Below are 57,671 nucleotides of genomic sequence, written 5' to 3' on the forward strand. Positions count from 1 at the left end.
GCCGAACGGGCCGCCGCCGCCGCACCCGCGGTCGGACGGCCGAGAGCCGAGGAGGCGCGGCGCCGCTCGGACGCACCGGCGGCGTCTCCGAGGCGGCGAGCCCCGCCCCCGGGGCCGACGTCGGCTCACCGGCACCGACCCGCACGAACGACGAGAAGGGGGAGCGCGCATGACGCTCACCGAACCGGTCGACCGCACCCGCGCCTCCTCGGCTCCGGTGCTCGAGGTGCACGACCTCACCGTGACCTTCCCGACCCCGGACGGCGACGTGCGCGCCGTGCGCGGCGTCGACCTGACGCTGCGCCGCGGCGAGGTGCTCGGCATCGTCGGCGAGTCGGGCTCGGGCAAGTCGGTCACGAGCCTCGCCGTGCTCGGGCTGTTGCCGGCCACTGCCAAGGTCACCGGCTCGATCACGCTCGACGGCGAAGAACTGCTCGGCCGCGGCGACAAGGCGATGTCGGCGATCCGCGGCAAGCGCATCGCCATGGTCTTCCAGGACCCGCTCTCGGCCTTCACCCCCGTCTACACGGTGGGTCAGCAGATCGCCGAGACCGTGCTGATCCACCGCGGCGGCACGAAGAAGCAGGCCCGCGAGCGGGCGATCGAGCTGCTGGGACTCGTGGGCATCCCCGAGCCGGAGCGACGCGTCGACTCGTTCCCTCACGAGTTCTCGGGCGGCATGCGGCAGCGCGCGATGATCGCCATGGCGATCGCCAACGACCCCGACGTCATCCTCGCCGACGAGCCGACCACGGCCCTCGACGTGACGATCCAGGCCCAGGTCATCTCGGTGCTGCGCACGGCGCAGCGCGAGACCGGGGCCGCGCTGCTGTTCGTCAGCCACGACCTCGGCGTCATCGCCGGGTTCGCCGACCGCATCGCCGTGATGTACGCCGGCCGCGTCGTCGAGACGGCGACGGCCGACGACCTCTTCGCCCACCCGCGCATGCCCTACACCGTGGGTCTCATCGGCGCGCTGCCGCGGCTCGACCAGCGGTCGGACCAGCCGCTCGTGCCGATCCCGGGGACGCCGCCGTCGTTGCTCTCGCTGGCCCCGGGGTGCCCGTTCGCGGCACGGTGCCCGCTGGTGACGGCCGAGTGCCGAGTCGACGAGCCCGCGCTCGAGCAGGCCCCGGCGGTCGAGGCGGGTCACCGCGCGGCGTGCCTGCACGCCGACCAGCTGGTGGGCGAGGGCACCGACCCCGAGGACGTCTACGACCTGCCGCCCGTGCCGACCTCCGGCCTGGCTGCGGTGCCGCGGGCGTCGCGGGACCGGGTGCTGCACGTCGACGGGCTCGTCAAGACGTTCCCGCTCACCAAGGGGTCGGTCTTCAAACGTCGCGTGGGCAGCGTCTGGGCGGTCGACGGGGTCGACCTCGACGTGCGCGAGGGCGAGACGCTCGGCCTGGTCGGCGAGTCCGGCTCGGGCAAGAGCACGACGTTGCACGAGATCATGGACCTCCGGGTGCCCGAGGCCGGGACCGTCGAACTGCTCGGCACGGCCCTCGACCGCAAGCTCGACGGATCGACGGTGAAGCGCCTGCGCGGCGCGGTGTCGATGGTCTTCCAGGACCCGATGGCGAGCCTCGACCCGAGGCAGCCGGTCAGCGACATCATCGCCGAGCCGTTGCTCGCCATCGGTCGGCCCCGCGACGAGGTGTCGCGTCGGGTGCCCGAGCTGATGCGCCTCGTGGGGCTCGAACCCGCCGCCGCGACGCGCTACCCGCACGAGTTCTCGGGCGGGCAGCGGCAACGCATCTCGATCGCGCGGGCGCTGGCCGCCGATCCGAAGCTGATCGTGCTCGACGAACCGGTGTCGGCGCTCGACGTGTCGATCCAGGCCGGCGTGCTGAACCTCCTGGCCGAGCTCAAGGCGAAGCTCGACCTGTCGTACCTGTTCGTGTCGCACGACCTCTCGGTCATCCGCCACGTGGCCGACCGCGTCACGGTGATGTACCTCGGACGCACCGTCGAGACGGGCCCGGTCGACGAGGTGTTCGAGCACCCGCTGCACCCGTACACGCAGGCGCTGCTGTCGGCCGTGCCCGTGCCCGACCCGGTCAAGGAGCGGGCACGTGAGCACATCGTGCTGCCGGGTGACCCGCCGACGCCGACGGTCAAGCAGACCGGCTGCCGGTTCCGCAGCCGCTGCCCGCTCTACGCGATGCTGCCCGAGGCGCAGCGGTCGCGCTGCGAGGACGAGGTGCCCACGATGCTGCCGCACGGCCGCGACGGCGCCGACCACACGGCCGCCTGTCACTTCGCCCGCGAGAAGCAGCTCGTCTGAGGTCGCGAGACCCCAGGATCTCGCCGAGACCCCCGTGCGCGCACCGGGGTCTCGGCGGATGCCTGGGGTCTGAGCTCGCCGAGGGTCAGCGGAGGAGCGCGAGCGTGAGGGCGACCACGAGCACGTCGACCGCGACCGTGGCCCAGAAGGCGAGCTGGAACGACCGCTTGCTCGTCTTGTGGCGCAGCAGCTGTTGGGCGACGAGGGCCGCGGGCCAGCCGCCGAGCAGGCCGAGCAGCAGAAGCGTCCGCTCCGGCATCCGGCGCCGTCCTCTGCGGGCCGCGGACTTGTCGAGTGCGTAGACGAGGGCCGTCAGCGCGTTGACGCCGACGAGTCCGCCGACCAGCCAGGGCGCGAGTCCGTCGAGTTGCGGGGACGTCGAGTCGCGGGTCAGGGTCCAGACGGCTGCGGCGGCGCCGAGCGTGACCACCAGTCCGACGACGAGGGCGACCGTGCCGGACCGCGTGGGACGGGGTGCCCGGGCACGAGGCGCCGACCAGCGCGAGCCGACGGCGGCCACCCGCACGGCCGCCGGGCCTCGGTCACCGTGGCGGTCGACCTCGTACGAGAACGTCTCGCCGAGCCGTGGTCGGGCGGTGCCGCGGCCGAACGCCGTGATGTGGACGAACGCGCGGCCCCGTCCCGAGGTCGGGGTGAGGAACCCGAAGCCGCGGTCGTCGTCCCACGAGGTGAGCGTGCCCTCGATCCGGGCCGGGCTGCCGGTCATGCGCCCGACCCTAGCCCGCGTCGCCCGTGCCGCATTCGGCCATCCCGCCACGAGGTCGACATCCCGCCACGATTTCGCGTGGCGGATTGTTCACTTCGTGGCGGCGTGGCGGCGTGGCGGCGTGGGGGCAGATCCGAGGAGGCGCGGCACGGGTCAGTCGCGACGGATCGCGGCGTAGGTGCCGCCGGTGGCGCGCACGAGGTCGTCGGGAGCGATCTCGATGTCGAACCCGCGCCTCCCGCCGCTGACGAAGACCGAGGCGAGGGAGGCGGCGCTCGCGTCGACCACGGTCGTCGCGGCGGTCCTCTGGCCCAGCGGGCTGATGCCGCCGACGACGTAGCCCGTGCGACGTTCGACCAGGGCGGGCTCGGCCAGCGAGGCCTTCTTCGCCCCGACGGCGGCCGCGAGCGCCTTGAGGTCGAGTCGGCCCGAGACGGGGACGACGCCCACGACGAGGGTGCCGTCGGCGTCGACCACGAGGGTCTTGAAGACGCGGTCCACGGATAGGCCGAGCTCGGCGGCGGCCTCCTCGCCGAAGTTCGTCGCCGTGTCGTGGTGCTCGTAGGTGTGGGCCGTGAACGGGATGCCGGCCGCGGTGAGCGCGACGGTGGCCGGCGTGGCGGGGCCGCGCGCGCCTCCTGCGTGTTTCGTGCTCACGGGGCGGACTCGACCGTCGTGGCGCGGAACACCACCACGGTCGGCCCCGAGACGAGCAAGTCGTCACCGGGGGCCGACGCCTGTGGCAGGCTGCGGTCGTCGCTCGACCAGAGCGCCTCGTACGCCGTCACCCCGTCGTGCCGGGGGAGCGTCACCGGGACGGCGGTCTCGGCGGCGTGCACCACGACGAGCACCGTGTTGGGGGCCTCGTGCTCGGGCGTCGAGGCCGCGAGGTACTGCATCGTGCGGACGCCGGGGTCGTTCCACTCGTCGGGACGCATCTCGTCGCCCGAGGCCGAATGCCACGACATCTCGTTGGCGCTGAGCGTGCAGGCGCCGTCGAGGCCGAACCTCGACGGTCGCAGGGCGGGGTTCTCGGCCCGCAGCCGGGTCAGCGTGGCGACGTCATCGTGGAGGGCCCGGTGCCAGGGTTCGTCGGACCAGTCGACCCAGGTGAGCTCGCTGTCGGTGCAGTACGCGTTGTTGTTGCCGTGCTGGGTGCGACCGCGTTCGTCGCCGGCGGTCAGCATCGGGATGCCGGCCGACACGAAGAGGGTGGCGAGCAGGTTGCGCATCGACCGGCGGCGGGCGTCCGAGATCCAGGGGTTGACGCTGTCGCCCTCGACGCCGTGGTTGAACGACCGGTTGTCGTCGGTGCCGTCGCGGTTGCCCTCGCCGTTGCTCAGGTTGTGCTTGCCGTCGTACGAGACGAGGTCGAGCAGGGTGAAGCCGTCGTGCGCCGTGACGAAGTTCACGCCCGACAGGGGACCACGCTCGTGGGCGTAGACGTTGCTCGACCCGCTGAGCTTGGAGGCGAAGCTGCCGAGCCCCGACGGGGGAGCGCCCTGCGAGCGGGCGGCGGCGATGTCGGTCAGCCAGAAGTCGCGGGCCCGGTTGCGGAACCGGTCGTTCCACTCGATCCAGCCGTCGGGGAACGCGCCGGTCTGCCAGCCGCCCAGGCCGACGTCCCACGGCTCGGCGATCATCTTCACGCCCTCGAGGGCGGGGTCGTCGACGATCGCGTGCAGCAGCGGGTGCTCGGGGTCGAAGACGTGGTCCGCGCCGCGACCGAGGGTGGCGGCGAGGTCGAAGCGGAACCCGTCGATCTGCACCTCGTCGGCCCAGTACCGCAGGGAGTCGAGCACGAGCCGCGAGGCGGCCGGCGTGCTCGTGTCGAGCGAGTTGCCGCACCCCGTGACGTCGACCGGCCGCCCCTCGGCGTCGTGCCGGTAGTAGGCCGACCCGTCGAGACCGCGCAGGCTCGTGACCGGGCCGCCGACCTCGCCCTCTTCGGCGGTGTGGTTGTAGACCACGTCGAGGTAGACCTCGATGCCGGCCTCGTGCAGCAGGCGCACCATGCCCTTGAACTCGCGCAGGACCGCCGAGGCGCCGGCCAGCTGCGCGTCGCGGCTCGCGTAGGCGGCGTGCGGGGCGAAATAGCCGAGGGTGTTGTAGCCCCAGTAGTTCTCGATGCCCTGTGCGACGAGGCGCTGCTCGTCGACGTGTTGGTGCACCGGCAGCAGCTGCACGGCCGTGACGCCGAGGCCCGTCAGGTAGGCGATGGTCGACTCGGCGGCGAGGCCGGCGTAGCTGCCCCGCAGCTCTTCGGGCACGAACGGGGCCAGCCGGGTCAGGCCGCGGACGTGCGCCTCGTAGACGACAACCCGGTCGAGCGGCGTGCGGGGCTTCGCCACCCCGCCCCAGTCGAACGACTCGTCGACGACGGTCGACTGCCACGTGCCGCGTCCGGTGCGACCGAGGCCGCGTGCGTACGGGTCGAGCAGCTCGAGCGACGGGTCGAAGGCGTTGCCGCCCCCGGCGGGACCGTCGGCGCGCAGCCAGTAGCGACGCCCCGGGGTGAGGGCGCCGTCGGTGGCGCTCCACACGTCGTGCTCGTCGCGCACCATCGGGACGACACGGTCGTGCGGGGCGTCGTCGACCACGACGTCGACGCGGGACGCCGACGCCGACCAGACGCGCAGCGTCGGCCCGTCGGGGCCGGGACGGATGCCGAGATCGCGCAGGGGGTCGGGGTCGGTCACGCGTTTACAGTAGAGGAGGCGCGTGTCGGCCCCGAAATCATCGAGCGTCACCGCCCCACCCAGCCTGAGGACCCGAACATGAGCGTCTACCTCGACCACGCGGCCACCACGCCGATGCACCCGGCGGCCATCGCCGCCTACGCCGAGGCGCTCGGCACGGTCGGCAACCCCTCGTCCATCCACTCGGCCGGCCAGAACGCCAAGCGCGTCCTCGAGGAGGCCCGCGAACGCGTCGCCGCGACCCTCGGCTGCGACCCGATCGAGGTCGTCTTCACCTCGGGCGGCACCGAGGCGGTCAACCTCGCGATCAAGGGACTCTGGTGGGCGAGGCAGTCCGACCGACCGCGCCCGCGCCTCCTCGTCCCCGCCGGCGAGCACCACGCCACCGTCGACACCGTCGAGTGGCTCGAACGGTACGAGGGCGCCGTCGTCACCTGGCTGCCGCTCGACGAACAGGGTCGGCTGCGCGTCGACGCCCTCGCCGCGGCCCTCGACGAGCACGACGACGTCGCCCTCGTCAGCCTGCTCTGGGCCAACAACGAGGTCGGCACGATGCAGCCCGTCGACGAGGTCGTGGCGCTCGCCGCGGCCCACGGGGTCCCGGTGCACTCGGACGCCGTCGCGGCCTACGGGCAGGTGCCCATCGACTTCGCGGCCTCCGGGCTCGCGGCGCTCAGCGTCAGCGCCCACAAGATCGGCGGACCCATCGGCATCGGTGCGCTCGTGCTGTCGCGATCGGCGACCGTCGTGCCCCTGATCCACGGCGGCGGACAGCAGCGGCAGGTGCGGTCGGGCACGCAGGACGCCCCGGCCGCCGTCGCCTTCGCCGTCGCGGCCGAGCAGCCGCACGGGGCCTACGAGCCGTTGCGTGACCGACTGATCGCCGGGGTGCTGGCGTCGGTGCCCGGGGCGGTGCTGCGGGGCGACCCCGTCGACCGGCTGCCCGGCAACGCCCACTTCACCTTCGACGGGTGCGAGGGCGACTCGCTGCTGTTCCTGCTCGACGCCGCCGGCGTCAGCGTCTCGACCGGTTCGGCCTGCCAGGCCGGCATCCCCGAGCCGTCGCACGTGCTGCTCGGCATGGGCCTGCCCGCGGACGCGGCCCGCGGCGCGCTGCGCATGACGATCGGGCACACGAGCACCGACGCCGACGTCGACGCGCTGCTCGCGGCGCTGCCGACGGCCGTCGCGCGCGCCACGACGGCCGGCTACGCCGACCGGGCCCCGGTGCTCGGCGCCCGCTGATCCGACGCCGGGACGGCGTCCCCTGCGGCGCCCCCCGAACGGGTGGGTTGTCGCCCCCGCGCGGGGGTGGTGTACTCGTCGTCAACACACGTGAGCACGTCTCACCGGCCGGGCCCCACCATCCCTCGCCGCCGCCGCATCCCGGCACGCCGCCCGCTCACCACGGGCGTCCATGGCACCACCCGAGCGCCGCCCTCACCAGGCTGCGCGGATCAGGAGCACCACCATGCCGCAGCACAGCCCTGCCTCCGACGCCCCTCGCGACGACGCCTCCCTCGACGACGTGGCGACGCTCGACCGGGCCACGCCGAGACCACGGCGCCTCCGCAAGATCGCGGCGCTCACCGCCGGCGGTGCCCTCGTCGTCGGCGGCCTCGGTTACACGGTCGCCGCCTGGACCGACAGCGAATGGGTCTACGCCGGCGACGGTTCCGGGGGCCCCGGCATCGGCACGGGCACCTTCGAGGTGCAGCAGAGCGTCACGTCGCCCTACACGGCGGGCTTCGCCGACTTCGAGGCCAACCCCGGCCAGGCCATGCTCTTCACCCCGGGCTCCCAGACCCTGAGCCCCGGCGAGAGCGTCTACGCCGGCGTCGCCCTCCGCACGACCGCGACGACGACCGTCCCGGCCGACGTCCAGGTCCGGGCCGCCGTCCCCGCGACGGGCGTGACCGTCGCCGACGCCGGGGGTTCGCTCTTCTCCGCGCTGACGGTCCGCGTGGCCACCGTCGCGGTCTCCGGCACGGGAGCCGCCCCGACCTGCACCGCCGCCGCCTTCACCGCGCCGACGACCATCGGCACGGGTCCGCTCGCCTCGACGGGTGCCACGGCGCCGCAGCGCCTCGCCGCCGGGTCGGCCAGCACGCAGTTCTACTGCTTCGAGGTGACCCTGCCGCAGAGTGCCGCGACGGCCGCGTCCACGGCCCTTCAGGGCCGCACGGTCGCCCCGGCGTGGGAGTTCGCCTCGACCAGCGTCGAGTGACGGGCCGACCGATGGTCGACATCGAGACCCGGCCCCGAGCGGAACGCGGGGCCTCCGGGGTCGAGCCGCGCCGGGCGGACCGACGTGAGCGCCGTCGCCGTCGGCCGCGCCGTCGTGCGGTCGAGGTCGCGAGCACCGTCCTGCTGTCGGTGGTCGGCCTCGTCGGTGCGATCTGCCTTCTGTGGCTCGCCGTCTCGACGGTCCTCGGCCTGTCGCTCGTGGTCGTCCTGACCGGTTCGATGAGTCCCACCGTGCCCGCGGGCGGTGCCGTCGTCACGCGGCCGATCGCCGCGGTCGACGTGCGGCCCGGCGACGTGGTCACGGTGCCCCGGCCCGGCTTCGAGGTCCCGGTGACCCACCGCGTGGTCTCGACGAGTGCCGTGCCCGGGGACGCCGCCGCGCGATCCCTCGTGCTGCGGGGCGACGCCAACGACACCGACGACCGCGATCCCTACGTCGTGCGCGACGCCCGGATCGTCGTCGCCTCGGCCCCGGGCCTCGGCTTCGTCCTGACGACGATGTCGACCCCGCCGGCGCGAGGCCTCGCGGTCGCCGTCGTCGGTGCCGCCGTCGTGCTGGCCTTCTGGCCGACGCGACGCGGCGCGGCCCGTCGAGGGTGAGGACGACCGTGGACCCGGCGACCGGTGCGGACCGCGGGACCGCCACCCGCGGGCGCCGCGCCGCGCCGACGCTGCTGGCCGTCGTGGGGACGGCCGCGTTCGTGCTCGGCGGTGCCCTCACCGTCCAGGCCGGCACCGCCCGGGCCCTCGAGCCCGTGCCCGAGACCGGCCTCGACGGCCACCTCGTGCTGGCCGACGAACTGGTCGGCACCGAGGACATCGCCCCCGCGGCCCCGGGGCGCTGGCAGATCGCGACCGACGTCACCACCGGCGACCGGGTGGCCCTCGGCCTCGAGCTGGTCAGCTCGGGCTCGCTCGTCGACGACGAGGCCGGACTGACGTTGGGGGTCGAGACCTGCGACGTCGAGTGGCAGCAGGTCGAGACGACGCCGCTGTGCGCGACCGGGGCGCGGACCGTGACCGCCCCGACCCGCGCCTCCTCGTTCGTCGACGGCAGCCCCTCGTGGCCGGTGCGTTCGGTCGGCAGCACGGGCCGGGTCTTCGTGCTCGTCAGCCTCGGTCTCGCCGGAGGACGTTCGGCGGACGACACCTCCTCCATGGGTCGGACCGCCCGCGTGGGCGTCGGCATCACGGCGACGGCCCTGGACCCCGTCGAGACGCTCCCGGCCGAGCCCGTTCCCGAACCCACCGTCACCGCCACCCCCGGTGACCCGGCGGAGCCCGGGCCCGACGCGACGGACGAGGCGGCACCCGGCCCCGCGATCGACGGCTCGGACGACGGACGCCCCGGCGACGGACGCCCCGTCGGCGTGACCCTCAGCGGTGTGGCTGCCCCGCGCTCCCTCGCCTTCACCGGAGGCCTCTCGCTCGGTCCGGCGATCGCGGGTGCCGGCGCCCTGCTCGTCGGCCTCGCGTTGCACCTCCGGGGACGACGCCGGGCGGTGACGTCGTGACCGGCACGCACGCCGGGCGACGACGCCCGACGGGTGCCGGCCGTCTGGTCGCGGCGCTCACCGCGCGCCGGGCTGTCGTCGCGGTCGCGGCCGTCGTCGCCGTCGTGGGCGCCGTCATCGTGCCCCCGCCGCCCGTGACGACCGCCGCCTGGACCGACTCCGAGCGCGCGTACGGGCTCGTCGGTACCTCGAAGTTCACCTGCGGCACCGACACCGGCTACGCGGCCGCCGCGTCCAGCCGGTTCGTGCGCGGCAGCCTGGCCGGCACCGACCTCGACACCGTCGCGGCCGTGCGCGGGGCGGACCTGACGCGCACCCGATCCGGCGTCGTCACCGCGGTGCCGACGTCGCCCGCCCCGACCACGGACGCCGGAGGCACGACGACCTTCCGCAATCCCCTCTCGGCGAGCGCGGGGTCGGGTCTCGTCGGCCTCGACCTGGCCGGGCTCGGCACGAACCTTCCGGCGGGATCGGCCGGGGCGCTGAACCAGTTCACGCGGGTCGCCCCGACCGGCACGGCGGCCGCCGCCTCGGGCCTGGTGAGCGATTCGGGCGGTCTCGGCGTGACGTCGACGACCCCGGCGTCGGCCCTTCCCGGCCCGGCCCGTGTCGGCCTCACCTCGGTGCTGCCCGCCTCGACCGCCCTCGACCGGGCCGACCTGACCGTGGGGGCGGTGGCGTCGACGGCGACCCTCGACGGGTGTCGGGCCCTCGAGAGCCGCATCTGGGGCGACGGCAGCGTGACGGGCGTGACCCGCGACTACGGCGTCGCCGGTCTCGCGCTCGAACTGCGCAGCCCGGCGGTGGCGGGGCTGTCCGGACAGGTGTCGAGCACGGTCACGAGCCTGAACACGGCCGCCGCCGGGTTGACGGGCGTCAACGGCACGATCTCGAGGACCATCCGGGACGGCGTGCTCGCCACCGTCAACGGCCTGACGAACCTGCTCAGCCTGGGCGGGGTCTCGGGTTCGGTCACCCTCACCGGCCTGAACCTCCAATCGGCCGTCGACCCGGTGCTCGCAGGGTCGGTCACGAGCACGGACGGCACGGTCACCATCACCCCGTCGACCGGTGTGGTGTCGGTCGACCTGGCCAAGCTGGTCGGCCAGCCCGGCGGTCTGAACGGACTCGCCCCGAACACCGAGCTCGTGCTGAGCGCGGCGGCGATGGCCTCGATCACGACCACGGTCGGGTCGATGCTCGACGGCCTCACCCAGCGGGTCGTGGCGGCGCTGCAGTCCGCCGTGTCGGCGGCACAGCTGTCGGTGGCGCTCACGGTCACGCTGAAGGCGAGCGTCCTGGGCCTGCCGGTCAACGTGTTGGCCGTCAACGTGTCCATGAGTGGCTCGCTGGGACAGCTGTTCGCGTCACCGTCGACGGCGACGGCGGTGGTGACCACGCAGGTCCTCGACGGCGCACTGTCCACCCTGCTCGGCAGTCTGCTCAACCCGCTGCTGTCGGCGCTCGTGGGGTCGGCCGGGTCGCTGCTCGCGTCCGTGGCCACGCTCGTCCGGGGTGCCCTCGTCACCCCGATCACGACCCTGGGCACCACGCTCTCGACCACGCTCACCCCGGTCGTCACCGCGGTGGGCGCCCTGACCACCCGTCTGCCGTCCGTGCTGTCGCTGCGCGTCAACCTGCGCCCCGACCAGGCCGGCTACCCCGGGGGCGTCGTGACCACCGCGCCGGCCGACAAGTGGTCGACGAGCCCGTACCAGGTGGGGGCGCTGCGGGTGGCCCTGTCGGCCGGTGCGACGACGGTCACCTCGATCGACTTCGCGACCTCCCGCGTCGGCCCCGTCAGCACCCTGCCCCGGTAGTCGCCGCGCCGGCCACGGCGACGGCGTCGACCCGAGGAGGCGCGGGTCGGGCCGCGCAGGCCCCCTCGCGTCAGACTGGGCCCATGCAGCTCTACTCGGCCTCGCCCCTCGTCCGTACCCGCCAGGTGACCGGAGACGTGGTCGCGATCGGCCTCGTCGTCCTCTTCGTCGTGCTCGGGGTGAGCATCGCGTCCTTCATCGGCTCGTTCGCCGACCTCGGCAGGCAGCTCGAGGAGGCGGGGGCCGGCTTCCAGGGCACGATGCAGGACGCGTCGCGCGCGCTCGAGGGGTTGCCCTTGGTCGGCGGCGCCGCCAGCGCACCGTTCGACGGGGCCAGCGGCGCCGGACAGTCCCTGGCCGACGCCGGACGGCAGCAGCAGGAGGGTGTCGCCCGGGCGGCACTGGTCGCCGGACTCGTCGTGGCCGGGGTGCCGAGCCTCGTGGTGCTGTGGGTCTGGCTGCGCGGGCGGATCGCGTTCGTGCGCCGCGCCTCCTCGGTCCGTTCGCTGCTCGCCCTGCCGGGCGGCGAAGACCTGCTCGCGCTGCGGGCCCTGACCGGCCGCGACGCCAAGGCCGCCCTCGCCGTGTCGCCCGACCCCGTCGCGGCCTGGCGTGCGGGGGAGCCCGCGGTCGTCCGCCGTCTCGCCGACGTGGCCCTGCGCGAAGCGGGCGTCGCCCGGCGCTGACCGGCGCCGGCCGGTGCCGCACCGGGGGAACGGGACGAGGGAACCTTTCTGGCCGATCGGACATGTAGGGGAAGCGGCAACGGATCAGAGGGGACGTCGACATGACGACGAGAAGCGAGCGCGACGGATGACGGCGACGGGGGACGACGAGGTCTGGGCCCGGGCGGTCGCCGGGGACGCGGCCGCCTTCGGGGCCGTCTTCGACCGCCACCAGGACCGGGTGCACGGTCACGCCCTGAGGTTGTGCCGTCACCGGCACGACGCCGAGGACGTCACGGCCGTGGTGTTCCTCGAGGCATGGCGCCGTCGGGACGCGGTCCGCGTCGTCGACGGCTCGGTCCTCGCGTGGTTGATGGTGACGACGGGCCACGTCGCCCAGAACCTCGCGAGGTCCACCCGTCGCCATCGTCTCGCCCTGGCCTCCCTGCCGCCGCACCCCGTCGTCGACGATCCCGCCGACGGCGTCGCGGCGCGACTCGACGTCGTCGATCGGGACCGGCGGCTGCGCCTCGCCCTCGACGGCCTCGCGAAGGCCGATCGTGACGTCCTCGGGCTCTGCGTGCTCGAGGAGTTCCCGATGGCGACCGCGGCCGAGGCGCTCGGCGTGCCGGTCGGCACGGTCAAGTCCCGACTGTCGCGGGCCAAGGCACGACTCGCGCGAGCGATGTCGGCCTCCGAGCCGTCCACCGAACGACCCGTCACCCTGAACGGAGAGACCCGATGAGCGACGCACCGAACGTCCGTCCCGACGACCGGCACGACCGGCCCGGCCTCGATCGTGATCGTGCCGAGGCCATCCGCGGCCTCCTGACCGAGACCGTCGAGCGCGAACCCGAACGCGTCCGTTCGACCCGTCGCCGCCGGGTCGTCCTGCTGTCGGTGGCCGGGGTGGCCGCCGTGGCGCTCGCCGTCGGGGGCGTCGCGCTCGCCGGGGGTGGCCCCCTGCCGTCGGGAAACGGTGAAGCGGCCCCCACCTCGCTCCCGTCCGATCGACCCGAGGACGATCCCGGCACGTCGCCGGGTGTCGTCGAACCGGCCGGGACGCCGTCGGCGACACCGGTTCCACCACCGGCACCGACACCGGTGGTGGACGATCCGACGGCCCCGTCGACCTGGGTCGTGTCCACCGATCGGATCGGGCCGCTGGTCCTCGGCGGCCGGCTCGAGGAGCAGGCCGCCCGGCTCACCACCTTCGACCGGCACGCGGACGACGGCTACGGCTGCCCGGCGTCGTTCTTCTCGGACGGCCGGGGACTGAGTCTCGCCCTCTCGCGCGGGTCGTCTCCGGACGCGACCGAGATCGCGACCGTCTCCGCCGACACGACGTTCGACGACCCGGCCGCCCTCGCGAGCGCCACCCCCCGGACCGCGTCCGGCATCGGGCTCGGCGACGACGAAGCGACACTGCTCGCCGCCTACCCGGATGCCGAACTCACGCTCGACCACCACGAGAGCTACGGGACGCAGTACGCCGTCGCCGGCGACGACGGACAGTACCTCGTCTTCGTGGTGGGGACCTCCGACCGGATCACCGACATGAGCGTGGGCACGACGCGCATCGCCCCGCCCGAGTACTGCGGATGAGACGAGACCTCACCCTGTCGTCGGGAGGCGCGGGGCGGGTGGCGCGAGGCGGGCGGCGGGCGGCGCGGGGCACGGGCAGGCCCGGCCCACCCGGGCCGGGTAAGCTCGGGGACCATGATCGCACTGGATTTCTCTGAGCAGATTGCCGCCCTCCGGGCCACGTTCGAAGACATCCGTGCGGTGATCGGGCAAGACCGTCTCGTCGCCGAGATCGCCGAGCTCAGCGAGCAGGCCTCTGCCCCCGACCTGTGGGACGACACCGACAACGCCCAGAAGGTCACCAGCGCCCTCAGCCACCGGCAGTCCGAGCTCGAGAAGCTCGAGACCACCGAGGCGCGGCTCGACGACCTCGTGGTGCTCGTCGAGATGGCGAACGACGGCGACGACCAAGAGAGCGCCGACGAGGCGCAGGCCGAGCTCAAGGCGTTGCAGAAGATGATGGACGTCCTCGAGGTGCAGACCCTGCTCGACGGCGAGTACGACCCGCGCCCGGCCGTCATCACGATCCGTGCCGGGGCCGGTGGCGTCGACGCCGCCGACTTCGCCGAGATGTTGTTGCGCATGTACCTGCGCTACGCCGAGAAGCACGGCATGTCCGCCACGGTGATGGACACCAGCTACGCCGAAGAGGCCGGCATCAAGAGCGCCACCTTCGAGATCGACGCCCCGTACGCGTTCGGCACGCTCAGCGTCGAGGCCGGCACGCACCGGCTCGTGCGCATGAGCCCGTTCGGTGCCGCCGGCAAGCGTCAGACCAGCTTCGCCGCGGTCGAGGTCATCCCGCTGATGGAAGAGACCGAGTCGATCGACATCCCCGAGAACGACATCCGCGTCGACGTGTTCCGGTCGTCGGGCCCCGGCGGTCAGAGCGTCAACACGACCGACTCGGCCGTCCGCCTGACGCACATCCCCACCGGCACCGTCGTCTCGATGCAGAACGAGAAGAGCCAGATCCAGAACCGGGCCGCCGCCATGCGCGTGCTGCAGTCGCGCCTCCTGCTGCTGCAGAAAGAGGCCGAGAACGCCAAGAAGAAAGAGCTGGCCGGCAACATCACCGCCAGCTGGGGCGACCAGATCCGCAGCTACGTGCTGGCGCCGTACCAGATGGTCAAAGACCTCCGCAGCGAGCACGAGGTCAACAACCCCTCGAACGTGTTCGACGGTGACCTCGACGGCTTCATCTCGGCGGGCATCCGCTGGCGCAAGCGCGACGACCAGGACTGACCAGGCGTCGCCGGCCCGGCGGCTCCCAGCACATCCATAGCCGCCTCGCCGCAGCGAGTCGCTGCGATGATCGTCGCGGACCGCGCTTAGGGTGATCCCCGTCATGATTCGGTTTGATGAAGTCACCAAGGTCTACGTCGGCAACCCCCGACCCGCGCTGAACGCCGTCACCCTCGAGATCCTCAAGGGCGAGTTCGTGTTCCTCGTCGGGGCGAGCGGCTCCGGCAAGTCGAGCTTCTTGCGGCTCGTGCTGAAGGAAGAGAAGCCGTCGCAGGGGCAGATCCACGTCCTCGGCCAGCGTCTCGGCACCCTCTCGAGCCGCAAGGTCCCGTACTTCCGGCGCAACCTCGGGGTCGTGTTCCAGGACTTCCGGCTGCTGCCGCAGAAGAACGTCTTCGACAACGTCGCGTTCAGCCTGCAGGTCATCGGCAAGAGCAAGGGCTTCATCCAGGAGGCCGTCCCCGACGTCCTCAAGATGGTCGGCCTGGTCGGCAAGCAGCACCGTCTGCCGCACGAGCTGTCGGGTGGCGAGCAGCAGCGCGTCGCGATCGCCCGCGCGATCGTCAACAAGCCGGCGATCCTGCTGGCCGACGAGCCCACCGGAAACCTCGACCCCTCGACGAGCGCCGGCATCATGACCCTGCTCGAGCGCATCAACGCCGGTGGCACGACGGTCATCATGGCGACGCACGACGCCGGCATCGTCGACCAGATGCAGCGTCGGGTCATCGAGCTCAGTGCGGGCAACATCCTCCGCGACGAGCGTCACGGTGGTTACCAGACCCAGGCGGTGCCCATCCAGGCCATCGGGGTCGAGGACCTCAGCACGAGAGGAGCCGACGCATGAGACTCGGACTCGTCATGAGCGAGGTCGGCAGCGGCCTCCGTCGCAACGCCTCGATGGTCGTCTCGGTCGTGCTCGTCACGTTCATCTCGCTGACCTTCGTCGGCACCGCGGCCCTCCTGCAGATGCAGATCACGCAGATGAAGGGCTACTGGTACGACAAGGCCCAGGTCGCCGTCTACCTCTGCACCGACACCGACACGACCGGCAACTGCACCGGCGCGATGGCGACGAAGGACCAGATCGACGGCGTCCGCGCCCAGCTCGACAGCGACGTGCTGACGCCCTACGTCGACAAGTTCTACTTCGAGGACCAGACCCAGGCCTACGACCGCTTCAAGCAGCAGTTCGCCGACAGCCCGGCGACCGAGTTCGTGCAGCCCGCCTACCTCAACGAGACCTTCTGGGTGAACCTGAAGGACCCGACGCAGTCCGACGTCCTCACCGAGAGCCTGTCGAGCCTGGCCGGCGTCCAGAGCGTGGTCGACCAGCGCGGGTACCTCGATCCGATCTTCGCGGTGTTGAACGCCGCGAGCTACACGGCCATCGGCATCGCCTCGCTGATGCTGATCGCAGCCGTGCTCCTGATCGCCACGACCATCCGATTGAGCGCGTTCAGCCGGCGACGAGAACTCGGCATCATGCGCCTGGTCGGTGCGTCCAACCGGTTCATCCAGACGCCGTTCATCCTCGAGGGGGTGATCGCGGCCCTCGTGGGATCGTTGCTTGCGGGAGGGGCGATCATCGCGATCGTGAACTTCTTCGTGAAGGGCTACCTCGCGGTGACCTTCCAGGGCACGCCGTTCATCGGCCTGCGCGACGCGGCCCTCGTCGTGCCGATCGTCATCGTCGTCGGCATCCTGCTCGCGGCCCTCAGCGCGAACGTCGCCATCAGGCGCTACCTCAAGGTCTAGAAGCCGGCCACGTGAAGGAGGCGCGGTGCCCGTCAGTCGGGCACCGCGCCTCCCGCGGTGGAGTTGGGAGAATCGCGAAGCGATTCCGCGACCCCAGCGCCGAGGGAGCCTGCGACCGAGGGTCGGCATCAGGTGAGGAGAGGCTTTTGTCGTTCGACGTCTCCTGTATACTGAACGGCTGCCTGTCGGCAGCACCCCCACCCGAACGACCAGGAGGCCAGCGTGGCGAAAGAACGCGGTGAGAAGGTCGTGGCCACGAACCGCCGCGCGCGCCACGACTACACGATCGACACCACCTACGAGGCGGGCATCGTGTTGAGCGGCACCGAGGTCAAGTCGCTGCGACAGGGTCGTGCGTCACTGGTCGACGGGTACGCCTTCGTCGACGCCGGCGAGGCGTGGCTCGACGCGGTGCACATCCCCGAGTACACCGAGGGCACCTGGAACAATCACGCGCCCCGACGCAAGCGCAAGCTGCTGCTGCACCGCCACGAGATCGACAAGATCGGGCAGAAGACCAAAGAGGGCGGCTTCACGGTCGTGCCGCTCAAGATCTACTTCAGCGACGGCCGGGCCAAGGTCGAGATCGCCCTCGCCAAGGGCAAGCGCGAGTACGACAAGCGCCAGACCCTGCGCGAGCGCACGGCGACCCGCGAGGCCCAGTCGGCGATGTCGGTGCGCAAGCACCTGGGGGAGTGACCGACCGGTCGTCACCGGTGGCGCGAAGGCGTCCGACGACGTAGACTGATGGGCCGCACGGAAACGTGCGTTGGTAATTCAAGAGCGTGTGACGACGGCCCCCTCATGGGGATGATCGGTTTCGACATCGCCTGTGTGCGAACGAGAAGCGGGCCGAGGATCCAGGGTTATCTCGTAAACGATCTCTGGAAAACAATAAGTGCCAATAACAAGCGCACTGACTTCGCTCTCGCTGCGTAAGCAGTAGAGCCACATGGAGTCCGTCAGTCTGGTGACCGCCTTCTAACCAGATCCTGACGTCATTTAGATGGCTTGCTGTGTGACTACGCCTGGGGGTCACACGGGACTTGCACTCGGGCTGGGCTCGTCGACCTAGAAGCCAGTAACAAAGGTCGGAGCCGAGCAGAACGCCTCATCTGGCTACGCCCGTAGAATGCGTGCAATCTCAGCGATGGACGGGGGTTCAATTCCCCCCATCTCCACCATCGGTCGTCGTCACACCCTCTCGAACACGAACGCCCCCGCCTGATCAGGTGGGGGCGTTCGTGCGTCCGCGGCCTGACGTTCCGCGCCGTGTCGCACCGCCGGATGAGCATCGCGCCGCCCATTTCGACGGTGCGATGGTCATTCGGCGGTGCGACACCCCTGCGGCCACGTCGGGTGGCCGCCGCCGGACGCGGAACGGCCCCCGCCGCTGCCGAGGCAGCGACGGGGGCCGTCGTCGTGGTGCGGGTGTTACTCGCCGGCCACGTCGCTGGTCGCGAGCTTCGCGCGACGGCGAGCGAGGACCATCAGCGTCGAGCCCAGCAGCAGGACGGCGGCGCCGATGCCGATGGCGGCCTCGGTGCCTTCGCTACCGGTGAAGGCCAGGCCCGTGGGGGTGGCGATCGGGGTGGCGGGAGTGCCGGCCGGGACGACCGCGGCGATGAGGCTGAAAGCCACGTCGGCCGAGGGGTCCGAGACGATCGGCTGACCGGCGGCGTCGAGCACCGGCAGGCCGTCGGCGTCGAGGAGGAACGACACGGCGGCAGCCGTGTAGTCGTTCGGCGTCAGGGCGAGGGTGACGGTCCAGTTGCCGGCGGCGTCGACGACGATCGGGTCGGCGGGGTCGGCGGGGACCGCAGCGGCGGCGGCGCGTCCGTTCTCGGCGGCCTCGAGCTCGTCCAGCTGGTCCGTCGGGACGACGGCGAGCAGGATGTTCGAGCCGGGGGTGCCGGTGCCCTCGAAGGTGACCTGGTCACCGACGACGACCTGACCCTGGGTGGGCGAGGTGATGACCGGGGCGTCGAGGACGACGGCGGTCGGGGGAACGACCACGGCGGGCAGGCTGAACGAGCGGGTGACGTCACCCGAGCCGGCGCCGCCCGTGATCTGGGTCACGTTGACGGTCTGCGCCACCGTGGCGTCGTCCGGGTAGGTGTAGTCGAGCGACCACTGTCCGTCGACGACGGCGACGGCGCCGGTACCGGGGAGGCGGTTGCCGTCGGTGTCGAGGACGTTGACGGTCGAGCCGGAGGTGCCGGTACCCGAGAAGGTGACGGTGCGCGTGGCGGTGGTCGTGCCCTCGGCGGGCGTGACGACGTCGAGCGTCTGGCCCTGCGGCAGGACGAAGGCGACGGGGGTGTCACCCGTGCCGGCGCCGCCGGTGACCTGGGTCACGCGCACGCTCTGGTTGCGGTCGACGGTCTCGGGGTAGGTGTAGACGAGCGACCACTGGCCGGCGACGACGGCGACGGCGCCGGTACCGGGGAGGCGGTTGCCGTCCGTGCCGAGCACGTTGACGGTCGAGCCCGAGATGCCGGTGCCCGAGAAGGTGACGGTGCGCGAGGCAAGCTGCTGAGCGACCTCGGGGGTCGTCACCGAGAAAGTCTCGGCCGGGGTGACGGCGGGCAGGACGAAGGCGCGAGCCTGCGGGTCGCTGAAGCCGCTGCCGCCGTAGAGGCCGGTGACGTAGACGCTCTGGTTGACGGCGTCGGTGTCGGCGTACGTGAGCGTCGTCGACCAGGTCGTCGAGTTCCCCGTGTTGATGCGGTCCGCGCGGGTGCCCGAGTCGTCGGTGCCCTTGTAGACGTCGACGGTGGCTCCGGCCGCGACGGTGCCGGACACGACGACGGTCCGCGACGTCGTGGTGGCGCCGGCCTCCGGGGTCGAGATGACCAGCGAGGCGGGGGCGGCCTGTGCCGCGGTGACGGAGAGGAGGGCCCCTCCGAGGGCGAGCGTGAGGACGGCCGGAACGGCCACCGCACGGCGCCAAGAGAACTTGGTGATCACGTGGTGAGTGCTTTCTTGATCGGTGGTGCAAGCGTCATCGCTTGTCCGCCACGGCCCAGCGCCGGGTGAGACACGCAGTGCCGGCCCGGAGGGCAGCACCCCCTCAAGCTATCTTCAACCTGAGAGAACCACACTGTTCGGTGCAGGAAGCGCCGGGTGATTTCAAAGACACCCACGCATCACCCCTGCGCGGGGGCCATTCAGCCCGGAATCTGCTATCGACCTGTTCGGGGGGTGATCATGCCGGTGCCGGTCCCGACGACCCCCGCCGCACGAGTGACGCGGGCGGCGCCTCGACCGACGCCACGCCCTCGCCCGCCAGCACGGCGAGCAGCATGCCGGCCGCCACCTCGCCGATGCGCTGCACGTCGTGGCTGACCGCCGACAGCGACGGTGTCGACAACTGGCACTGCGAGGAGTCGTCCCAGGCGACGAGCGTCAGCCGGGTCGGCACCTCGACCCCGAGGCGCTGCGCCGCGGCGAGGCCGCCGAGCGCCATCTGGTCGTTGTCGAAGACGACGGCCGTCGGCGGCATCGGCTGCGAGAGCAGACGCGAGAGGGCGGCCGCGCCGGCGTCCCACGAGTAGTCGCCCTCGATCGTCCGGACGACGGACGAGGAGGCGCGACTCGCGGCGACCAGCGCCTCCTGCCTCACCTGCGTGTGCAGCAGCGCCGCCGGGCCCGACACGTGCGCCAGCCGACGGTGCCCGTCCGCGACGAGCGCGGCCACCGTGTCGCGCATGGCGACGCCGTCGCCGGTCCAGACGGCGGGCAGGTCGCCCGAGAGCGCGGGGTCGCCGAGCACGACCGCGGGCAGGCCGAGCTCGCGCAGCAGGGCGGGGCGGGGGTCGTCGTCGGTGAGGTCGACCAGCACCACCGCGCCGAAGTCGCCCGAGGTCGCCCACCGCCGGTAGGCCGCCAGTTCGGCGTCGCGATCGGCGAGGGCCTGCAGCAACAGGGTGTGGCCCCGGGGACGCAGCACGCGTTCGATGCCGGCGATGAGTTCGTGGTAGAACGGCTCCGCCCCCAAGATCTCGCCGGGGCGGACGAGGGCGAGACCGACGCGACGGCGGTCGCCCGGCCCGGCAGGGGCCACCCGGGTGTCGACGATCGAGTCGGTCATGCGCCCGAACCTACAGCCCCCGACAGGTCGGAGCGACGCCCGTGGTGACCCGCGACCCCGATCCGACCGCGCCTCGGCCCGCCTCGTACCCGCGGCCCACGACGCAGTCCCCGGCGCAGCCCGCACCGCAGACGAGCCGCGAACTCGTCGTCGACCTCGTGCGGTCGTCGGGTCCGATCAGCCGGGTCGAGCTCGCGCAGGCCAGCGGCTTGACGCAGGCGTCGATCTCGACGATCGTCCGGCGGCTGCTCGACGAGGGCCTCGTCCGCGAGACCGGTCGGGCGGCGTCGACGGGCGGCAAGCCCCGCACCATGGTCGAGATCAACCCGCGGGCCGTCTACGGCATGGGCGTGCAGATCGGCGCGGACTCGCTCACCTACGTCGTCACCGACATGCGCGGGGGAGTCGTCGGCCGCCTGCAGGTCGACGCCGGACCGGCCGCGTCCGACGACGTCACGGCCGCCGCTGTCCGCGTCGTGGACGGCTTCCACGACGTCGTCGGCAGCCTCGGACTCGCGAGCGGGGCGGTGGCCGGCCTGGCCGTCGTCGGTCCGCGGGCGACCCTCGCGCACGGTGTCCGCACGGGCCCGCGCTCCACCGAGAGCGCTCTCCACGCCGGGCTGCACGCCGCGCTGGCCCTGCGCCTCGGTCTGCCCGTCATCGTCGACAACGACGCGGCGGCCGCGGCGCTCGGCGAGTTCTGGAGTCGCCAGGTGCCGCGCTCCGAGACGTTCGCCTGCGTGTACCTCGGCACGGGGGTCGGATCGGGCATCGTGCTCGACGGGGCGCTGCACCGCGGCGCGAGTTCGGGCGCCGGCGAGCTCGGCCACGTCTCGATCGACCTCGACGGTGAGCCCTGCTACTGCGGCAACCGCGGCTGCCTCGAGCTCGCCGCCTCGCCGGGGGCCGTCGTGGCCCGGGCGCACCGCGACGCCGCCGCGTTCGACGACCTCGGCCTGACCTGGGCCCCGGGCGGGGTCGCGCGGGACTTCGACCTGCTCGCGCGGGCCGCGATCGCCGGTCACGTCGCGGCCGACGCCCTGGTCACCCGGGCGGCCGGGCAACTCGCCGCGGGCGTCGTCACCCTCGCCAACCTGCTCGACCTCGACCGCGTCGTCCTGAGCGGCCCCGGGGTCGCGGTCGCCGGCTCGATCTACGCCCGCGCGGCCGTCGACGCCCTGGCCAGCACGGCGTTCTCGCGGGGCGTCCACACGACACGGGTCGAGGTCTCGACCGACCCGCGCGACGCGGCCGCGATCGGCGCGGCCGCCCTCGTCGTGCAACGCGCCATCTCGCGCTGACCCCGCGGCGCGGTGCGGCAGGAGGCGCAGGTCACGATCCCGACACGGGCTCACGACTTTCTTGACTCGCTTACGTAAGTCGTCTAAGAAAGACCCCGGGACCAGGCGACGGCGCCTGGCCAGACGAAGGGTCGACGATGCCTCTCTCCATGACCAACCGCCGACGGGTCGGATTCGGTGCGATCGCACTCGCGACCGCCGCGGGCCTGGCGCTCACCGGCTGCACCGCCTCGAGCGGAGGCGACGAAGGCGGGATCACCGCCAACACGGGCCCCGCGGGCGACCTCACCGCCAACTTCAACCCGTTCTCGGCCACGGCCGACAGCACCTCGCAGGGCCTGCTCTACGAGCAGCTCTTCTACTACAACGTCCTCACGGGCGCCGACCCCAAGCCGATGCTGGGCGAGGACTACGAGTGGAACGACGACGGCACCGAGCTGACGGTCGACCTGCGCACCGGCGTGCAGTGGAGCGACGGCGAGGACTTCACGGCCGACGACGTCGCGTACACGTTCCAGACGATGCTCGACAAGCCCGAGCTGAACCGCGTCGGCTTCGAGGGCACCGTCGAGGCCGCGGACGACGACACGGTGGTCTTCACGTTCGACGACACCTCGTTCGTCAAGGGCCCCGACATCCTCGGCCAGGCCGCGATCGTGCCCGAGCACGTCTTCTCGAAGCTGTCCGACATCGCCACCGACCCGGTCGAGAAGCCGGTCGGCACCGGCCCGTACATGCTCGACACCTTCACCCCGCAGAGCTACGTCTACAAGGCGAACCCGAACTACTGGCAGTCGGGCAAGCCCGAGGTCAAGAGCATCCGGTACATCGCCCTGGCGAACAACACGTCGGCCACCGACGCGATCGTCGGCGGCGACCTCGACTGGTCGAGCATCTTCATCCCCGAGGCCGACAAGGTGCTCGGCAGCAACCCCGACGTCAGCTACGTCGCCACCCCGCTGCAGCAGATCACGTTGATGACCTGCTCGAACGCCGACCTCGGCTGCACCGGCCCGCAGACCGACCCGGCCGTGCGCCAGGCGATCTACAAGGCGATGAACCGCGACCAGCTGAACGACCTGGCCTTCTCGGGCACGAACAAGCAGATCTCGCCGACCTTCATGACCCTCGGTCGTGACGACGACTACATCAGCCCCGACGTCGAGAAGGAGACGCCGATGACGGCCGACACCGAGGGCGCCGACGCGCTGCTGCAGTCGGCCGGCTACGCGAAGGGCTCGGACGGCATCTACGCCAAGGACGGCCAGAAGCTGCAGCTCGAGATCCAGGTCGTCACGGGCTACTCGGACTACATCGCGGCGATCGACGCCATGGCCGAGCAGCTGCGCGCGGTCGGCATCGAGATCACGCAGAGCGCCAAGTCGTACAACGAGTGGGTCGCCGCCCGCAACAACGGGCAGTTCCAGCTGACGATGGACTCGCTCGGCCAGGGCCCCTCGACCGACCCGTACTACCTCTACAACGGCAACTTCGACTCGACGACGACCTCGCCGGTGGGCGAGCAGGCGATCAACAACTTCGCCCGTTACTCGAACCCGACCGTCGACGCCGCGATCGTCGCGGCCGAGCAGACGGACGACGTCGCGGCGAAGACCGAGCAGTACTTCACGATCCAGAAGGAGATCGTGAAGGACATGCCCTACATCCCCGTGCTGCTGCAGTCGACGCTGACCGAGTTCAACTCCGCGAAGGTGACCGGTTGGCCCACCGGCGACGACGACACCGAGAACTTCCCGGCGACGTGGAAGACCTGGGACAACGCCCAGACCGTCCTGAACCTGAAGCTCAAGTGATCGTGGTCGGAACCGAGAAGGTCAGGAGGCGCGGGTGAGGTACGTCGCCCAGAAGGTCGGCTTCTACGCGGTCGCGTTGTTCGCGGCGCTGACGCTGAACTTCTTCATCCCGCGGTTGCTGCCCGGTGACCCGGTGGACATCCTGCTGGCCAAGATGCAGCAGAAGGGACCGGTCAGCGAGGCGACCGTGACCAGCCTGCGCCTCCTTCTCGGTTCCGACTCGGACGAACCGCTGTTCTCGCAGTACGTGCAGTACCTCGGCAACCTGGCCCGGGGGGACCTCGGCATCTCGGTGTCGTACTTCCCGGCCGGGGTGTCGACCATCATCGGCCAGGCCATCCCGTGGACGATCGCCCTGATCGGCATCGCGACGATCCTGTCGTTCGTCTTCGGGGTGGGCCTCGGCACCCTCGCCGGGTGGAAGCGCGGCTCGGTGCTCGACAACTTCATCCCCGTGACGACGATGTTCCAGGCGGTGCCGTACTTCTGGCTCGCTCTCATCCTGTTGTACGTGTTCGGCAGCATCCTGCGGGTGTTCCCGCTGTCGGGCGGTTACAACGTCTACGAGGCGACGCCGGGGCTCAACTGGACGTTCGTCCAGAGCGCGGTCCTCTACGGCACGCTGCCGGCGCTGACGATCATCATCTCGTCGGTCGGCGGCTGGCTGCTCGGCATGCGCAACATGATGGTGTCGACCCTCAGTGAGGACTACATCGTCACCGCCGAGGCCAAGGGCCTGTCGCCGATGCGCATCCGGCAGTCGTACGCGGCCCGCAACGCCGTGCTGCCGCAGTTCGCGGGCTTCGCGATCTCGCTCGGGTTCGTCGTGTCGGGCTCGATCGTGACCGAGCAGGTGTTCTCGTACCCGGGCATCGGCAACGCGCTCTTCACGGCGACGCAGAACAACGACTACGCGCTGATGCAGGGCATCTTCCTGGTCATCACCCTCGCCGTGCTGGGGACGAACTTCATCGTCGACCTGATGTACGGCTTCATCGACCCGCGCACGCGCGTCAAGCGTTAGGACGACGAGCATGTCCACGATCGACCTCGGCCAGCTCGCCGACCCGAACTCGCCCACCGGTGACAGCGGGGCGGGCGCCGGCCGGAAGGGCCTCACGCGGGTCTTCCCGCACGTGACGCCCAAGCTCTGGGTGGGGGCCGGCATGATCGCCGCCATCGCCCTGTTCGGCCTGGTCTTCCCGTTCGTCGTCCAGAACCCGCAGGCCATCAGCGACGTCGGCCTGAGCGCCCCGAGCGGTGACCACCTGCTCGGCACCACGCAGACCGGGCAGGACGTCTTCGCCCAGCTCGCCTACGCCACTCGCGGCTCGCTGCTGATCGGGGTGCTGGTCGGCGTCGTCGCGATGGCGTTGGCCATCGTCTTCGGCGTCATCGGCACCTACGTCGGCGGGTTCGTCGACGAGGCGTTCTCGTTGTTCTCGAACGTCGTGCTGGTCATCCCCGGCCTGCCGCTCGCCATCATCGTGTCGAGCTACGTGCCGCAGAAGGGCCTCGTGGTGATCGCCTTCGTGATCGTCATCACGAGCTGGGCGGCCAGCGCCCGAGTGCTGCGCGCCATCACGCTGAGCCTGCGGTCGCGCGACTACGTCGCCGCGTCGCGGGTGTCGGGCGAGAAGACCTGGCGCATCGTCGCCGTCGAGATCCTGCCCAACGTGCTGCCGGTGCTCGCGAGCCAGTTCTTGTTCGCGGTGATCTTCGCGATCCTCGCCGAGGCGGGTCTGTCGTTCCTGGGGCTCGGCGTCTCGGGACAGTTCACCTGGGGCTCGATGCTGTACTTCGCCCAGAACGGCCTCGCGCTGCGACTCGGCGCCTGGTGGTGGTTCGTGCCGCCGGGGCTGATGATCGCCCTGCTCGGCTGCGCGCTGTCGCTGATGAACTTCGCCATCGACGAGATCATCAACCCCAAGCTGCGCGACCAGACCCGGGCCGGCGTCAGCCGGGCCGACCGCAAGCGACTGGCGCGGGCCGAGGCCGCCGCCGGCACCACCGAGGGGGCCACCGCATGAGCACCGTCCTGACCGTCGAGGACTTCAGCGTCGACTACGCCGTCGAGCACCCCGTCCACGCCGTCAAGAACGTCAGCTTCGAGCTGGCCCGGGGCGAGATCCTCGGGCTGGCGGGGGAGTCGGGCTGCGGCAAGACGACGCTCGCCTACGGCATCAACCGGCTGCTCAAGTCGCCGGCCGTCATCACGGGCGGTCGGGTGGTCTTCCACGACGCCGAGGGGGCCGACATCCTGCTGCCCGAGCTCGACGACAAGGCCCTGCGGGCCTTCCGTTGGGACAAGCTGTCGATGGTGTTCCAGGGGGCGATGAACGCGCTCAACCCGGTCACGACGATCCAGGCACAGCTCGAGGACGTCTTCAAGACCCACCGGCCGTACTGGAAGAAGGCCGACCGCGTCGAGCGGGCGGGCAAGCTGCTCGAGACCGTCGGGGTCGACCGCAGCCGCCTCAAGTCGTATCCGCACGAGCTGTCGGGCGGCATGCGCCAGCGCGTGATGATCGCGATGGCGCTCGCCCTCGGCCCGCAGATGATGATCATGGACGAGCCGACGACCGCGCTCGACGTCGTGGTGCAGCGCGAGATCCTGCGCGAGATCAAACGGTTGCGCGACGAGCTCGGCTTCGCGGTGATCTTCATCACGCACGACCTGCCGTTGCTGCTCGAGATCAGCGACCGCATCGCCGTGATGCGCGCGGGCGAGATCGTCGAGATCGGCGAGTCCACCGAGCTCTACACGAACCCGCAGCACGAGTACACGAAGAAGCTGCTCGGGTCGTTCCCGAGCCTGACCGGAGACCGCGGGGCGTTCATCCGCAGCGGGGTCGACGAGACGGCCGGGGGCGACGCGACCCGCGCCTCCTCGGGGCACGAGCAGGCGACGTCCGTCGCCACGAGCACAGGAGGCGCGGCGTGAGCACGCTCGAGTTCCGCAACGTCGTCAAGGACTACCGGGTGCGCGGGGGACGGGGTGAGAAGGGTCGCCTCCGCGCGGTGGACGACGTCAGCTTCACGCTCGAGGCCGGCAAGACGGTCGCCCTGGTCGGGGAGAGCGGCAGCGGCAAGTCGACGATCGCCAAGATGCTGCTGCAGCTCGAGCGGCCGACGAGCGGGTCGATCGTGCTCGACGGCGCCGTCGCGCCCCGTCACGGTGACGCCCTGCGGCGCTACCGCAGCGACGTGCAGATGGTGTTCCAGGACCCGTTCGCGTCGCTCAACCCGTTCCACTCGATCGGGCACCACCTGGCGCGGCCGCTGTTGCTGCACGGCAAGGCGACGCGGTCGACGGTCGACGAGAAGGTGCGCGAGCTGCTCGGGCGGGTGCAGCTCGGTCCGGCCGCCGACGTCGCCGCGCGTCGACCCCATGAGCTGTCGGGCGGGCAGCGGCAGCGCGTGGCGATCGCCAGGGCCCTGGCGCCCGAGCCGCGCATCCTGATCGCGGACGAGCCCGTGTCGATGCTCGACGTGTCGATCCGGCTCGGGGTGCTCAACCTGCTGGCCGAACTGCAGCGGCAAGAAGACCTGGGCGTGCTCTACATCACGCACGACCTGGCGACGGCCCGCCACTTCTCGGACGAGATCCTCGTGATGTACAAGGGGCAGGTGGTCGAGCGGGGGACCCCGGACGACGTGATCCTGAACCCGCAGCACCCGTACACGCAGCAGCTCGCCGAGGCCGCGCCCGACCCCGAGAAGCGCATCGCCGAGCGGCGCGCCGCCCGCGCCTGACCGGCGCCGCGCCTCCTGCCGTCCGCCCCCTCACCCGCCCTGACGCGACGAACCACGTTCCGTGCCATGAACCACGAACCTTCGTGGTTCATGGCACGGAACGGGGTTCATGGTGGGGCGAGGCCGCCCTGCCACCACCACCCCTCACTCGATCGCTGGGAGCGACATGAGCACCACCGAGACCACCACCACGGGCACCACCCCAACCACCACCACCGGCACCACGACCCGCGCGACGCAGCGCACCGCCCGCACCCTGCACACCGGCTGGAGCCTGCGCAGCACCGCCGGCCCCGTGCCTCCCGAGATCGCGGCCGTCGACGTGCCCGCCACCGTCCCGGGCACGGTGCACACCGACCTGCTGGCGGCCGGCCTGATCGTCGACCCCTACCTCGACGCGAACGAGCACCTGCTCGCCTGGATCGGGCAGGCCGACTGGTCGTACACGTCGTCCTTCGACTGGCGGCCCGACGGGCACGACCGCCACGAGCTGGTGTTCGCGGGCCTCGACACGGTGGCCACCGTGCTGCTCAACGGCGAGGTGGTGGCCGAGACGCGCAACCAGCACCGCACCTACCGCGTCGCGGTCGACGGCCGGCTGCGCGAGGGGTCGAACGACCTCGAGGTTCGGTTCGGCTCGCCGGTGGCCTACGCCGACGCGCAGAGCCTGGCGCTCGGTTACCGACCGCACGTGAACCACCACCCCTACAACGCGATCCGCAAGATGGCGTGCAGCTTCGGCTGGGACTGGGGTCTCGACACGGCGACCTCGGGCATCTGGAAGCCCGTGACGCTCGAGTCGTGGTCGTCGGTCCGGCTGGCGGCGGTGCGACCGGTCGTCACGGTCGACGGGGCGCGGGGCGTCGTCGACGTGCACGTCGACCTCGAGCGCGCCGGGGCGGACGCCGGGCCGGTGACGGTCCGGGCGACCGTCGGCGACGTCACGCAGGAGGCGCGGGTCGAGCCGGGCGCGGACTCCACCGTCCTGCAGGTGGTCGTCGACGACCCCGAGCTGTGGTGGCCGCGCGGTCACGGCGGGCAGCCGCTCTCCGACGTGAGGGTCTCGGTGACCGGGGGAGCGGGCGGGGACGCCAGCCGCGCCTCCTCGGGGGGTGACGGCGACGGGGTCGACGCGCCGGGGGCCGAGGCGCCGGCCGGCGGGGGCTCGGCGGACGACGTGCTCGACGAGTGGTCGTCGCGGATCGGGTTCCGGACCGTCGAGGTGCAGGTCGACCCCGACGACATCGGCACGAGCTTCACGGTCGTCGTGAACGGCGAGCCGCTGTGGGTCAAGGGGGCGAACTGGATTCCCGACGACGCGTTCCCGCACCGCATCGGGCGCGACCGCTACCGGGAGCGCATCGAGCAGGCCGAGTTCGGCAACGTGAACCTGCTGCGGGTGTGGGGTGGCGGCATCTTCGAGTCCGACGACTTCTACGAGCTGTGCGACGAGCGCGGCATGCTCACCTGGCAGGACTTCCTGTTCGCCTGTGCCGCCTACGCGGAGGAGGACCCGCTGCGCGGCGAGGTCGAGGCCGAGGTGCGTGACAACGTGACGCGGCTGATGACGCACCCGAGCCTGGTGCTCTGGACGGGCAACAACGAGAACATCTGGGGTCACGACGAGTGGGGTTGGGAGCGTCGGCTCGACGGGGCGACCTGGGGGCTGGGCTACTACCTCGACCTGCTGCCGGCGTTGGTGGGCGAGCTCGACCCGGGGCGTCCGTACGCGGCGGGCAGCCCCTGGTCGGGCAGCCTCGACGTGGCGCAGAGCGACCCCGACCACGGGTCGGTGCACCTGTGGGAGCAGTGGAACCGCAAGGACTACCCGACCTACCGTGACGTGGTGCCGCGCTTCGTGGCCGAGTTCGGCTGGCAGGGGCCCCCGACCTGGTCGGCGATGACGCGGGCGATCCACGACGAGCCGCTCACCCCCGAGTCGCCCGGCATGATCGTGCACCAGAAGGCGATGCAGGGCAACGACAAGCTGACCGACGGGCTGCTGGCGCACTACCCGCTGCCGAACGAGATCGAGGCGTGGCACTGGGCGATGCAGTTGAACCAGGCGAATGCGGTGCAGGTGGCGCTCGAGCACTTCCGGTCGCACGCGCCGCGGTGCAGGGGGGCCGTGGTGTGGCAGATCAACGACTGCTGGCCGGTGACGTCGTGGGCCGCGGTCGACGGCGACGGGCAGCGCAAGCCGCTGCTCTACGCGATGCGGCACGCCTTCGCCGACCGGCTCGTGACGATCCAGCCCCGCGACGGCGGTCTCGCGGCCGTGGTGGTCAACGACACCGAGGAGGCGCTGGCCGGCCCGCTCGTGCTGCGGCGCGTCGCGTACGACGGTCGCGTCCTCGCCTCGGAGCAGGTGTCGCTCACGGTGGCGGCCCGAGACACGGTGACCGTGTCGGTGCCCTCGTCGGTGGCGGAGTTCGGGGCGCCCGAGTCGGAGCTGCTCGTGGCGTCGGCGGACGGGGTGGCGCGCGGGCTGTGGTTCCCGGTCGAGCCGCGGGATTCGGCGCTCGCCGCGGCGTCGGTGTCGACGTCGGTGACGGCGCTGGCCGCGGGTGCGGGCGTGGAGGCGGGCGCGGGCTACCGGGTCGAGGTGACGGCGGGTTCGCTCGTGCGCGACCTGGCGCTGCTCGTCGACAAGGTCGACCCCGCGGCGACGGTGGACGAGATGCTCGTGACCCTGCTGCCGGGCGAGACGGCCGTGTTCACGGTGGCGTCCGACGTGGTCGGCGTGGAGGAGGAGTTCGTTGCGCAACGGGTGTTGCGTACCGCGAACGAGTTGGTCGGGTGAGGGAGGCCGTCGTTCGGGGCGGTGAAGTCCGGCGAGGAATCGTCGGCTCCTTGTTATAGTCAGATGCGCTGTGGCCGAGATCCGTGACCGAGTGCTAGGGGAGCGAGCCGCATGAGCGACATCTTCACGCTGACGCCGGACGAGGGCGACGGTGGCGAGCCGACGCCGCAGAAGAAGCGCAAGCGGCGTCGCTCGAAGCCGGTCATCGCTCTGATCACGCTGGCGTCGGTGCTGGTGGGGGTCATCGTGATCATCGGGGTCGTGGGCGGCGTCTACGCGTCCCGGCTGGCGAACTCGTTCAACGACAACGCGACGAAGATCGAGCAGGCCTTCCCCGAGGAGTCGACGCGTCCGGCGCCGGCACCCGACGGGGCGATGAACATCCTGCTGATGGGTTCGGACTCCCGGGCCGACGCGACGACCATCGACGACCCGTCGTCGTCGGACCAGCGGACCGACTCGATGATGCTGGTGCACGTCGACGCCGACCGCGAGAACGTCTACGTGATGTCGATCATGCGCGACCTCTACGTGCCGATCCCTGACCACGGCTCGAACAAGATCAACGCGGCCTTTGCGTACGGCGGTTCGCCCTTGACGGTCCAGACGGTTGAGCAGCTGCTCGGCGTCCGCATCGACCACGTCGCCATCATCGACTTCGAGGGCTTCAAGGGCATGACGACGGCGCTGGGCGGGGTCGACGTGTTCTCGCCGCAGGCCTTCTCGACCAAGGGCGGCTTTTCCTACGTGGCCGGACTCAACAAACTCGAAGGCGACGCGGCGCTGGCGTTCGTCCGTGAGCGCTACGCGTTCGCGGACGCGGACTTCACCCGGGTCAAGAACCAGCAGGCGTTCGTCAAGGGTCTGGCCAACACGATCCTGAGCCGGTCGACACTGACCGACCCCGGCAAGGTCTCGGCCTTCGTCACGGCGATGTCGCCGTACCTCACCGTCGACAGAGAATTCGACATCGGAACGATCGCCTCGCTCGGCGTCAGTCTGCGGTCGATCGACGCATCGAAGATGCACTTCTTCACGGTGCCGACCGCTGGCACCGGCTCGGTGGGCGGCCAGTCCATCGTGAACGTCGACCAGTCCGGCCTCGACGCCGTCAAGGCCGCTCTGGCCAACGACTCGTTGAACACCCTGCCGATCGCGCAGAACTGATTCGGCAGCGTCAGTCGACGACTCGGTCGGTCCTCTCGGCATCAGCCGGCCCTCGTCGTTTCTCACCACCTCGGCGCGGTCACCTCAAGAGAAAGCCAGTGCACATGAACGAAGCCGTCGCGACAGAGGGAAGCCTTGCTCGCCTCCCACCGACCGGTTCTGGCCGATGAGCTTCATCGCCGACTCGGCACAAGTCCACCCGACCTCGAGGATCGGTTCGGGTACGAAGATATGGGACCTCGCCCAAGTGCGCGAGCACGCCGTGATCGGCCTCGACTGCGTCGTCGGTCGCGCGGCCTACATCGACGAGGGCGTGCGCTTGGGCGACCGGTGCAAGGTGCAGAACGCGGCCCTGCTCTACGCCCCCGCGGTACTCGCCGACGGCGTGTTCGTCGGGCCCGGTGTGATCTTCACGAACGACACCTACCCCCGAGCCGTCAATGCGGATGGTTCGGCCAAGGATGCGGACGACTGGACACCGACAGGGGTGTCCGTTTCGGAGGGTGCATCGATCGGCGCCCGCGCCGTGTGCGTCGCCCCGGTGGAGATCGGACGATGGGCCACCGTCGCAGCCGGTGCAGTGGTCACGCGAGACGTGCCCGACCACGCACTCGTCGTCGGCGTTCCCGCCCGACGCATCGGGTGGGTGGGCAAGAGTGGTCGTCGGCTGGTCACCGAGGGCACCGCCTGGCTCGACGAGACGACTCGAGAACGATACAAAGAGCGCGATGGCGTGCTGATGGAGATCACGAAATGACCATGGAATTCATACCGTCCGCACGCCCGCTGATCGGTGACGACGAGCGAGAGGCGGTCGACGCCGTCCTCCGTTCCGGCATGTTGGCACAGGGGCCGGAGGTCGCTGCGTTCGAGCAGGAGTTCTCGGCCGAGCTAACTCGCGGTCGTTCATCGGTTGCGGTCAACTCGGGCACCTCCGCCCTCCACCTGGGCCTCCTCGCTGCGGGAGTCGGGCCTGGTGACGAGGTCATCGTCCCGTCCTTCACGTTCGCGGCCACGGCGAACTCCGTTGCCCTCACCGGAGCGACGCCCGTCTTCGCCGACATCGACCCCGCGACGTTCTGTCTCGATGCAGCCTCTGTCGAGTCGTTCGTCACGGATCGCACGGTCGGAGTGATGCCCGTGCACCTCTATGGGCAGTCCGCCGACATGACCGCCCTCTCGGCCCTCGCCACGGACAAGGGCCTCCGCATCTTCGAAGACGCAGCCCAAGCGCACGGTGCGACGTGGGACGGCCAGCAAGTCGGCACGTTCGGTGTGTTCGGGGCGTTCAGCCTCTACCCCACCAAGAACATGACTTCGGGAGAGGGCGGCATGCTCACCGTGGACGACGCGACTGTCGAACGGACGATCCGCCTGCTGCGCAACCAGGGGATGGACCGCCAGTACCAGAACGAGCTGGTGGGCTTCAACATGCGCATGACCGACCTCCACGCCGCCATCGGCAGGACGCAACTCCGCAAATTGGCCGGTTGGACGCAATCGCGTCGGGCCCACGCGGCCGAGTTCGATCGCCGGCTCCGGGGAGTGGTCACGCCTCCCGTTGCTGCAGGCGCCGGTCACGTCTACCACCAGTACACGATCCGTGTCGAAGACGACCGAGACGGCTTCGCGGCAGCGCTCAAGAGCGAATTCGCTGTCGGAAGCGGCGTGTACTACCCCGTGCCGAACCACCGACTGCCGTCCTTCGCGCGCGGTGTCGATCTTCCGGAGACCGAGAAGGCAGCACGCGAGGTGCTCTCGATCCCCGTGCACCCGTCGCTCAACGAGACCGAGATCGATCGCATCGTCGACGCCGTGAACATCCTCGCCACGGCAGGTGCATGATGGGGGCGGTCATCAAGGTCGCTCTGGTCGGCCTGGGCATGATGGGCCGCCATCATGCGAGGGTGCTTCGGGGAGTGGACGGGGTCGAACTCGTCGCGGCCGTCGACGCCCAAGGAGACACACACAGGGCGCTCGGCCAGGGTGTTCCCCTGTTCACCACCGTCGAGCAGGCCATCGAGCACGGCATCGACGCGGCCGTGGTCGCGGTGCCGACGATCTTCCACGAAGAGATCGGTCTTACCCTGGCCGCGGCGGGGGTCCACTGCCTGATCGAGAAACCCGTCGCGCACGACGTCGACGCCGGCCGGCGACTGGTCGAGGCCTTCGACGCCGCGGGCCTGGTCGGTGCCGTGGGGCACATCGAGCGTTACAACCCCGCCCTGCAGAGCCTCCGGTCCCGCATCGCGGCAGGCGATCTCGGCGAGGTCTACCAGATCGCGACGAGGCGGCAGGGTCCCTTCCCTGCCCGGATCGCGGACGTCGGTGTCGTCAAGGACCTGGCCACGCACGACATCGACCTTACGGCCTGGTTGGCACAGAGCGGATTCGAGACCATCTTCGCCCAGAGTGCCCATCGCAGCGGCCGCCCTAACGAGGACCTCGTGTCTGTCTCGGGTCGCCTTCGCAACGGCATCGTCACGAACCACCTCGTGAACTGGCTCTCGCCGTTGAAAGAGCGCGTCACGACGGTCACGGGGGAGAAGGGAACGTTCGTCGCCGACACCATCACGGCCGACCTGACCTTCTTCGCCAACGGAACCGTGTCGACGAGCTGGGATTCGATCGCCGCGTTCCGGGGGGTGTCCGAAGGCGAGATGGTCCGCTATGCCCTGACGAAGCGGGAGCCGTTGCTCGTCGAGCACGAAGCCTTCCGCGACGCCATCCTTGGTCGCGCGAACGACATTGTCACTTTGCGGGACGGGCTCGACACGCTCCGAGTCGCCGAAGCGGTCGTCGAAGCGTCGCGCACCTCCACCGCCATCACGATCTGAACGGGAACCCATGAGCAAGAACGTCCTCAACATCTCCGTCGTCGGCCTCGGAAAGATCGGCCTGCCCCTCGCGGTCCAGTTCGCGTCCAAGGGCCACGCGGTCTCCGGCGTCGACATCGACCAGAGGGTCGTGGATCTGGTGAACGGCGCTGTCGAGCCGTTCCCCGGCGAACACGGTCTCGCCGACGCACTGCGTGACGTGGTGCCTCGCGGGCTGCTCAAGGCCGTCACAAACTACGGCGATGCCATCGCCGACAGCGACGTCGTGGTCGTCGTCGTACCGCTGTTCGTCGACGACGAAGCACGACCCGACTTCGGGTGGATGGACTCCGCCACGCGGTCGATCGCCGAGCACATGACCCCGGGAACCCTCGTCTCGTACGAGACGACCCTGCCTGTCGGCACCACCCGAGACCGATGGGTTCCACTCCTGGCTGAAGGTAGTGGACTCGCCGAAGGCACGGACTTCCACGTCGTGTTCTCACCCGAACGTGTCTTGACCGGGCGCGTCTTCAGCGATCTGCGCAAGTACCCGAAACTGATCGGCGGGCTGAGCGTCGAGGGTGCGCGCCAGGCTCGAGACTTCTACGAGGCCGTCCTCGACTTCGACGAGCGTGCCGACCTGCCGCGGGCGAACGGCGTGTGGGACCTGGGCAGCGCGGAAGCGGCCGAACTCGCGAAGCTTGCCGAGACGACCTACCGGGACGTCAACATCGGACTCGCGAACGAGTTCGCGCTGTACGCCGATCGTGTGGGCATCGACGTCCACGCAGTGATCGACGCGTGCAACTCGCAGCCCTACAGCCACATCCACCGGCCCGGGATCGCCGTCGGAGGGCACTGCATCCCGGTCTACCCGCGTCTCTACCTCTGGAACGACCCTGGGGCCACGATCGTCAGCGCGGCCCGTGCCGCGAACGTCGCGATGCCTGCTCGCACCATCGATGCCTTGGCGGCGCTGCACGGAGACCTGACGGGCGAGACCGTCGCCGTCCTCGGGGCCGCCTATCGCGGTGGCGTCAAGGAGACAGCCTTCTCGGGCATCTTCGATGCCGTCGATGCACTGAGGGCACGAGGGGCTCGTGTGCTCGTCAATGACCCCCTCTACACATCCGATGAGCTGGCGGCGTACGGATTCGAGTCGTTCCAGGAGGGACAGGCCGCTGACGCGCTCGTCCTGCAGGCGGATCACGAGGTCTACCAGAACTGGAGCCACGAGCAGGCGCCCGGCGTGCGCACCGTGATCGACGGTCGACGGGGTCTTGATTCGGGGGCCTGGGGCGAGGCAACGTTCGTCCGATTGGGTGATGGCGCGGCCGCGCGCTCTGGCGACATTAATCGCAGCGCCGTCTGACCCGGAGCCGGTAAAACCGGCACAAGCATCAGCGTGGAACATTCAGGAGGTGAGAACAGGTCGTTGCCAAAAGCCAAATTTCGCCTGCCCACGCGGCTGAGAAGTGGTGTCGCTCTCATCCTGGCCGGCAGCATTGCCGGTCAAGGCATCATCGTCCTGTCCTCGCCCTTGCTCACCAGGCTCTATGACGCCGCAGATTTCGGATCTCTGGCCGTGATCACGTCCCTCTCAGCGATCGGAGGGGCCGTGGTCACGTTGAATTGGGAACGTGCTGTCGTCGTGCCCCGGAGCCCGGGAATCGCCAGGTCGCTCGTGTGGCTCGCTCTGGCCTCTGCCGTTGTCCTATCCAGCGTGCTGGCGCTCGTGGCCTGGCTTTCGAGAGACTGGCTGGCGACGACCTTCAGTGCACCGTTCCTGACGCGAGACTGGTGGTTGATCCCCGTCACCGTCATGGCCATCGCGCTCTTCAAGATCTACTCGAGCACGCTCACCCGCCGCCAAGCTTATGGCCGCCTTGGGATCCGGAATGCGATGCAGGGATGGGCTCAGGTCGCTTTCAACATCCTGATGGGGTTGGCAAGCGTCGGTGGTTCTTTGGGGCTCACCCTCGGAACAGCTGTCGGTCGGATCTTTGCGGTGGGTGGTGCGGTGAGGGTCCGCAAACCCGTTACGGAACTTGTTCCACGTACAAAGCCCATTCCTCCGGGCCGCATGTTCGCAGTGGCCTCAGCAAGATTCCGCCGACTGCCACTCGTCTCCACGTGGTCCTCGTTGCTCAACGTCGTGGGGCTTCAGGCGCCCATCCTTGTGTTGACGGCCGCTTACGGGCTTTACGAGATAGGTTTCGTTGCGTTGACGATGCGCGTCCTGGCTGCCCCTGTCGGCATCATCGCTGACGCTACAGCTCAATACGTCGAGGGCTCTCTTGGTGTCCTCATTCGTGGACGTGCACGCATCGGACCCTTGCTGAACCGAACCGAGTTTTTCTTGGCCCTCATCGTCGTTCTACCACTAATCGCAATCATCGTGGGCGGGCCGTCGATCTTCTCCATTGTCTTCGGCGACGAATGGCGAACGGCAGGCCAGTACGCACGTATTTTCGCCCTCACGTATGCCCTCCAGTTGGTGGTGGTGCCCGTAAGCCGGGTGCTGCTGCTCATCGACCGAACGAAGGTCCAGCTCGCTTGGGACCTCAGCCGATCGATCATCGTCATCGGCGCAGTTGCCATGGTGAGCAGCCTCGGAGCGTCGCTCACGACGGCCATCGTTGTTCTCGCGAGCGTCCAATCGATTATGTACGTGGCGCTGTTGGTCCTCATTCGCATAACTGTCGCTAACCACGATGGGAGGGGAGAAATCGATGTCTCAAGCGTTTCCTAGACGGGCCAAGCAAGCCTTGGCGTCGTCAACGTTTTCGAGCACCGCCGGCGAGCCATCTCTCCTGCAATACTGCTGCCCACCCGGTTGGCACGTTGGTGCCAGCGGTAAGGAGTCATAGTGCGTAAGCAGAATGGAGCTCTTACCAGAGCCCATGTCGTAGACGCCGTGGTCCCGTTCTCCTGCGTTCTTCTTCTCTTCTCAGGTGCTGTCAAAAGCAGCCCAGCCCTCGGTTGGCTGCCGTTCGATCTAACGCTCGCGAGTGCCTCGCTTGTCGTCCTGGGAATAGCTATACGGCTTGTCAGGGCCGGGACGTCGTTCGTTGTTGAGCCGAAAGCCGTTCTGTTTCTGGTGGCTTTTCTGCCGGGCTGGTTCTTTGGGGTTCAGAACGATTACGCGAGCGACAAGCTCCAGGGGATGCTGTTGACGGTGATTGCCGTGGCAGGGTCGTTCTATCTTCTAGCCAACGAGCGACGTCGGCGCTATTGGGTCATGTGGTTTGTGGTGTTGGGTGCGGCCGTCCTCCTTAACGGTCTTATTTTTCCGAATCTCGAAGTCACCCTGGGGCGGCTTGCCGCAGAGGGGTCGAACACGATCACGGCCGGCCGCGCCACAGGAGCTGCGCTCGTCATCGCCTTCAGCCTTCTACTGGTGTCCCGCGGCGCCTCTCGGATCGCTCTAGCCGCCCTGGCTGTCGTGTTCGCCTACGGCATGTTGGAGTCGGGCTCACGAGGACCAGTGTTTGCGGCCGCTCTAGCTGTCGTGGCTGTGGCGGTGTTCGTCAGTCGCCAGGGCAAGTTCCGGCGAATCCTGCTTGTTGCCATTGGACTAGTTGTCGCATGGCTGTTCATAACGAGGAGCAGTAGCTCGGGTATTGAGCGAATCCAGGGTGCTTTCGCTTCTGATGGCTCTGCCACAGCTTCGCGAGATGCCATCTGGGCTGCGGCAACGCGATACATCTCCGACGTGCCCCAGTCTTTCACCGGTGTGGGCTGGGCCAACTTCTCCTCTGTTCTTCGCAATGGTGAAGCATTGGACTCCGGTGACCGCCAGTATGCGCACAACGTCGTGCTCGAAACCCTCGTGGAAGGTGGCTGGATCGCAGGTCTGGCGACTGTGGTGTTTTTGGTCCTGTCCTTGGTTCGATTGCGTCGGCAGGCCGTGACCCCAGTCGGAGTGGTCCTGTTCGCGATGGGCGTCTATTTCGTTGTGAATGCCATGGTTTCAGGCGACGTGAATGACAACAGAATGATGTGGGCCACGTTGGCTCTGTCTTGGATCGTTCCCCTTGACCACCGTAGAGACGGTGTCGTAGACGCACGAAGTCGACCTGACAAGAGTCTGCAGCGACACTAAAAAAGCCTGCTCAATGCACGAGCGATTAGGACACGTCCGAGGCTGCTCGTTCATGGGCGCGTAGAAGCAAGCCCTCGGCCCGACAGCAAACCATTGTCCGACTATGCCCATTCGTTAGCTCTCGGCCGCATAGGAGTCGAAGGTCTGACGGACCGCCAGTCAAAGGAGGGTTGATTCTCGTGGTTCAGAGGTCAGCATGGCCGAGCCGTAAAAATTGAAGACAATCGTCAGGCGAGACAGCGCATTACTTCTTCTGGACGGTTGGCACGCTGACGAGGAGTTCGTAAACCGCTAGGAGAGTCTTCTCCTGGCTGGTCCAGTTGAGTTCCGCTAAAGCTGCTCGCTTCGCATTCTCTCCATGACGGTGAAGTAGCTCCAAGTCGTTCGCGTACGCAGACACAGCGATGGCGACCGCCTCGGATGAAGTCTCGTCGACAAAGGTCGCGCAGTCGAGAGGCTCGAGGATGGAGCGCCAGAGGGGAAAATCGGACGCTATGACTGGCAAGCCGGCGGCCATGTACTCGAACATCTTCGTCGGAAGGGAGTCCCGGTACGCCACTGTGTCCTGGAGCACGACGAGACCAACGCGGGCCTGGACGAGGAGGTCGCGTGCTTCGGCGGGCGAAACCTTGCCGTGCACTTCGGTGCGTTCCACATGCAGAACGTTCGAGAACAGGTCGGCCGTGCTCGCAGGCACGAAGTGACCGGCAAGACTCAACTTCCAGTCAGAAGGGAAAGCGTTGTCGTCCACGGCAGCAGCCATGACTTGAGCGCCGCGAGTGTCGCTGATGGCTCCGACGTAGACCACGTGCAGGGGACGGTCGTCCAAGTTAGGGAGATCGGCGTCTTGCTGTCGCAGTCTCGGGTAGTTCTTCACGACGGTGGTCTTTGCGGCGGGAAACCTGCGGGCAATGGTCTCGGTGGCGGCGATCACGTGGTCACTCGACGACGCGACGAGGGTGAGAATTCCGGCAGCTCGAGCGACAGCACTGCGCAAAGGCTTGGGCAGGTAGTGCTTGTCCATTATCTGAGAGGGCAGGTCTTCGTGGGCGTCGAAGATGACCTTACGCCCCAGCGTGCGAAGCACCGGGATAGCCCAGATGAGTTCGGGATCGTGCAGATGTACGACTGACGCCTGCGACCTTACGGCGAGAAACACGGCCTGCAGGCTGCTGATGGTCAAACGCCGGAGACGCGTCCGTCGAGGAATGAGTTTCACTTTGACCGAAGAGAGCTGGGCTTTTTCGCTCGACTCAACCGCGATGAGGACGACGTCGTATCCCGCGTCGTGAAGAGACACGGCCTCACGAAGATGCACTCGGTTGTCGGTCCAAGGGTGTGCGGAAGAGACGTGAGCGACGCGGTTGCGTTGTTGAATCATGGCTATCAATCCGGAGGCGTAGTTGGGGCGGTATGAGTCGCCGATTTCGGCTCCAAAAGGGGGACCAGGGCCCGAGACAGGCGCCGGGCGAGGACCGAGTAGTCGTATTCGCTCTTGACGTACTCTCGACCGCGCGAACCCATTGCGGCTCGTTCGGCGGCTGGGGTGTCTTGCAGCTGCTGCATCGCTTCGGCGATCGCCGAGACGTCGTTTGCGGGGACCACGAATCCAGCGGAGGCATCCGCGACCGGATTGTTGGATGCGTTGCTAGCGAAGATGATCGGACGGGCGGCAGAGAGGTACTCGAACAGCTTGTTCAGCGATATCCCGTACTTGTAGAGGGGCAGATCGAGCATGTTGGCAATGAGTGCGTCACTGTCAGCCGAGATCTGCGTGAGCTGAGATTGCGGCACTGCACCTTGCAATCGAATCTGAGACCCCCATTGCGAGGTCGTGGCCCGGCGCTTGATCTCGTCGAAGTCGGCCCCGTCACCCACCAGTCGGAGCCGCGCATGCGGGCTTCCGCCCCTGGCGAGGTACAACTCGAAGGCCTCTACTAACGTGTCGACAGCGTTGGCTCGGCCGATCGAGCCGAAGTAGGTGAAAGTCGGGCCGGCCGCCTCGTCGGCAGGTGGCGTAGACGCTTCGCCGGGCTCGACACCGTTGCTGATCCAGACGAATGGCACGTCGTGGCCCCAGGCTTTGAGATAGTCACCCACCCCTGGCAGAGGTGAGATGACCAGCTGCGAGCGCTCGATGGTTCTCTTCTCGATCCACCTGAGAATGTGGGCCAGCGGATGGTGGCGCGTGATCGCCCCCATGTCGATGAGAGTCTCTGGCCAAAGATCACGCGTCTCGAAGACGAATGGGACCGCCTTGCGTCGGGCCACGGTGGACGCAGCCCAAGCCGCGAGCGGATGAACCGTACTTCCGATCACGAGGTCAGGGGAGTCGAGGTTTCGCAAGGCGAGGAGTCGCGCCGAGAACGTGACCATGTTGATGACTCGACTGAAACCACCTTTCTCGTACGCAGGCGCCTCGAGCAGGCGGAAGAGGGGGCCGTGTTCGTCACCACCCAGCGTGGCACCGCGGGGAGACAGCTGACGTCCACTTGGATGATCTGTGCTGGCCGCGATGACAGTGACACGCCAACCGAGGCTCTCGAGGTGCTGAGCCAGCCTGTAATGACGTCCGCTTCGGCCATGGACGTCCGGGTGCACGGCGTAGTGGTTGACGAACCACAGGTGTGGTCGGCGTCGCTCCTCGGTCATCGTGCGGGAACACCTTTCACGGTGGTAAAGGCCGGTACATCACGCGTAACGCAGGCAGCGGCACCGACCGTCGCGCCACGACCCACGTGGAGGCCCTGCAGAATCACAGCACCGGCGCCGACCAGACTTTCGTCCAGGATGACGACGCCTCCTGAAATGATTGCGCCTGGATTCACCGAGACGCAGGCTTCCAACCGAGCGTCGTGCCCGATCGTCGAGTTTGGATTGAGGTGCACGTGCGGACCGATCTCGACGCCCGTCGACACTTGAGTCCCGGCACAAATGACCGACCCTTCACCTACGCTCGTCAGAGTGCCGATCTCAGCTCTGGGATGAATCACCGTTGCGGCGGTGAGGCCATGGGAACCGATCTGATCTGCGATCTGGGCTCGACTCGCTGGCGAACCGACCGCGATGACATAGGCCGCTGACGGGTTCGTGAGAAGCCACTCGGCAAGAGGGCCCAACCAGCGGATGCCGCGTCGAGAGAGGAGAAGGAGGGCGGACTCGGAGGGGGCGTCGTCCACGACGCCGAGAACATGCCAGCTCCCCGGGGACTGCTTCTCGATGGCGTCCAGGACGTCCAGCGTCTCGCGCCCGAAACCGCCGGCCCCGACGACGACGATGTCAATGTTCATGGAGCACGCCCCCATTGCCGACGAATTCAGCCGACGTCACCGAGGTCGAGTCCGTGATGCCCTCCCGGCGGAGGACTTTCCTCACCGTCGACAAGAGAATCCGCAGATCACCTACGAACGACCTGGTCTCGACGTAGCGCACGTCGAGCTCGAGCTTGTCCGCCCACGAGATCGCATTGCGGCCGTTGACCTGGGCGAGTCCGGTCACGCCGGGGCGGACGTCGTGACGGCGAGCCTGCCTGGGGGAGTAGCGCTCGAGATAGCGAACGAGCAAGGGGCGCGGTCCGACGAGGCTCATGTCGCCCCGCAGCACGTTCCACAACGTGGGTAGTTCGTCGAGGCTCGTCGAGCGCAGGATGGCTCCGAAAGCCGTCATGCGGTCCTTGTCCGTCACCAAGCCGCGGGCCTCGTCGACGGGCAACATCGTGCGGAACTTCACTAGGTCGAAGACCTTGGCGCCCTTGCCCGGGCGCGCCTGGACGAACAGCACCGGCCGCCCTAGGCGTCGGGCGATGACGGCGGCCAACACGAGTTGGACGGGGGCGGTGACGACCAGCCCGCCACCGGCGACGGCGACGTCGATTGTACGCTTGGCAATTCGATCTGCGAGCCCTGCCTTCATGAGGCGTCCAAGAAGGACTGGATGCGGTCCTGGACGCGATCTCGCTGCCCGGCGTCGAGAGCCGAACCGCTCGGCAGCGTCAGCCCGAGCTCGAAGAGTCGCTCGGAGGCACCCGTCACGCGCGCACGAGCCGACACGAACACGGGCTGCAGGTGCATGGGCTTCCACAACGGACGCGACTCGATCTGCACCTCGGCCAACCAGGCCGACAGATCGGCCGGCGCCCAACCGGTGACCGAACGGTCGACGAGGATCGATGTCAGCCACACGTTGTCGAATTCGTCGCCGTCGCGACCGAAGATCTCGACACCCTCGACCCCGGCGAAGAGCGAGGCGTACAACTCACGCATCTCTCGGCGCCGAGCGATCATCTTGTCGAGTCGGGTCAGCTGTGCCCGTCCGAGGGCCGCCAACAGGTTGCTGAGACGGTAGTTATAGCCGATCTCGGTGTGCTCGTAATGGGCGACGGGCTGTCGGGCCTGCGTCGACAGGTAACGCACACGCTGCGCCAGGTCTCCGTCGTCGGTCAGTAACATGCCGCCGCCCGATGTCGTCATGATCTTGTTGCCGTTGAACGAGACCGCGGACGCATCGCCGAACGATCCGGCGGCACGTCCTCGATGAGATGCGCCGAGCGACTCCGCTGCGTCGACGAGCAGTCGCACGCCGTGTCGATCGGTGAGCTCGGTGATGGCGGTGTAGTCGACGGCCTTCCCGAGCAGGTCGACGGGCACGACCGCGCCCACTCGTTCGCCCGAGGCCGTGAGCTCGTCGAGAACACCGGAGAGCAGGACCGGGTCCATGTTGCCGGTCTCGGGGTCACAGTCGACGAAGTACGGCTCGGCGCCCGTGTAGGCGATGGCGTTCGCCGTTGCGGCGAAGGTCATCGAGGACGTGGGCACGACGTCACCCGGTCCCACGCCCCAGGCGACGAGAGCGACGTGCAGGGCCGACGTGCCCGAGTTGAGGGCCACGCCGTGCCCTACCCCGACCCGCTCGGCGACTTCGCGCTCGAAGGCGTCGACGTCCGGGCCCAGGGGAGCGATCCAGCCGCCGGCCATGGCCGCCAGAACGTACTGCTGCTCGAGTTCGCCCACGTCGGGCGAGCTCATGTAGATCCGTTCGGTCACTCGGGTACTTCCTGTTTCGGGTTGAGACTGAGCTCCGCGGTCCACGGGCCCGAGTGAGCGTGCACGCCGTCGAGTTGAGACGGGTGCAAAGCGGGGACGGCAGTGTGCGAGATCTTCGGGTGGACGGGACGGTTGTCGCTCTCGCCGAGGCCGACGAGTTCCTCGTGCATCTTCTCGCCCTCGCGCAGACCGGTGTAGACGATGCCGATGTCCCTGCCCGACATGGCGATCATCCGCTCGGCGATGTCGAGGATGCGCACGGGCTCGCCCATGTCGAGGATGAGGACCTCGCTGGGCGCCCCAATGCCACCGGCCTGCACCACGAGGTGGCACGCCTCGGGAATGGTCATGAAGAACCGCGTCACGTCGGGGTGTGTGACGGTCAGCGGGCCACCGGCCTCGATCAGGGACGTGAACACGGGCAGCATCGACCCGCGGCTGCCGAGCACGTTGCCGAACCGCACCGACAGGTAGCGCGCACCGGTCTCGTCCGCGGCCCACGCGGTCAACCGCTCGGCGAGCCGCTTAGAGTGCCCGAGCACGCTCGTCGGGTTCGCGGCCTTGTCGGTCGAGATGTTGACGAAGGTCGTCACCCCGACCGCCTTGCTCGCGTCCAGCACGTTCTGCGTGCCGAGCACGTTGGTCTTCCACGCCTCGTCCGGGTACTGCTCGAGCATCGGCAGGTGCTTAAGTGCCGCCGCATGAAAGACCACCTCGGGTCGACGGTCCGCGAAGATCGCTCGCAGCGCGTCCGCGTCCCTGATGTCGGCGAGCACGACCTCTCTCGTGTCGAGCAGGCCGTTGCCCGAGATCGACAACTGTGACTGCTGCAGGCCGGTCTCGTCACGGTCGAGCATGATCAGCTCGGACGGGCCGAACTTGGCGATCTGGCGGCACAGCTCGCTGCCGATCGAGCCGCCGGCGCCGGTCACGAGCACGCGCTTGCCCGCCAGGTAGCCCGCGATCGATTCGACCTGAGTGTCGACGGGGTGGCGGCCGATGATGTCCTCGATCGCGATGTCGCGCACGTCGCCGAGTCGCGACCTGCCCTCGAGGATCTCGTCCAGCAGCGGCAGCACCATCACCCGAAGGCCGGCCTCGGCCGCCCGGTCGGTGACGTCCTGCAACAGGGGAGCATCGGCCTTGGCGATGCCGACGATGATCGCCTTCGCCCCACTCCGCTCGGCCGCGGCGACGAGGTCGTGACGCGTGCCCACGACATGGACGCCCTCGATGCGCAACCCCGCCCGAGAAGGGTCGTCGTCGATCAGGCCCACGGGGAGGTACGGCGATTCGGGGTCCGTCAGCATGCGGCGGATGAGGTGGTTCGCCAGACGACCCGCGCCGAAGATCAGAGTCGGCTGGGCTCCCTCGCCCGGACGGTGCTGACTGTCGACGTAAAGGCGCGCCACGTAGCGCAGCGCCCCCATGAAGACGAAGGCGACCGGCAGGGCGATCAACATCGTGCTTCGCGCCAGCATGATCTCCGTCCCGAACACCAGCACCGGGACACCCACGGCGATCCCGGTCACGACCACGACCCGCATGATGGTGCGCACCTCGGCGAAGCTGCCCGGTACGAACCGGCGACGGTAGAGCCCGGTCGCATAGCCGAGCGCCGCGCCGAGCAGGACGGTCACGGTGGCGACGCCGAGGACCGCGGTCCACGTGACGGCGTCGTACGAGAAGTCGTAGCGCAGCGACACGGCGAAGACGATCGCGACGACCCAGACCAGGGCATCGAGCGCGACCTGCAGGCCGGTGCGCCGGGCCGGTGAGGCCATGAACCGGTCGATCACCAGGTCACCCCACCGTTGGTCGAAATCAGCACGGTGTCGTCGGCCCACAGCCACAAGGCGTCCGTCCCGGCGGACAGGGTGACAGAACCCGGGGTTGCGGAGGATGCCGGAGCGCAGCCTACGCGTGTCGAGTCGGCGCCCGGTGCGGACGCGGGTACGGAGACCGCGGTTCCCTCGCAGTCGGCAGCGCCGACCGAGGCGACGAGGTAGGTGCCCACGTCCGCGGTCACGGCCACTGCGCCCTCGACTGCCGTCCCGGAATCCCAGGTGCTCGCGCCGTCAGTCGTCCGGAAGAACCGGCGGTCGCTGCACAGCACGCCGGCTTCGGTGTCGCTGATGACCGCGAGGTCGACGACCGCCGCGCACGGAGCTGGACGGTCACCCGCAGGGGAGTGCACGGTGCCCGGGGTGGACCGCGCGACGAACCACGAGGCGGCCAGTCGCTCGGGGTAGTCGCGGAACTCGGCCCCGCCCGAAAAGGTCTGCGAGAACGCCGTGGCGCAGGTCGTGCCGGCCGGGCCGACGACGAAGGCCGATACCGCGTCCATGGCCTGCACCCGGTCGATGGCAGCTGGGTCTCCGCTGGTGGACACCGACAGCGGCGACCAGGTCGCCCCGGCTGACGTCGTCAGTTCGAGCGTGGGGGACGGCCCCGCCCTCCCGGGCGTGCACGTGCCGGACTCGGCCCGCCATGCGGTGACGGCATCGACCGCCGACAGCAGTCGCGTCGGGGTGACGGCCTCGGCCACGGGCGTCGGCGTCTCGGTCGGTTCCGGCGCGACTGTGGTCTCGACCGGCACGGGCGTCGGCGTGACGGCGGGTTGGGCGTCGGCAGCCAGACCAGACGGTTCGCGGGTGAACGCGAGCGCGACGAGTCCGAGGTCGACGAGGGCGAAGGCGCCGATGCCGATCAGGGCGAGTCGGCGGCGGGCCCGGGCTTGCGAGCCCCGCTTGCGACGAGCGTCAGGCATCAGCGGTCACCCCCGTCGAGGGCGGCGGCGCGGGTCAGCAGCTCGACGAGCGTGTCGGCCGCGGGCACCAGTTGGCGACCCGACGCGGCGAACGTCTCGTCCGAGCGGCGATACGGGTCGACCACGTCGTCGTCCAGTGGATCGTTCGGAGCCTCGACCGAGCCGCGTCGCGAGGCGAGCAGGGCGACGGTGGCCCGCAGCCGGTCGGCCACCGTCGAGGCACCCGCCGGCAGGGCGTCGGCGAGCTGCACATCGGTCACGTCGCGAGCGAGGCGGGCGGCCTCGCGAAGCGTGAAGGTGTACCGGCTGGACCGGGGGTGCATCGAGACCACGGCGCGACGGTGTTCGCGGGCCAGGGCGATGACGAGGTCGGCGCCGCGGACGTCGCGCTCGAAGAGGAAGCGCGCCCGATGCTCGTCGGGTTCGAGGTCGAACGACCGGGCCAGGGCCCTGGCCTGCTCGGGCATCACGTCGTCGTCGACGGCCATGGTGCCCGCGCTCGACACGGCGACGTCGTCGAGGGGCGAGAGACCGCGGCGCAGGTAGAGCTCGGCCAAGGGCGACCGGCAGATGTTGCCCGTGCAGACCGTGAGCAGCGAGAAGGTGGACGGCGTGGGCTGGGGGATCAGGAACGACATCTCGCGCCTACTTCGCCGTGCGTGAACTCGTCTTCGGAGCGGCCGGCAGGTCGCCGACGCCGGCCTCGGGGGTGTCCTGCTCCATGCCGTAGTACGCCCCGTAGTTGCCGTAACCGTAGGCGTCGGGCCCCTTCGTGGGCAGCATGGTCAGCACGATGCCGTGCACCTTGCTGCCGATGTGCTCGAGGTTGCGCAACGCGGACTGCAGCTCGTTGCGAGTCGTACGGCCCGCGGCCGACACGACTATCGCACCGCCGGTCAGCTTGCTGAGGATGGCCGCGTCGGTCACCGGCAGCAGGGGAGGTGCGTCGATGAGCACGTAGTCGAACGACGTCGTCAGCGATTCGATGAGCGCCGACATGGCCTTCGAGCCGAGCAGCTCGCTCGGGTTCGGGGGAACGCGACCGGCCGGCAGCACGTACATCGTGCCGCGGCCCCAAGGCTGCAGGACGTCCTGCAGGTCCGCGCGGCCGATCAACACGTCGGTCAGCCCGACGACGCCCTCGAGGCCCAACGTGTCGGCCAGGCGGGGCAGCCGCAGGTCGCCGTCGACCACGGCCACCGTGGCCCCGGTCTCGGCGAGGGCCACCGCGAGGTTGGCCGTCGTGGTCGTCTTGCCCTCACCGGGCAGCGACGAGGTGACGACGAAGCAGCGGCTCTGCGACTCGACGTTGACGAACTGCAGGTTGGTCCGCAGGGTGCGGAACGACTCGGACCGCGGGTTGCGCGGATCGACGTGCACGATCAACGGGTGCTTCTTCGCCCCGGGGTCGAAGCTGATGCCGCCGACGATGGGCGCGTCGGTCACGAGTTCGACGTCGTGCGAGCCGTGGATGCGGGTGTCGAGGGTGCTGCGCAGCACCGCTGCACCGACGCCGAGGGCCAACCCGATCAGGAGGCCCAGACCGAGGTTGAGGGCGGTGCGGGGGGTCGCGGGTGTCGAGGCGACCGACCCGGGGACGATCGTGGCGATCTTGACCAGGCTCGCGCCTCCACCGGTCGGCGTCTCGAGCTCGTTGACGACGACGTCGGTGAGGGAGGTACCCACCGCGTTGGCGATGTCGGCGGCGCGTTGGGCGTCGGTGTCGGTCACCGTGATGTTGATCAGCACGGTGTTGAGGGGTGATTCGGCAGTGATCATCGAGGCGAGGCCGGCCGCCGTGGTGTCCAGGCTGAGCTGGTCGATCACCGGGTCGAGCACCGCGTCGCTCGTCACGACGTCGACGTACGACCTGACCTTCTGTTGGGCTGCGCTGCTGCCCTGCACGGCGTCGACCGTGGTCGACGAGTCCTGCGCCTGGACCGAGACGAACAACCGGGTCGACGACACGTAGGTCGGCGTCGCCAGGATCGAGCTGAGCGCTCCCGCAGCGAGGCCGACGAGCGTCAGAGCGGCGATGAAGATCCAGCCCTTACGGAGAATGCGGATGTAGTCACGGAGTTCCACGTGGCTGAGGTCCTGTCCTGATCGGGTTCGGGCACCGTTGCAGGAACCCCGGCAGTCGTAGCACGGACCATGCCTCCCGGCACCCTGATGGCTCCCCGCGACTCTGCGCCGTGACCAATACTCACACACGGGACGCCCGGAAGGGGTACATATGTTGTCCGATCCGGCGAAGTGGCCCCCGAACGGGGGTGCACAGGGCCGTACCGCGACACCCGTCGCTGAACGTCCGCCTGAACGCTCGCTGTGATTCGGGCGCACCGCCCGACCCGCGCAATAGCCTGCCGACGACGGGCACGTCCCGTGCTCGCACGTGATCAAGGAGGATCACCATGGCAACGAATCACGCGGTCGCCTACAAGGGCCCCGGCCAGGTCGAGGTCATCGACGTCGACTACCCGACCTTCGAGCTGAAGGACGGCCCCGGCGTCAACCCGGCCAACGTCGGGCGCAAGGTCAACCACGGCGCGATCCTGCGCACGGTCGCCACCAACATCTGCGGTTCCGACCAGCACATGGTCCGCGGCCGCACCACCGCCCCGACGAACCTCGTCCTCGGCCACGAGATCACCGGCGAGGTCGTCGAGGTCGGCCCCGACGTCGAGTTCATCAAGGTCGGCGACATCGTCTCGGTGCCGTTCAACATCGCCTGCGGCCGCTGCCGCAACTGCAAGGAACGCAAGACCGGCATCTGCCTCAACGTCAACCCCGACCGTCCCGGCAGCGCCTACGGCTACGTCGACATGGGCGGCTGGGTCGGCGGTCAGGCCGAGTACGTGCTCGTGCCCTACGCCGACTGGAACCTCCTGAAGTTCCCCGACGCCGACCAGGCCATGGAGAAGATCCTCGACCTGGCGATGCTCTCCGACATCTTCCCGACCGGCTTCCACGGCGCCGTCACCGCGGGCGTCGAGGTCGGCTCGACCGTCTACGTCGCCGGAGCCGGCCCCGTCGGCCTCGCCGCCGCCACCGGAGCCCTGCTGCTCGGTGCCAGCGTCGTCATCGTCGGCGACATGAACGCCGACCGCCTCGCGCAGGCCCGCAGCTTCGGCTGCGAGACCGTCGACCTGACCAAGGGCGACCCGGCCGACCAGATCGACCAGATCCTGGGGGAGCCCCTCGTCGACTGCGGCATCGACGCGGTCGGCTTCGAGGCCAAGGGGCACGGCGGCGGGTCGGGTGACGAGGCGCCCGCCACGGTGCTGAACTCGCTGATGGACATCACCGCGGCGGGTGGCGCCCTCGGCATCCCGGGGCTCTACGTCACCGGCGACCCGGGCGGAGTCGACGAGGCCGCCCAGAAGGGCTCGCTGTCGCTCAGCCTCGGCACCGGCTGGGCCAAGTCGCTGTCGTTCACCACGGGCCAGTGCCCGGTGATGAAGTACAACCGACAGCTGATGATGGCGATCCTCCACGACCGCACGAGCATCGCGAAGAACGTCCACGCCCAGGCGATCAGCCTCGCGGACGCCCCGCGCGGCTACGCCGAGTTCGACAAGGGCGCCGCCACGAAGTACGTCCTCAACCCGAACGACCTGATCAAGGCGGCCTAGCGCCCGTCGCCCCCGCGCCTCCTCGGCTCTCGGTCCCCACGACCGACAGAGCCCGGGAGGCGCGGGTCGGCCCACCCGGGCCGCCCCGTTCCGCAGCCACTCGCGTCGTTGCATGCCGTGCACGGTGTATGACGGAACGATCCCATGACGAAGACATCCGACACCCCTGCCCCGGGAGGCGCCGACGCCGCCCGCCCCGCCTCCGGCCACGGCCGCGCCGCCCGCTCCGACGAGGAACGCCAGAAATGGCGCGCGTTCGCCGTGTGCGTCGGCGTCGCCGCCCTGACGATCCTCGACCTGTCGAAGGTCAACGTCGGACTGCCCAGCATCGAGGCGTCGCTCGGCGCCGGGCCCACCGCCCTGCAGCTGATCGTCGCCGGCTACGCCCTCGCCTTCGGTCTGTCGCTCGTGCCGTCCGGCCGCCTCGGCGACCTCAAATCGCGCCGCATGATGTTCGTCATCGGCCTGACCTCGTTCACCGTCGCCAGCCTGCTCTGCGCCCTCGCCCCGACCATCGAGTTGCTCGTCGCCGCACGCATCCTGCAGGGCGTCGCCGCCGGCATCCAGATGCCGCAGGTGCTCGGACTCATCCAGCAGCTCTTCCAGGGCAAGGAGCGCGGCCGCGCCTTCGGCTTCTTCGGCGCCATCATCGGCGTCAGCACCGCGTTCGGCCCGACCCTCGGCGGCCTGCTCATCGCGATCGGCGGCCCCGAGGACGGCTGGCGCCTGCTGTTCTGGATGAACATCCCGCTCGGCCTGATCGCCATCTTCTTCGCCCTCAAGCTGCTGCCGAAGACCCGCACGGCCTCGAACGGCCACAACGAACTCGACCTGTTCGGCATCGTGCTGCTCGGCCTGACGATCTTCACCCTCATGCTGCCGTTCGTGCTGACGACCGGCCAGGGGGACGACCCGCTGCGCTGGCTCTTCTTGATCGGCTTCGTCGGGTTCGGCGCCGCTTTCGTCTGGTGGGAGCAGCGCTACAAGGCCCGCGGCAAGTCGCCGGTCGTGCACTTCAGCCTGTTCTCGCTCGCGTCGTACCGCAACGGCACCCTGATCGCCACGGTCTACTTCTGCGCGCTGCCCGCGACCTTCCTGCTGACGACGCTGTACCTGCAGCAGGGGCTCGGCCTCGAACCCGTCTACGCCGGCATGGTCACCATCCCGTTCGCCCTGACCAGCGCCGTCGCCGCGTTCTACGGCGGACGCCTCGTCGACCGCTTCGGTCGCAGCCTGGTCGTGCTCGGGCTCATCCTCGTCGCGGTGGGCTTCGTCGCCCTGCTGCTCGCTGCCGTGCTCACCCCGCGCGACATCACGCCCTACGCCATGGGCATCGGCATGCTCATCGCCGGCACGGGTGGTGGCTTCGTCATCTCGCCGAACCAGACGCTGACGCTGGCCGAGGTGCCCGTCGAGATGGGCGGCGTCGCCGGCTCGATGGGGCAGGTCGGCCAGCGCGCCGGCACGGCCATCGGCACGGCGGCCGCAGTCTCGACGTTCTACTCGGTCATCGCCGGGGCCGGGGGAGCCGAGGGCGCCGACCTCGACATCTACCACGAGGCCTACCGCAACGGCTTCTTCGTCACGATCGCCCTGGTGTCCGTGGCGCTCGTGCTCGGGCTGATGGACCTCCGTGCCCGCAAGAAGGGGCGCGTGGGCGACGGGGCTGAGGCTGCTGCTGCGTAGTCGGTGACCCGCGTCGTCGGGGTGACCCGCGCCTCCTCGCTGAGACGCGCCTCCTCGGCGAGGCGCGCCTCCTCGCTGAGACGCGCCTCCTCAGCGAGACGCGCCGGGTGGCGCGCCCCGCAGGTCAGAGGCGGGCGAAGGCCTCGACGACGTAGCTCGTGACGTCGACCTGGCGCGTGCCCGGCAGGGCGATCGACGCGGGGTCGACCGAACCGGCGGCGGTGCTGGTGGTGGCGGAGACGGAGACGGCGGGCGTGACGAACATGGTGGGCCTTTCGGTCGGCTGATGAGGCGGTTGACGGGGCCCGGCCGCCCGTCACAGGGAGACGGGCGGCGGAGCCCCTGACGTCCCTGCCCGAGATGCTCGGTGCTCCTGCTGGAGCCGGCGACGTCGTGCGACCAGTCAAGCCGTCCGGACGTTGCGTGAACATGAGCGCAGGGCTGAGTCGCCCTCCGTCGCAGGGATGAACCTCGACCGCCGTCATCCCGCCACGAAAAACGAGCCGCCACGTAAAAACGTGGCGGCTCGTGTACTTCGTGGTGGCGTGGGCCCCACAGCGGTCAAGCAGGAGGCGCGGCCACGACCTCGAGGACGCTCTCGTGCAGCAGTCCGTTCGTCGCGATCGCGGTGCCGTGCCAGGGGCCCGGCTGGCCGTCGGCGCTCGTGAAGCGACCGCCGGCCTCCTCGACGACGACGGCCACGGCGGCCATGTCGTAGGGCTGCAGGTCGAACTCGCCCGCGATGTCGAGCGCGCCCTCGGCGACGAGCATGTACGACCAGAAGTCGCCGTACGCGCGCGTCCGCCAGACCCGGCCCGTCAGCTCGAGCAGCTGCGGCAGGCGCCCGGCGTCGATCCAGTACTCGAGCCCGTTGAAGCTCAGCGACGCGTCGGCCAGGTCGCGCACGCCCGACACCCGCAGCGGCCCATCGTGCTCGGTCGAGAAGGCGCCACCACCTTGCGTCGCCCACCAGCGCCGGTCGAGCGCCGGAGCGCTGACCACGCCCACCACGGGCACCCCGTCGACGACGAGCGAGATCAACGCCGCCCAGACCGGCACCCCGCGCAGGAAGTTCGCCGTGCCGTCGATCGGGTCGACCACCCACTGGCGGTGCGAGGGAGCGTCGTGGCCGTACTCCTCGCCGTAGAAGGTGTCGTCGGGGCGGGCGGCGGCGACCCGCTCGCGGATCGCCCGCTCGACGGCCTGGTCGGCGTCGGTCACGTGCGACCGGTCGGGCTTGAGCGACACGTGCAGGTCGGCCGACCGGTACCGCTCAGTGCTGATCGCGTCGGCCAGGTCGGCCAGCTCGAGCGCGAGCGCCAGGTCGTCCGCCCACGGCGTCCCGGTCGATCGGTCGGACGAGGAGGCGCGGGTCGGCTCGGCAGCATCGGTCACCTCGTCAGCGTACCCAGCCCGCCCTGCTCGTCCGCGCGCTGCCCGCCTGACCGACCCGCGCCTCCTGGGCTGGCGTCGCCGAAGCGGGCGTGTTCGTCGACGGCGGGCCTGCGCGGCCGCCCGTCGAGCACGGACTCGCCCGCTTCACAGGTCGCGGCGGTGCGCTAGCCGAGCTCGTCGCTGCGCGCGTCGTCGGCGGCTGCCGCGAGGTCACGCGCGCTCACGCCGCCCTTGGACGCGAGCAGCGACTGCAGCGACTCGAGCCGTTCGCGACCGACGTCGCCGAGCTCGCCGGCCTCGATGCGGTCGACGATCTCCCAGTCGTGGGCCTCGGCCAGCGGGATGCCGTCGACCGGCTCGCCCTCGGCCGGGATCGCGTGCGCCGCGAACGACTTGAGGATGTTCTCGGGGTCGACGTGCCCGAGCCCGAACGAGCGGACGCCCGGGGTGTCGACGATCCAACCGCCGGTCGGCACCTTGAACGACACCGTCGACGACGACGTGTGCCGCCCTCGTCCGGTGACGGCGTTGACCACGCCGACCTCGCGCCGCGACCCGGTCAGGGCGTTGACGAGGGTGGACTTGCCGACGCCCGAGTGGCCGACCGTGACCGTCACGTGCCCGTCGAGGATGCCGCGCAGCTCGTCGAGCGCGGGGGAGACCTGCCCGCCCGGAGCGACCTCATCGAACGAGGTCGACGTCGTCGTCACGATGCGCAGGTCGAAGCACGAGAAGTGCGCCGCGAACGGCGCCGGGTCGGCGAGGTCGGTCTTGGTGATGCAGAGGATCGGCTCGACCCCGGCGTCGAACGCCGCCACCATGTAGCGGTCGACCAGGCGGGGCCGGGGCTCGGGGTCGGCGGCGGCCACGACGATGAGCATCTGGTCGGCGTTGGCGACGATGACGCGCTCGACGGCGTCGCTGTCGTCGGCACTGCGCCGCAGCAGGGTCGTGCGCTCCTGCACCTTGACGATCCGCGCGAGCGACCCCTCGGAGCCGCTCGTGTCGCCGACGACGCCGACGCGGTCGCCGGTCACGACGCTCTTCTTGCCGAGTTCGCGGGCCCGGGCCGTCGTGATCTCGCGTTCGTCGGGCGTGCCGGCGTCCATCAGCACGCCGTAGCGGCCACGGTCGACGGTCCAGACGACCCCCTCTTCGGCGTTGGCGTAGGCCGGTCGCTGCTTGGTGCGGGGCTTGTTGCCCTTGGGGTTCGGGCGCACCCGCACCGAGCTCTCGTCGTACTCGCCGTAGTCGCGCTCGTCGTCGGCGTCGTCGCCGTCGTTCCACCAGCTCATCGTGCCTCGCTCATCGTCGACCGTGCCTCGCTCGTTCCGTGCCGTGCCCCGCTCATCGTCGTCGGCCCGGCGCCTAGAGGAACCCGAGCAGGTCGATGTCGGCGGGGCTCTGTCGGACGGTGCGGCCGAGCATGTCGTCCCACAGCTCGACGAACTGCGGCAGCGTCTTGGCGACGACGCGGACGTCGTCGAGCTCGACGCCCTCGACCGCCAGGCCGATGATCGCCGCGGCGGTCGCCATGCGGTGGTCCTCGTAGGTGCGCCACTGGCCCGCGTGCAGCGGGGACGGCTCGATGCGCAGGCCGTCCTCGAGTTCGGTCACCGCGCCTCCGAGGGCGTTGATCTCGGCCGCCAGGGCCGCGAGGCGATCGGTCTCGTGACCGCGCAGGTGGCCGATGCCGGTGATCGTGCTGGGGCCCGACGCCAGGGCGGCGAGGGCGACGAGTGCGGGGGCGAGCTCGCCGCCGCGGGACAGGTCGACGTCGACTCCGGGCAACGAGCCGCCGCCGACGAGGCCCACGCCGCCATCGACGGTCAGGGTGTCGCCGTCGAGCGTGACGGTCGCGCCCCAGAGCGGCAGCAGGTCGATCAGGTCGGCCCCGACCTGGGTCGTGTCGGCGGGCCAGTGCGCGATGGAGACGGTGCCGCCCGCGACCAGGGCGGCCACGAGGAACGGTGCCGCGTTCGACAGGTCGGGTTCGATGACGACCTCGCGTCCCTCGATCGGAGTCGGCGGCACGATCCAGGTGCCGACGGCGGGCGAGGCGACCTCGACCCCGCGCTGAGCGAGGGCGTCGACGGTCATCTCGATGTGCGGCAGGCTCGGCAGGCGTTCGCCGGTGTGGGTCAGGGTGAGGCCGCGCTCGAAGCGGGCGGCCGAGAGCAGCAGGCCCGAGACGAACTGGCTCGAGGCCGACGCGTCGATCTCGACGTCGCCGCCCTCGACCTCGCCGGTGCCGTAGAGGCTGAACGGCAGGGCGCCGCGGCCGTCGTCGTTCACCTCGACGCCGAGGGCACGGAGCGCCTCGATCGTCGTGCGCATGGGTCGCTTGCGGGCGCTGGCGTCGCCGTCGAACGTCACCGGGCCGAGGGCGAGCGCCGCGACCGGGGGCAGGAACCTCATGACCGTGCCGGCCAGGCCGCAGTCGATCGTCGCCCCGCCCTGCAGGTCGCCCGGCGTGACGACCAGGTCGGGCCCGAAGGGGGAGTCGTTGGGTAACTCGGTGACCGTCGTGCCCAGCGCCTTCAGCGCCTCGATCATCAGCGCCGTGTCGCGCGAGTGCAGCGGCAGGCGCAGCGTCGAGGGCGACGACGCCAGCGCCGAGAGCACCAGTTCGCGGTTCGTCAGCGACTTCGACCCGGGCAGGGACGAGGAGGCGCGCAACGGCCCGGAGGCGGTGGGCGCCACCCAGCGCCCCTCGTCGACCTCGGGAACCTTTCCGTCGCCGTAGGGAGAGAACTCGGGCCCGGAATACCTGTACACCTGCATCGGTTCACCACAGTAATGCAGCAAGAACCTGGAGGACCTGTGCCTGTCGCACTCGCACCGAGGGAAATCACCGTCGCCGAACTAGAATCGGCCCTGATGAGCACCCCCGAGGGCCACGAGCCCACACCGACCGATGCCGCCGTCGAACCGACCGAGGCCGACGTCGACGCCGCCCTCGAGGCCGTCGACGCCGACGCCGTGAAGCGCGCCCTGTTCGAAGAGCAGGCGCTTCCGTTCATGGACCAGCTCTACGCCGCGGGCATGCGCATGACGCGCAACCCCGCCGACGCCAGCGACCTCGTCCAAGAGACCTTCGTCAAGGCGTACGCGGCGTTCGCGCAGTTCCAGCAGGGCACCAACCTGAAGGCCTGGCTCTACCGCATCCAGACCAACACGTTCATCAACACGTATCGCAAGAAGCAGCGCGACCCGTACCAGGGCACGATCGACGAGTTGGAAGACTGGCAGATGGGCGGCGCCGAGTCGGCGACCCGCGCCTCCGGCTCGACCCGCTCGGCCGAGGCCGAGGCGATCGACCACCTCCCCGACAGCGCCGTGAAGGACGCCCTGCAGAAGGTCCCCGAAGACTTCCGCATGGCCGTGTACTTCGCGGACGTCGAAGGCTTCTCGTACCAAGAGATCGCCGACATCATGAAGACCCCCGTGGGCACCGTGATGAGCCGCCTGCACCGCGGCCGTCGCCTGCTCCGTGAACTCCTCGCCGACTACGCGCGCGATCGTGGCATCGCCGTCCCCGTCGGCCCGTCGAAGGGCGCAAAGAAATGACCGATTGCGGTTGCACCAAGGCCAAGGCCGAACTCGAGGACTACCTGCACAACGAGTTGTGCCGCGAGGACGCGGCCGACATCCGCGAGCACATGGCGAACTGCGGCGACTGCTCGGGCGAGCACAAGGTCGGCGTCGTGCTGACCGAGGCCGTCCAGCGCGCCTGCCGCGAGACGGCACCCGAAGACCTGCGGGCGACCGTCCTGGCACGGTTGCGCGAGCTGCAGTCGGCGCACCGCTAGTCGTCGCGCTCCGTGCCGAGCCGGTCGTCACATGACGAACGGCTGCGCTAGCGTCGAGGCATGACCGCAACGGTGCAGCCCCTCGGCATCCCGACCACCAGCGACCTCGACGACCTCGTGTCGTTGATCGGCCTGCTCGGCTACGCGCTCGACGCGGACGTCCTCTCGCGGCGGCTGGCACGGCTGACTGCCGACGCGGGGCACGAGACCTGGGTCGTGCGGGGCGACGACGGGCGCATCACGGCCGTGGCAGGCGGTCACGTCGTGTGGGCCTACAACGACGATGCGCCGACGGCTGAGCTGCTGCTGCTCGTGGTGTCGGCCGAGGCGCGCCGCGACGGCGTGGGGTCGTACCTGCTCGGCCACTTCGAGTCGTGGGCCCGGGGGCACCAGGCGCGCGTGCTGAACGCGGTCTCGGCTGCCGCGACCGACTCGGCCAACCGCTTCTACCGCAAGCGTGGTTACCACGAGGCCGGCGTCCGCTACTCGAAGCTCGTCTGACCGCCGCGGCTTCCCGCCGCCGAGACGGCGGCGTCATCGTCGGCTGAACCTGCCGCCGGCGGTCGGCAACTCAGGACTCACGGTGCGCTGAACCCGCGAAGACGCCAAGAGGGGCACGTACTCCTCAGTCGCCGAGGACGGACCCCCGTGGCCGCTGATGTCGCAGGTCGCGCGTCGCCTGTCGCCTGTCGCGCGTTCTGGATGGTGTGTCGGGTGTCGCGGTCGGCAATTCCTGGCCGGTGTCGCGCAGCGGTCTGAGCGGTCTGAGCGGTGTTGAGCGCACAGGAGTCCTGAGTTGCCGACGGCGGGCCGGGGCCGGAGCGGCGGGGTCCGGGTTCTGCTCGACCACGGGCGTGGGAGCCGACAGCGTGAGGTGTGGGCGGGCCGGTGTCGGCAACTCAGGAGAACGGTCGCGAATCAGGCGGC

General features: G+C 69.8%; 50 protein-coding genes and 1 other RNA gene. 33 read left to right on the forward strand and 18 right to left on the reverse strand.

Annotated elements, in window-relative coordinates:
- Positions 1-169 precede the first annotated feature (169 nt).
- Positions 170-2,287, forward strand: a complete 2,118-nt coding sequence (locus SZ60_RS03265) for an ABC transporter ATP-binding protein (RefSeq protein WP_043593646.1) — start codon at positions 170-172, stop codon at positions 2,285-2,287.
- An 85-nt stretch (positions 2,288-2,372) separates the two neighbouring features.
- On the opposite strand, the gene SZ60_RS03270 is transcribed toward SZ60_RS03265, so the two are convergent.
- The 3 genes from SZ60_RS03270 to glgX all read right to left on the reverse strand — a co-directional run bounded on the left by SZ60_RS03270 (position 2,373) and on the right by glgX (position 5,713).
- Positions 2,373-3,014, reverse strand: a complete 642-nt coding sequence (locus SZ60_RS03270) for a DUF1294 domain-containing protein (protein WP_043593648.1) — start codon at positions 3,012-3,014, stop codon at positions 2,373-2,375.
- A gap of 153 nt (positions 3,015-3,167) precedes the next feature.
- The gene (gene ybaK, locus SZ60_RS03275) at positions 3,168-3,671 is read right to left on the reverse strand and encodes a Cys-tRNA(Pro) deacylase (protein ID WP_043593650.1); all 504 of its coding nucleotides are present in this window, start codon (positions 3,669-3,671) and stop codon (positions 3,168-3,170) included.
- A complete protein-coding gene (gene glgX, locus SZ60_RS03280; protein WP_043593652.1) occupies positions 3,668-5,713 on the reverse strand; it encodes a glycogen debranching protein GlgX in 2,046 nt (681 codons plus the stop codon). The genes ybaK and glgX overlap by 4 nt, the downstream gene beginning before the upstream one ends.
- A 78-nt stretch (positions 5,714-5,791) precedes the next feature.
- Between glgX and SZ60_RS03285 the strand changes: the two genes are divergently transcribed.
- The 13 genes from SZ60_RS03285 (at position 5,792) to ssrA (ending at position 17,730) form a co-directional block, all read left to right on the forward strand.
- Entirely contained in the window at positions 5,792-6,958 is a 1,167-nt protein-coding gene (locus tag SZ60_RS03285) for a cysteine desulfurase family protein (RefSeq protein WP_043593654.1), read from the forward strand.
- A 226-nt stretch (positions 6,959-7,184) separates the two neighbouring features.
- Positions 7,185-7,940, forward strand: coding sequence for an acyl-CoA dehydrogenase (locus SZ60_RS03290; protein ID WP_199859014.1), 756 nt, complete (start codon positions 7,185-7,187; stop codon positions 7,938-7,940).
- Positions 7,941-7,951: 11 nt separating this feature from the next.
- Positions 7,952-8,560 carry a signal peptidase I gene (locus SZ60_RS03295; RefSeq protein WP_052505125.1) on the forward strand — a complete coding sequence of 203 codons (609 nt, stop codon included), beginning with the start codon at positions 7,952-7,954 and terminating at the stop codon, positions 8,558-8,560.
- 8 nt (positions 8,561-8,568) lie between these two features.
- Complete coding sequence (locus SZ60_RS03300) at positions 8,569-9,474, forward strand: hypothetical protein (protein ID WP_043593655.1); 906 nt, start codon at positions 8,569-8,571, stop codon at positions 9,472-9,474.
- The gene (locus SZ60_RS03305; RefSeq protein WP_043593657.1) at positions 9,471-11,294 is read left to right on the forward strand and encodes a choice-of-anchor G family protein; all 1,824 of its coding nucleotides are present in this window, start codon (positions 9,471-9,473) and stop codon (positions 11,292-11,294) included. Before SZ60_RS03300 ends, SZ60_RS03305 begins: the two co-directional genes overlap by 4 nt.
- 83 nt (positions 11,295-11,377) lie before the next feature.
- The gene (locus SZ60_RS03310; protein ID WP_043593659.1) at positions 11,378-11,980 is read left to right on the forward strand and encodes a hypothetical protein; all 603 of its coding nucleotides are present in this window, start codon (positions 11,378-11,380) and stop codon (positions 11,978-11,980) included.
- 127 nt (positions 11,981-12,107) lie between these two features.
- Positions 12,108-12,704 (forward strand): RNA polymerase sigma factor, encoded by a 597-nt coding sequence (locus SZ60_RS03315; RefSeq protein WP_043593660.1) that lies wholly within the window; start codon positions 12,108-12,110, stop codon positions 12,702-12,704.
- Positions 12,701-13,564, forward strand: a complete 864-nt coding sequence (locus SZ60_RS03320; RefSeq protein ID WP_043593662.1) for a hypothetical protein — start codon at positions 12,701-12,703, stop codon at positions 13,562-13,564. Before SZ60_RS03315 ends, SZ60_RS03320 begins: the two co-directional genes overlap by 4 nt.
- 114 nt (positions 13,565-13,678) lie before the next feature.
- Complete coding sequence (gene prfB, locus SZ60_RS03325) at positions 13,679-14,788, forward strand: peptide chain release factor 2 (protein ID WP_043593664.1); 1,110 nt, start codon at positions 13,679-13,681, stop codon at positions 14,786-14,788.
- A 103-nt stretch (positions 14,789-14,891) separates the two neighbouring features.
- Positions 14,892-15,635: a cell division ATP-binding protein FtsE gene (gene ftsE / locus SZ60_RS03330; protein WP_043593759.1), complete on the forward strand. Its 744-nt coding sequence runs from the start codon at positions 14,892-14,894 to the stop codon at positions 15,633-15,635.
- Positions 15,632-16,546, forward strand: a complete 915-nt coding sequence (gene ftsX, locus SZ60_RS03335) for a permease-like cell division protein FtsX (RefSeq protein ID WP_043593665.1) — start codon at positions 15,632-15,634, stop codon at positions 16,544-16,546. Before ftsE ends, ftsX begins: the two co-directional genes overlap by 4 nt.
- Positions 16,547-16,768: 222 nt before the next feature.
- Positions 16,769-17,245, forward strand: a complete 477-nt coding sequence (smpB, locus tag SZ60_RS03340) for an SsrA-binding protein SmpB (protein WP_043593667.1) — start codon at positions 16,769-16,771, stop codon at positions 17,243-17,245.
- A gap of 107 nt (positions 17,246-17,352) precedes the next feature.
- Positions 17,353-17,730, forward strand: a transfer-messenger RNA (tmRNA) gene (ssrA, locus tag SZ60_RS16775).
- A 250-nt stretch (positions 17,731-17,980) separates the two neighbouring features.
- On the opposite strand, the gene SZ60_RS03345 is transcribed toward ssrA, so the two are convergent.
- Together SZ60_RS03345 and SZ60_RS03350 are read right to left on the reverse strand one after the other, a co-directional pair.
- Positions 17,981-19,516 carry a hypothetical protein gene (locus SZ60_RS03345; RefSeq protein ID WP_043593669.1) on the reverse strand — a complete coding sequence of 512 codons (1,536 nt, stop codon included), beginning with the start codon at positions 19,514-19,516 and terminating at the stop codon, positions 17,981-17,983.
- A gap of 238 nt (positions 19,517-19,754) precedes the next feature.
- Positions 19,755-20,639, reverse strand: coding sequence for a LacI family DNA-binding transcriptional regulator (locus SZ60_RS03350; RefSeq protein WP_043593671.1), 885 nt, complete (start codon positions 20,637-20,639; stop codon positions 19,755-19,757).
- Between the two features lie 41 nt (positions 20,640-20,680).
- On the opposite strand from SZ60_RS03350, the gene SZ60_RS03355 reads away from it, so the two are divergent.
- The 14 genes from SZ60_RS03355 (at position 20,681) to SZ60_RS03420 (ending at position 38,404) form a co-directional block, all read left to right on the forward strand.
- The gene (locus tag SZ60_RS03355; RefSeq protein WP_197073489.1) at positions 20,681-21,940 is read left to right on the forward strand and encodes an ROK family transcriptional regulator; all 1,260 of its coding nucleotides are present in this window, start codon (positions 20,681-20,683) and stop codon (positions 21,938-21,940) included.
- A gap of 137 nt (positions 21,941-22,077) precedes the next feature.
- On the forward strand, positions 22,078-23,754 hold the full coding sequence (locus SZ60_RS03360) for an ABC transporter substrate-binding protein (RefSeq protein WP_197073490.1): 1,677 nt from the start codon (positions 22,078-22,080) through the stop codon (positions 23,752-23,754).
- A gap of 34 nt (positions 23,755-23,788) precedes the next feature.
- The gene (locus tag SZ60_RS03365) at positions 23,789-24,778 is read left to right on the forward strand and encodes an ABC transporter permease (RefSeq protein ID WP_043593674.1); all 990 of its coding nucleotides are present in this window, start codon (positions 23,789-23,791) and stop codon (positions 24,776-24,778) included.
- A 10-nt stretch (positions 24,779-24,788) separates the two neighbouring features.
- A complete protein-coding gene (locus SZ60_RS03370; protein WP_082059830.1) occupies positions 24,789-25,784 on the forward strand; it encodes an ABC transporter permease in 996 nt (331 codons plus the stop codon).
- Positions 25,781-26,698, forward strand: a complete 918-nt coding sequence (locus SZ60_RS03375) for an ABC transporter ATP-binding protein (protein WP_043593677.1) — start codon at positions 25,781-25,783, stop codon at positions 26,696-26,698. The genes SZ60_RS03370 and SZ60_RS03375 overlap by 4 nt, the downstream gene beginning before the upstream one ends.
- Positions 26,695-27,510, forward strand: a complete 816-nt coding sequence (locus tag SZ60_RS03380) for an ABC transporter ATP-binding protein (protein ID WP_043593679.1) — start codon at positions 26,695-26,697, stop codon at positions 27,508-27,510. Before SZ60_RS03375 ends, SZ60_RS03380 begins: the two co-directional genes overlap by 4 nt.
- A 166-nt stretch (positions 27,511-27,676) precedes the next feature.
- On the forward strand, positions 27,677-30,313 hold the full coding sequence (locus SZ60_RS03385; RefSeq protein WP_231567040.1) for a glycoside hydrolase family 2 protein: 2,637 nt from the start codon (positions 27,677-27,679) through the stop codon (positions 30,311-30,313).
- 111 nt (positions 30,314-30,424) lie between these two features.
- Positions 30,425-31,480 (forward strand): LCP family protein, encoded by a 1,056-nt coding sequence (locus SZ60_RS03390; RefSeq protein WP_052505126.1) that lies wholly within the window; start codon positions 30,425-30,427, stop codon positions 31,478-31,480.
- Between the two features lie 166 nt (positions 31,481-31,646).
- Positions 31,647-32,237 carry an N-acetyltransferase gene (locus SZ60_RS03395; protein ID WP_043593680.1) on the forward strand — a complete coding sequence of 197 codons (591 nt, stop codon included), beginning with the start codon at positions 31,647-31,649 and terminating at the stop codon, positions 32,235-32,237.
- Positions 32,234-33,325 carry a DegT/DnrJ/EryC1/StrS aminotransferase family protein gene (locus tag SZ60_RS03400; RefSeq protein WP_043593682.1) on the forward strand — a complete coding sequence of 364 codons (1,092 nt, stop codon included), beginning with the start codon at positions 32,234-32,236 and terminating at the stop codon, positions 33,323-33,325. The genes SZ60_RS03395 and SZ60_RS03400 overlap by 4 nt, the downstream gene beginning before the upstream one ends.
- Positions 33,322-34,317 (forward strand): Gfo/Idh/MocA family protein, encoded by a 996-nt coding sequence (locus tag SZ60_RS03405; protein ID WP_043593684.1) that lies wholly within the window; start codon positions 33,322-33,324, stop codon positions 34,315-34,317. The genes SZ60_RS03400 and SZ60_RS03405 overlap by 4 nt, the downstream gene beginning before the upstream one ends.
- A gap of 10 nt (positions 34,318-34,327) precedes the next feature.
- A complete protein-coding gene (locus SZ60_RS03410; RefSeq protein WP_043593686.1) occupies positions 34,328-35,671 on the forward strand; it encodes a nucleotide sugar dehydrogenase in 1,344 nt (447 codons plus the stop codon).
- Positions 35,672-35,734: 63 nt separating this feature from the next.
- Positions 35,735-37,051: a lipopolysaccharide biosynthesis protein gene (locus SZ60_RS03415; protein ID WP_197073491.1), complete on the forward strand. Its 1,317-nt coding sequence runs from the start codon at positions 35,735-35,737 to the stop codon at positions 37,049-37,051.
- Positions 37,052-37,168: 117 nt separating this feature from the next.
- Positions 37,169-38,404 carry an O-antigen ligase gene (locus SZ60_RS03420; RefSeq protein ID WP_156155469.1) on the forward strand — a complete coding sequence of 412 codons (1,236 nt, stop codon included), beginning with the start codon at positions 37,169-37,171 and terminating at the stop codon, positions 38,402-38,404.
- Between the two features lie 244 nt (positions 38,405-38,648).
- Here the strand turns inward: SZ60_RS03420 and SZ60_RS03425 are convergent, their stop codons facing one another.
- From SZ60_RS03425 to SZ60_RS03465, 9 genes are all read right to left on the reverse strand, one after another.
- On the reverse strand, positions 38,649-39,704 hold the full coding sequence (locus SZ60_RS03425) for a glycosyltransferase (RefSeq protein ID WP_197073492.1): 1,056 nt from the start codon (positions 39,702-39,704) through the stop codon (positions 38,649-38,651).
- A gap of 86 nt (positions 39,705-39,790) precedes the next feature.
- Positions 39,791-41,056 carry a glycosyltransferase family 4 protein gene (locus SZ60_RS03430; RefSeq protein ID WP_043593691.1) on the reverse strand — a complete coding sequence of 422 codons (1,266 nt, stop codon included), beginning with the start codon at positions 41,054-41,056 and terminating at the stop codon, positions 39,791-39,793.
- Positions 41,053-41,694 carry an acetyltransferase gene (locus tag SZ60_RS03435; protein WP_052505132.1) on the reverse strand — a complete coding sequence of 214 codons (642 nt, stop codon included), beginning with the start codon at positions 41,692-41,694 and terminating at the stop codon, positions 41,053-41,055. Before SZ60_RS03435 ends, SZ60_RS03430 begins: the two co-directional genes overlap by 4 nt.
- Positions 41,684-42,316 (reverse strand): sugar transferase, encoded by a 633-nt coding sequence (locus tag SZ60_RS03440; protein WP_043593696.1) that lies wholly within the window; start codon positions 42,314-42,316, stop codon positions 41,684-41,686. The genes SZ60_RS03435 and SZ60_RS03440 overlap by 11 nt, the downstream gene beginning before the upstream one ends.
- Positions 42,313-43,446 (reverse strand): DegT/DnrJ/EryC1/StrS aminotransferase family protein, encoded by a 1,134-nt coding sequence (locus tag SZ60_RS03445; RefSeq protein ID WP_197073493.1) that lies wholly within the window; start codon positions 43,444-43,446, stop codon positions 42,313-42,315. The genes SZ60_RS03440 and SZ60_RS03445 overlap by 4 nt, the downstream gene beginning before the upstream one ends.
- On the reverse strand, positions 43,443-45,245 hold the full coding sequence (locus SZ60_RS03450; protein WP_369700684.1) for a polysaccharide biosynthesis protein: 1,803 nt from the start codon (positions 45,243-45,245) through the stop codon (positions 43,443-43,445). The genes SZ60_RS03445 and SZ60_RS03450 overlap by 4 nt, the downstream gene beginning before the upstream one ends.
- On the reverse strand, positions 45,242-46,216 hold the full coding sequence (locus tag SZ60_RS03455) for a hypothetical protein (protein ID WP_043593698.1): 975 nt from the start codon (positions 46,214-46,216) through the stop codon (positions 45,242-45,244). The genes SZ60_RS03450 and SZ60_RS03455 overlap by 4 nt, the downstream gene beginning before the upstream one ends.
- A complete protein-coding gene (locus SZ60_RS03460) occupies positions 46,216-46,854 on the reverse strand; it encodes a low molecular weight phosphatase family protein (protein ID WP_043593700.1) in 639 nt (212 codons plus the stop codon). Before SZ60_RS03460 ends, SZ60_RS03455 begins: the two co-directional genes overlap by 1 nt.
- 7 nt (positions 46,855-46,861) lie before the next feature.
- Positions 46,862-48,301 (reverse strand): polysaccharide biosynthesis tyrosine autokinase, encoded by a 1,440-nt coding sequence (locus SZ60_RS03465; protein WP_082059832.1) that lies wholly within the window; start codon positions 48,299-48,301, stop codon positions 46,862-46,864.
- A gap of 329 nt (positions 48,302-48,630) precedes the next feature.
- On the opposite strand from SZ60_RS03465, the gene fdhA reads away from it, so the two are divergent.
- Together fdhA and SZ60_RS03475 are read left to right on the forward strand one after the other, a co-directional pair.
- The gene (fdhA, locus tag SZ60_RS03470; RefSeq protein WP_043593702.1) at positions 48,631-49,851 is read left to right on the forward strand and encodes a formaldehyde dehydrogenase, glutathione-independent; all 1,221 of its coding nucleotides are present in this window, start codon (positions 48,631-48,633) and stop codon (positions 49,849-49,851) included.
- Positions 49,852-49,995: 144 nt separating this feature from the next.
- Positions 49,996-51,537: an MFS transporter gene (locus SZ60_RS03475; protein WP_043593704.1), complete on the forward strand. Its 1,542-nt coding sequence runs from the start codon at positions 49,996-49,998 to the stop codon at positions 51,535-51,537.
- Positions 51,538-51,661: 124 nt separating this feature from the next.
- Here the strand turns inward: SZ60_RS03475 and SZ60_RS17070 are convergent, their stop codons facing one another.
- The 4 genes from SZ60_RS17070 to aroA form a co-directional block, all read right to left on the reverse strand.
- Positions 51,662-51,802: a hypothetical protein gene (locus tag SZ60_RS17070; protein WP_156155470.1), complete on the reverse strand. Its 141-nt coding sequence runs from the start codon at positions 51,800-51,802 to the stop codon at positions 51,662-51,664.
- 296 nt (positions 51,803-52,098) lie between these two features.
- The gene (locus tag SZ60_RS03480; RefSeq protein WP_043593775.1) at positions 52,099-52,860 is read right to left on the reverse strand and encodes an inositol monophosphatase family protein; all 762 of its coding nucleotides are present in this window, start codon (positions 52,858-52,860) and stop codon (positions 52,099-52,101) included.
- Positions 52,861-53,096: 236 nt separating this feature from the next.
- The gene (gene rsgA / locus SZ60_RS03485; RefSeq protein WP_043593706.1) at positions 53,097-54,227 is read right to left on the reverse strand and encodes a ribosome small subunit-dependent GTPase A; all 1,131 of its coding nucleotides are present in this window, start codon (positions 54,225-54,227) and stop codon (positions 53,097-53,099) included.
- Positions 54,228-54,300: 73 nt separating this feature from the next.
- Positions 54,301-55,716, reverse strand: coding sequence for a 3-phosphoshikimate 1-carboxyvinyltransferase (gene aroA, locus SZ60_RS03490; RefSeq protein WP_043593707.1), 1,416 nt, complete (start codon positions 55,714-55,716; stop codon positions 54,301-54,303).
- A 96-nt stretch (positions 55,717-55,812) separates the two neighbouring features.
- On the opposite strand from aroA, the gene SZ60_RS03495 reads away from it, so the two are divergent.
- From SZ60_RS03495 to SZ60_RS03505, 3 genes are read left to right on the forward strand one after another with little or no spacing between them, the layout of a single operon-like run.
- The gene (locus tag SZ60_RS03495) at positions 55,813-56,502 is read left to right on the forward strand and encodes a sigma-70 family RNA polymerase sigma factor (RefSeq protein WP_043593709.1); all 690 of its coding nucleotides are present in this window, start codon (positions 55,813-55,815) and stop codon (positions 56,500-56,502) included.
- Positions 56,499-56,744, forward strand: a complete 246-nt coding sequence (locus SZ60_RS03500) for a zf-HC2 domain-containing protein (RefSeq protein ID WP_043593711.1) — start codon at positions 56,499-56,501, stop codon at positions 56,742-56,744. The genes SZ60_RS03495 and SZ60_RS03500 overlap by 4 nt, the downstream gene beginning before the upstream one ends.
- 60 nt (positions 56,745-56,804) lie before the next feature.
- Positions 56,805-57,245 (forward strand): GNAT family N-acetyltransferase, encoded by a 441-nt coding sequence (locus SZ60_RS03505; RefSeq protein ID WP_043593712.1) that lies wholly within the window; start codon positions 56,805-56,807, stop codon positions 57,243-57,245.
- Positions 57,246-57,671 lie beyond the last annotated feature (426 nt).

The organism is Frigoribacterium sp. MEB024 (genome assembly GCF_000878135.1).
GTDB lineage: Bacteria > Actinomycetota > Actinomycetes > Actinomycetales > Microbacteriaceae > Frigoribacterium.

Coding starts and splice junctions, on each gene's coding strand:
- SZ60_RS03265 (WP_043593646.1), top strand. CDS start 170: ATGACGCTCACCGAACCGGTCGACCGCACCCGCGCCTCCTCGGCTCCG.
- SZ60_RS03270 (WP_043593648.1), bottom strand. CDS start 3,014: ATGACCGGCAGCCCGGCCCGGATCGAGGGCACGCTCACCTCGTGGGAC.
- SZ60_RS03285 (WP_043593654.1), top strand. CDS start 5,792: ATGAGCGTCTACCTCGACCACGCGGCCACCACGCCGATGCACCCGGCG.
- SZ60_RS03290 (WP_199859014.1), top strand. CDS start 7,185: ATGCCGCAGCACAGCCCTGCCTCCGACGCCCCTCGCGACGACGCCTCC.
- SZ60_RS03295 (WP_052505125.1), top strand. CDS start 7,952: ATGGTCGACATCGAGACCCGGCCCCGAGCGGAACGCGGGGCCTCCGGG.
- SZ60_RS03310 (WP_043593659.1), top strand. CDS start 11,378: ATGCAGCTCTACTCGGCCTCGCCCCTCGTCCGTACCCGCCAGGTGACC.
- SZ60_RS03315 (WP_043593660.1), top strand. CDS start 12,108: ATGACGGCGACGGGGGACGACGAGGTCTGGGCCCGGGCGGTCGCCGGG.
- SZ60_RS03320 (WP_043593662.1), top strand. CDS start 12,701: ATGAGCGACGCACCGAACGTCCGTCCCGACGACCGGCACGACCGGCCC.
- prfB (WP_043593664.1), top strand. CDS start 13,679: ATGATCGCACTGGATTTCTCTGAGCAGATTGCCGCCCTCCGGGCCACG.
- ftsE (WP_043593759.1), top strand. CDS start 14,892: ATGATTCGGTTTGATGAAGTCACCAAGGTCTACGTCGGCAACCCCCGA.
- ftsX (WP_043593665.1), top strand. CDS start 15,632: ATGAGACTCGGACTCGTCATGAGCGAGGTCGGCAGCGGCCTCCGTCGC.
- SZ60_RS03350 (WP_043593671.1), bottom strand. CDS start 20,639: ATGACCGACTCGATCGTCGACACCCGGGTGGCCCCTGCCGGGCCGGGC.
- SZ60_RS03360 (WP_197073490.1), top strand. CDS start 22,078: ATGCCTCTCTCCATGACCAACCGCCGACGGGTCGGATTCGGTGCGATC.
- SZ60_RS03370 (WP_082059830.1), top strand. CDS start 24,789: ATGTCCACGATCGACCTCGGCCAGCTCGCCGACCCGAACTCGCCCACC.
- SZ60_RS03375 (WP_043593677.1), top strand. CDS start 25,781: ATGAGCACCGTCCTGACCGTCGAGGACTTCAGCGTCGACTACGCCGTC.
- SZ60_RS03385 (WP_231567040.1), top strand. CDS start 27,677: ATGAGCACCACCGAGACCACCACCACGGGCACCACCCCAACCACCACC.
- SZ60_RS03390 (WP_052505126.1), top strand. CDS start 30,425: ATGAGCGACATCTTCACGCTGACGCCGGACGAGGGCGACGGTGGCGAG.
- SZ60_RS03395 (WP_043593680.1), top strand. CDS start 31,647: ATGAGCTTCATCGCCGACTCGGCACAAGTCCACCCGACCTCGAGGATC.
- SZ60_RS03400 (WP_043593682.1), top strand. CDS start 32,234: ATGACCATGGAATTCATACCGTCCGCACGCCCGCTGATCGGTGACGAC.
- SZ60_RS03405 (WP_043593684.1), top strand. CDS start 33,322: ATGATGGGGGCGGTCATCAAGGTCGCTCTGGTCGGCCTGGGCATGATG.
- SZ60_RS03410 (WP_043593686.1), top strand. CDS start 34,328: ATGAGCAAGAACGTCCTCAACATCTCCGTCGTCGGCCTCGGAAAGATC.
- SZ60_RS03430 (WP_043593691.1), bottom strand. CDS start 41,056: ATGACCGAGGAGCGACGCCGACCACACCTGTGGTTCGTCAACCACTAC.
- SZ60_RS03435 (WP_052505132.1), bottom strand. CDS start 41,694: ATGAACATTGACATCGTCGTCGTCGGGGCCGGCGGTTTCGGGCGCGAG.
- SZ60_RS03440 (WP_043593696.1), bottom strand. CDS start 42,316: ATGAAGGCAGGGCTCGCAGATCGAATTGCCAAGCGTACAATCGACGTC.
- SZ60_RS03455 (WP_043593698.1), bottom strand. CDS start 46,216: ATGCCTGACGCTCGTCGCAAGCGGGGCTCGCAAGCCCGGGCCCGCCGC.
- SZ60_RS03460 (WP_043593700.1), bottom strand. CDS start 46,854: ATGTCGTTCCTGATCCCCCAGCCCACGCCGTCCACCTTCTCGCTGCTC.
- fdhA (WP_043593702.1), top strand. CDS start 48,631: ATGGCAACGAATCACGCGGTCGCCTACAAGGGCCCCGGCCAGGTCGAG.
- SZ60_RS03475 (WP_043593704.1), top strand. CDS start 49,996: ATGACGAAGACATCCGACACCCCTGCCCCGGGAGGCGCCGACGCCGCC.
- SZ60_RS17070 (WP_156155470.1), bottom strand. CDS start 51,802: ATGTTCGTCACGCCCGCCGTCTCCGTCTCCGCCACCACCAGCACCGCC.
- rsgA (WP_043593706.1), bottom strand. CDS start 54,227: ATGAGCTGGTGGAACGACGGCGACGACGCCGACGACGAGCGCGACTAC.
- aroA (WP_043593707.1), bottom strand. CDS start 55,716: ATGCAGGTGTACAGGTATTCCGGGCCCGAGTTCTCTCCCTACGGCGAC.
- SZ60_RS03495 (WP_043593709.1), top strand. CDS start 55,813: ATGAGCACCCCCGAGGGCCACGAGCCCACACCGACCGATGCCGCCGTC.
- SZ60_RS03500 (WP_043593711.1), top strand. CDS start 56,499: ATGACCGATTGCGGTTGCACCAAGGCCAAGGCCGAACTCGAGGACTAC.
- SZ60_RS03505 (WP_043593712.1), top strand. CDS start 56,805: ATGACCGCAACGGTGCAGCCCCTCGGCATCCCGACCACCAGCGACCTC.